The following is a 57,671-nucleotide window of genomic DNA, read 5'->3' on the forward strand; positions in this document are numbered from 1 at the left end:
GCTCTACCACTCCTACCCGGGCAAGCCGGTGGCCGACCCGGGCAAGACCGCCCTGCGCCACGACTACCCCGCCCCGATCACCGTCGCCGACACCGACTACCCCTCCGCCGCCCACGCCTACTGGGCCCTGTCGGCCGCCGAACCCGAGACCCGGCACGCCATCGCGGCCGCGAAGAACGGCGCCGCCGCACGCGCACTCGCCACCCGGGCCCCGCGCCGCGAAGGCTGGGAGGACGCCCGGACCGCCGTCATGACACACCTGCTCCGCGCCAAGTACGACCAGCACCCCGACCTCGCCGAGATCCTGCTGGCCACACACGACGCCACCCTGATCTACGACGACGCGAACTCCGCCTTCTGGGGCGACAACGCCGGCCGCGGCCGCAACTGGGCAGGGCGCCTCCTCGAACTCGTCCGCTCCGAACTCCGGATGCGGCAAGCCGGAATCCTCGACACCTGAGCGGACCGGACGCACGCCCCGCAGGCCGCGCGCCGGGCCTGGTCCCGCCCGAGCCTCCTGGACGGCCGTCAGGCCACCGCTCCGTCCCGGCCGTCCAGGCCCGCACCCCCGCCGCGGGGGGCCGCCGGGCGCCCGCCGGACCGTCCGCTGCGCCCGCGCGCCTTCCCGCCCCCGCGCGCCTTCCCGCCCCCGCGCCGCGACGACCGCCGTCGGGCCCGGAAACGGGCGCCCGCGGCCCTACTGGCCCTGGCCGGCGCTTCCCATCGGTCCGATCTTCACCGGGGACCCGCCGCCGTCCGTGACGGGCAGTGAGGCGGCGCCGGGCCAGGGCAGGGTGACGGACTGGGTCTCGTCCGGCGGGGTCACCACCAGGCCGGTGATCCGGACACCGGAGCCGCCCGAGGTGTTGGCCGGGTAGCTGATGCCGAAGTAGGTCGACTTGCCGGCCGCCACGACACCCGCGACGACCGGCTCGCCGGAACGCTTCGCGGACAGCGTGCCCGCGGAGGTCTTCAGATCGACGCCCGCGTATCCGGACAGCGTGCAGTCCTTGCCACCGCGGTTCTTCAACTCGACCACGACGGTGTTGTCGGCGTCACCGGTGATGGTGCGGTCCGCGGCGGTGATGGCCAGGTCCGCGGTCCGGCACTTGCCGGCCTTCCCGGCCCCGGCGGCCCCGGCCGGCGCGGTGGCGGGCGGCGTACTGCGGCCGCCCGGCCCGCCGGAGACCGGCCCGCCGCTGGGGGAGGCGCCGGTGGACGCGGCCGGAGCGGCGGTCGGGGCGCCTTGCGCGCCGCCCGCCTCCTCGCCGCTCCGGCAGGCGGTGAGCGAGAAGGCGGCAGCAACAGCCAGGGCGGCGACGGCGAACTTGCGGACACGCACGGTGATTTCCTCCGGATCGGACGGCGGTGCCCGGGCCCTCGGCACGAGCGGGTTTCCGAAGACCACCACCGCCCTCCCGGACGAACCGTTCCACCCGCACCACCCCCAGGACAGTGCTGTGACACACACGCCCGGACACCCCCGCGCCACACCGCGCCACACCGCGCCGCACCCCGCCGCCGACCTGCCCGGACACCGCCCCACACCACCACGCCCCCCGCCCACACCACCACCGGCCGCCGGTACGGACCCGTGACCCGGACGGCCTTGACCACAGACCGCGACAACCCCGGCCGCCAGGCCCGGGACCGTCCCCCGGCCGGCCCGGCCGGGGGAGCCGGCCGGCCGCCAGGCCTTGCGCGGGCGGGTCGGGTCGCTGCCGGGCGGCCCGGAGCGAGTGCTCATGGCGCTGCCGGGGAATGAACCGTCCCCGAGACGACGAACGGAGGCAGGACGATGCCCGAGTGGCAGGGAGGGGGCGCCGACCCCGGCACGGGCGAGCTCCCCACCGCAACAGCGGAGAACGAGCCCGCACAGGCCGAGGAGCTCCTCGCCGCCGATCCCGCGACGGACACCGCCGAGCAGACCGACAACGGCACAAGCACACCGACCAGTTGACACACCGCCAGCCTGCGCGGAACCGGCCGCCCTCCGCAGGCCGGCCGCCACGCCACCTGCCAGGCACCGCAACCGCTGCCCGGACAGCAGCCGCCAACCCAGGCGCCGGCCACGCAGCGCCCTCGGAACCGCCGGAACGGCCGGAACCGCCGGAACCGCCGGAACCGCCGGTGCCGCGCCCTCCCGGACGGCGGCCGTCCCCGGCCGCGGTGCCGGGCCACCCCCGCTGCGCCAGGAGCCGCCGGCCGCACCCGTTCCCGGTCCCCGCGCTGCCGCGGGTGGGGACAGCCACAGGACAGATACGCCCGCTGGCCGTACTGCGGCACCAGGATGACCGTACGTAGCGTCGGCGACATGAAACCCCACCCACCGGGCAGGCACATCACGGCCCGCGCTCCGCCGCCGCCCGAACCCCGGCACAGCCCCGGCCGCCCCACCCGCCCCACCCGCCCCGGCCGCCCCACCCGCCTGGCCGTCCCACCCGCCCTGACTGTCCTGGCCGCCGCGACCGCGACCGTGACCGTGGCCACGGGGACCGCGAAGGCCGGCACCGCGCACCCGGGCGACCGCGGACGGCTGGTGTCCGCCCAGCAGACCACCACCCTCGCCACGAAGGAGGACGTCGCCGCAGCACTGACCGCCGCCAAGTACGACGCGAGCACAGTCCGGTTCGGAGTGGACACCTACCGGCTGGTGTACGAAACCGTGGACCCCGAAGGCCGGCCGGCCACCGTCGGCGGGCTGCTGGTACTGCCCCGCGGCGGCGGACACGAACTGCGGACGGTGTCGTTCGCCCACGGCACGACCAGCTACCGCGCCGACGCCCCCTCCGTCATGACCACAGCGGGCTTCGTGTCCTCACCCGCCCTCGCCTACGCGTCCGCCGGGTTCGCCACCGTCGCCCCGGACTACCTCGGCCCGGGCCCCGGCCCGGGACCGCACCCCTGGATGGACGTACCGTCCGAGACGACCGCTTCCCTGGACATGCTTCGCGCGGCCCGCGCCTTCGTCCCGGGCACGGGCCGCACGCTGCGTCACGACGTACTGGTCACCGGGTTCTCCCAGGGCGCGTCGGCGGCGATGGGACTCGCCCGGACACTCCAGGCCGGCGACGACCGCTGGTTCCGGCTCCGGGCCGTCGCACCGGTCAGCGGCGCCTACGGCTTCCGGCACGCCGAACTGCCGGCACTGCTCGACGGCTCCCTCGATGCGAAATCGAGCGTGCTGTACTCCGCGTACCTCCTGGTCGCGTGGAACCGGCTGCACCACCTGTACGACGTGCCGGACGAGGTCTTCCGGGCGCCGTACGACACCACGATCGAGGCACTGTCCGACGGCTCGCACACCGGCCCGCAACTCTTCGCCGGCACCCCCGACACCATCGACGCCCTGCTCACCCCCCACGGCTTCGACCTGCTGCGCCACCCGACCGGCCGCCTGGCCAGGGCCCTGCGGGTGGCCGACAGCACGTGCGAGTGGACACAGGCCGTCCCGGTCCGCCTGTACGCGGCCGACGCGGACGAACAGGCGGCCACCGCCGACACCGGCCACTGCGAGGCCGCCCTGCGCTCGCACGGGGCGAACGCCGAGGTCGTCGGCCTCGGCACCCCCGACTTCGCCGGCTCCGGGCACCTCGGCTCCAACGTCGCCGCGACGGCGGCCATCGTCCGCTGGTTCGGCCAACTGCCCTGAGCACCGTCGGCCTTGACCACTGCCCGCGCTCTGATCCGGCCCCGGCGGGGGCGGGGTCCGGCCGGGTGCCTAGGGTGCGGTCATGGCTGTTCCCGAGGTCATTCCCATCGCCTACGAGCCGGACTTCCGGACGAGTACCGTGGGCCGTTTCCGTGAGGGCCAGTTCCTGGCGTCGATCACCTACGCGCTGCCCGGGGGGTTCGCGAGGGGGACGGCTGGCAGGAGCGCAAGAGGCTCTTCGTCGTGGTCCACACGTTCGACGATGACGGGTACCACCGGGAGTCCGGTATCTGGTGCGCCGGTAGCTGGGCGGAGCAGATGGAACGCCCGTACGGCGAGTGTTCCGTGGTGGCCCGGGCGGAAGCGCGGCTGGCCGCCGTCCTTGCGGGCCTCGCGGAGCGCGAGTACGGCGACATCGCGATCCGCCCGTTCCGCGTCACCGTCGACGGTGTGCTCTTCGGCCTTGTCACGGAATGCCACGCCGGTGACGCGGACGGCGAGGCGGACTGGGCCGAGCTGTATCCCGACGGGCTGGGGTTCTCGGCCCCGTGGAACGGCGGGTACGACACCTGACGGACGGGACGCGTGCGGCCCTCAGGGGTCCGGTAGCGGGGTGCGCGGCAGGGCGTGGGGTGTCGGCGGTGTTCGTTCTCGCCGCGGCGGGCATCGTCTGCGGCAACGTCCGGGTGGCCGAGACGTGGTACTGGTGTCTGACCCGGAGCCGCGAACGCGACCCCGCGCCGGCGGTGGCCACCCGCTTCGTGTGGGCGGTCATGCTGGTTGCGTTGCTGGTGTTCGGCGCGGTGTTCTCTTTCCTGCCGCGTGGCTGGTGGTGCCTGTTGCCGGTGCTGTTCGCCGTTGCCGCGGTGCTGACCTGGCTGTACGTGGTCGGGAGGGGATCGCCCGCCCCGTTGCGGGCGGGTGATCCCGGGGAGGGCGCGTGCTGGACCGTGCCGGTTTTTCCTTTCCTCGGTTGAGCCGTTCTCGAAGTCGCCCGGCGCGACCCGGCGCGACCCGGTTCGGCCCGGTTCGGCGGCATGCCGAAGCCCCGTCGGGCGGAGGTGACTTGGAGGGGTCACCTGCCTGACGGGGCTTCGGCGCGTACCGCTGCGGTCCGGGCGGTCGGTGTCACGCCGCCGTGGCCCGTGCACTCACGGGATCGCCCTGTGGCCCGGGGTGTGCCGGTGTCGTGCCGGGGGTTGCTCAGAAGTGGATCATCCACTGGAACTCGGACGACGAGCCGACGTGGACGTGGCTGCGGGTGCCGTAGCCGAGGGGGTTGTTCCAGTTGTATTCCTCGACGTCGAAGGAGCCGTCGGAGTAGACGGCGTTGACGTAGGCGACGTGGCCGTAGGAGCCGTGGATGTCGTTGACGGCGATGGAGCCGACGGTGGGGGTGGTGTCGACGGAGATGCCGAGGCGGCGGGCGGCGTCGTCCCAGGTGTTGGCGTTGCCCCAGGTGGTGCCGCCGTAGGAGTTGGTGAAGTTCGGGACGCCGAGACGGCTGGCGATGCGGTACGCCGCGAAGGCGGTGCAGTTGTTGGCGGCGAAGCCGCGGGTGCCGTGGTCGAAGTCGTCGGTGGGGGACTGGTTGGAGCCGCCGCCGCTGCTGAGGAACTGGTGGGAGGCGTTGTTGTTCTTCAGGGTGGTGTTGAGGTTGCCCTTGGCGCCGGGGGCGAAGTCCTGGCTGGCGCCGCCGAAGTTGCTGTTGTAGTAGACGCGGACGGTCTGTCCGGTGCGGTTCCACACCGACGCGGCGTTGTTCTTGACGCAGACGCCCTGGCCGTTGCCGGCGCCCTTGAACTCGTAGCAGGACGGCTGGGTGGCGCCGTAGTCGCCGAGGGAGCCGCTGAAGTCGGAGATCGAGCCCGCGTTGTCGCTGTTGTAGTAGTAGCAGAACTCCCCGGCGTCGCAGACTCCGTCGCGGGACGCGGCGAACGCGGTGCCGGAGGTGGCGCCGACGAGGGGAAGGGCCATGGCCAGTGCGGTGCCGGCGACGGCGAGCGTGGTGCGTATGTTCTTCAAGGCTCTCTCTTTTCGTGGCGTGTCATCGACGGGCGCCCCGGTCGTGCTGGGGCGCCCGTCGTGCTGGGGTCGTGCTGGGGTGGTGCTCCGGCGGTGCTTCGGTCGTGCTGGGGTGGTGCTTCGGCGGTGCTTCGGTCGTGCTGGGGTGGTGCTTCGGCGGTGCTTCGGTCGTGCTCCGGTCGTGCTGGGGTGGTGCTTCGGCGGTGCTTCGGCGGTGCTTCGGTGGTGCTTCGGTCGTGCTGGGGTGGTGCTGGGGTGGTGCCGGGGTGGTGCCGGGGTGGTGCCGTGCGCGTCAGTGGGTGCGCTGGTACTGCTCCCAGGTATGGATGGGGATGCGGGGGCCGTCGTCGGCGCCGTGGTTGGCCAGGCCGTTGAGGCCGAGGTAGTAGTCACCGGTCTGGTTCTGGGCCTGGGTGGCCAGGTCGGTGTCGCTGATCGCCGCGGCGTGGATGTGCCACGGCCAGTTGCCCTGGGTGGGGTTGCGGACCCAGGCGGCGAATCCGACCTGGCGCAGTGCCTGGGCGACGGCGGTGCGGGTGCTGGCGGACATGCCGTCGACGTTGATGTCCACGACGCCGCCGCCGTCGTGGGTGCCGGCGGAGGTGGGATCGCCGCCGGGGTTGTAGGAGCCCTGGTCGAGGGTCAGGTGGGTGCCGCCCAGGAGGCGTTCGGCCTCGGTGAGCATGTTCTGGGTGCGGGTGTTGACGGTGTATCCGTCGCGCTGCAGCTTCGCGCCGGGCCCGATCTGGTGGGTGAGGGTGAAGCGGCCCTGCCCGAGCGCGGTGAGGGAGGTGGTGCCGGGCAGCCCGTTGGCGTCCAGGCCGCTGAAGCCGAGGGAGCGCTGGAAGGCGGCGTAGGCGGAGACGGTGGTGGTGCCGAAGTAGCCGTCCACCCAGCGGGCGTCGAGGAGGCCGCGGGCCTGCAGTGCCTGCTCGACGGCCAGGACCGAGTCGTGGGCGCCCGGGGTCTGCGTGCTGTCGGCGCGTCGGGGGTCGATCTGGGCGGCCAGCACGGTGGCTTCCATGTCCACCACGGGCAGGACGGCGGCGGTGGCCGCGGGTGCCTCTGCGGGGGGCGGGGTCGCGGCGTGGGCCTGTGCGGCGCTCAGCACCAGGCCGCTCAGGACGGCGATGGCCGTGAGCAGTCGGGTGGCGGCGTTCCGGGTCTTGATGACGGATGCCATGCGGTGCTTCCTTCTGGTTCGGTGGAGGGCCGGGCCCGGCCCGGCCGGCGTCCCGTTGCCGGGCAGCGGGCGGGTGGGGGCTCCGGCGGAGGGCTCCCGGCCGGGGCGGCGCCCGGCCGGGGCGGCGCCCGGCCGGTGCGGCGCCTGGCCGGTGCGGCGCCCGGTTGCGCCGCCGGCCGGAGCGGCCCCCGCCGTTGCCGTCGCCGGCGTGGTGGCCGATGCGGTCGCTGACGCGGTCGCTGACGCGGTCGCTGACGCGGTCGCCGTGCGGAATGGCGGCGCCGGGGCGGGTGCGCTTCTGCGCTGCCCCGGCGCGGCCGGGCGACCGGTACGGGTGCCGGTGCCGGTGCCGGTTCGGCGGTCAGTACGGCCCGGGGGGGCGTTACCGGCTCCGGGGAAGGGGCCGGAGGGCCCGCGGCAGCCGTTTCGGGGCCGGGCCCGCGGTGGTGGCCGCGGGCCGGACGGTCAGCAGCGGACGTCGGTCTTGGCGACGACCTCGTTGCCGTAGGGGAGGGGGCCGGTGCCGTTCCAGCCCATGCCCTGGGTGCACTCCGACAGGGTGTCGGCGCCGGACGACCAGATCTCCACCATGTTGGAGTTGCACTGGACGTCGCGGACGGTGGTGCCGGTGAGGATGGACGTGCACGCGTCCCAGCTGCTGTGGGTGTCGCGGTAGCCCTGCCACACGTACAGGTAGGAGTAGTTCTTGCCGCAGCCCTTGTACTGCTTCACCGACGCCATCGTCTGCCCGCCGACGTTGAGGTAGGCGGTGGTGCCGATCTGCGTGACGCTGCCACAGCTGGCCGCGAGGGCGCCGGGGGCGGCGGAGGCGTTGGGGGCGGTGGTGGCGTTGGCGGCCCCGGGAATGGCGACGAGCATCGGCACGGCGAGGGCCGCGACGGCAGCGATCTTGGCGAAAACGCGCATGGCGAACAACCTGCTTTCAGGGAAAGGGAATTGGGGGGGTGCCCTTGGCCGCGGCCAGGGCGCTGGAATGGGGCTTTGGGGCGTCGGGCAGGCCGCACCGCCCGGTCCCCGGCACCGCGCCGACGGGACGCTCCGGTGCCGGGACGGGTCACGTGACACCGCCTTGCCCCGCCGGCGCGGACCGGCCGGGGACCTCGGGGCGCGCGGACACCGGCGGGGCGGGCCGGGGCGCGGGTGACCACCGCGCCGGCCACCGGGGCCCTGCGGTCGGGTGCGTGTCGGGTCCGGGCGGACGTCAGGTGCCCGGCCGGTCCGAGGTGTCCGGCCGGTCCGGGGTGTCCGGTCCGAGGCGGGCAGGCGGTCGCCGGTCTCCCGGCGCGAGTGCGCTCACGCGGACAGGAGAGCCGTGGGCCCGGCCGGGGGAGGTCTTACGTGAGGACGAGGAACCAGCCGCGCAGGGCCGGCGCGTGCCGCAGAGCGCGTTCGCAGACGCGGCGCAGGTTCGCGGTCGCGGCTTTCGGAGTGTCCGCGATGATCGCGGCGGCGATGCCGTAGCGATTGAGGTCGACACGGGCGCGGACGTGCTCCACCCGGTCCTCGGGCCGGCTGTGGACCCAGATCAGATCGGTGACCGCCTCAGCCGTCAACTGAGAGGGCGCCGGGCCGAGACAGACGAGCGTCACCGAGACCAGGTGCACGGGACCCGGTCATCTCTGCGCGGGCGGCGCGGGGGTGACGACGTCCCAGTCGAAACCCGTGGAGGCGACAGTGCGCTGGGCCGGGCGATCGGCGACGACGCCGCCCGCGACGACGCCGCCCGCGGCGGCGGAGCCCAGGCCGACGGTGAATGCGACGATCAATCCAGTGCAAACGATACGTATTGAGTGGGCCACGACTGCTCTCTCCTCATTCATAACCATGCTGTGCCCGTGCGCGGTTCGCGGAACTCGTCCCGGTTTCTGTGCGATTTCCGCTCTTGGGGAAGATCCTGCCGTCCGGCCAAGGCGATGTCACGGCCGCAGAGGTGGCACGAAGTAGCTCGGCACCTAAGTGCCAGATCATTTCGTCCACGAAAAGCGTTGCGCCCCCCGCCGCCGGACGCCGATGATGATCATCGACACGGGGAGGGCGGCGCGGTGTTGCAGGCACTCGGACTGAACGCATTGACGGAGAGCGTCTACAGAGCCCTGCTGGCAGACCCGGACGGGGGAGTCGAGCAGCTCGCCACCACCCTGTACCTGTCCGAGGCAGAGGTACGCGAAGCACTCGACGAACTGCTGGAACTGACGCTACTGCGGCCCGCGGCCGACTCCCGCACCCTGCGGGCCGTCAGCCCGGAAGTCGGACTGACCAGGCTGCTCGCCCGCAACCAGAACCAACTGCTCTTCCGCCAGCAGCAATTGGAGAACGCCCGGACCGCGATCGAAGCCCTTTCCGCCGAGTACACCGACCGGCGCACCGACGACGAGATGGTCGTGCGACTGGACTCCCTCGAAGCCGTCCGCGACCGCCTCGAGGAACTCGCGGCCACCGCCACCGAGGAATGCCTGTCCCTGATGCGCGGAGGAGCCGTCCGCCCCGATTCCATCCAGGCCGGCAAACACCCCAACCGACTGGCACTGGAACGCGGAGTGGCCATCCGCAGCATCTTCCAGGACAGCTTCCGCAACGACCCCGACACCCTGCGCTACGCCCGATGGCTGGCCGATCTCGGCGGCCAGACACGAACCGTGCCCGTACTGCCGATACGACTGGTGATCGTCGACCGCAGCATCGCCCTGATCCCGAGCGACCCCGGCGACGGCCGCCGCGGCGCACTGGAACTGCACGGCCCGGCCCTCGTCCAGCCCCTGCGCGCACTGTTCGACGAACTCTGGCGCAACGGAGCCGACTTCGGCCAGCCCGCCCCCCGCGACGACCAGGACCTCACCGGCTCCGAACGCGCCCTGCTGCAACTCCTCGGCGACGGCCACACCGACGAGTCCGCCGCCCGCAGACTGGGCCTGTCCCTGCGGACAGTACGCCGCATGATGCAAGACCTGATGAACCGCCTGGGCGCCGAAAGCCGCTTCCAGGCAGGCGCCCAGGCCGCCCGCAACGACTGGCTGTGACCCCCGCACCACCCGCACCCACCCGGCCAGGTCCCCGCACCACCCGCACCCACCCGGCCAGGTCCCCGCACCACCCCACCCCACCCGGCCAGGCCCCCGCACCACCCCACCCCACCCGGCCAGGCCCCCGCACCACCCCACCCCACCCGGCCAGGCCCCCGCACCACCCCACCCGAGCCCCGGGGCCGGTGGCCACCCCCACCCCCACCGCGGCCGCGCCCTCCAGGGCCACCACCGGGCCGGCCCCGCCCGCCCCTGCCGCCGAGCACCGGACCGTCACCCCGGCCGTTCCCACCGCCCGGAGAGTCTCGGCCGGGCGGCGCGCCCATGTCTCACCTGAGTGCCGCGCGAGGTTCTGTGATCGTGCAGTTCGGACGGGGGTTGCCGAGTGGCGGGCCGTGGCGTTCGGCGAGGCGCGTGTGTGACGTGTCGTGAGAAAAGCCGGCGCGCCGGAGCGAGCCTCCCGACAGCGCGAAACGCAGTCAGTTCGGCGGCCTTTTCCCATGACGTGCCGGCCCTGCGGGCACCCGTACGTGACGACGGACCTTCCGCCACCTCGGCGCCTGCTTCCCCGCGTCCCCGTGGACATCACCGGACCGCGACAAGCCCGCCAGGCACTGGAGCAGTTCCGGCTCATCGGCCGCTGGTGCGGCGCCCAGGTGTGGGCGAAGCAGGGCGACCCCGTCGAGGCGTTCCACGCCGCCCGTGCCGAGGCCGCGCGGAAGTCGAACGCCCAGCCGCTGCCGCCCGAGGAGCGGACGAAGAACACGGACATCGCGTTGCACCCCTGACCGCCCACACCACCACGGCCCGCCTCCGACGACCCCTCGGACCAGGCCCCCGAACCGCCCTCCGCACACCGAACCGTCCCCGCCGAGGGGCCACCACCGGCCCCGACGGCGGGGGCCGGCCGTGACCCACCAGGTACAGCGGTGGCCCTGCCCAGACGGCCGCGGTTCCCACCTCCCCGGAGTGTCCGCGGCGGCCGGCAGGGCGGCGGGTGGCTTTGTTCACGGGAACGGACAGCAGATGCTCACCACTTCGGGAGGCACCCGAGCAGCCGGCGGAAATCGAACTGCTCGCGAGTTGTGACAGTGCCCGGTTACTGGCTCAAGCCCACCAGTCGTTGCCTGACTGCCAGTGCGCGACCCACTCGGCGAAGCCCCAGGCCTCGGCGCCGGGCACCGGGATTGCGCCGACATCGGACACCATCCAGACCTCACCGCGATGGGGCCCTGCCGTCACCAGCAGCCAGAACGACTGGCCATCGTCGGAGCCGAGAACAACCGACCCGTGCGTGAACACGGCATCGATGCGTGGATCGTCGGCATCGACGTTCTCGTCGTCCTCCCAGGGCCAGGCGGCCTCCAGGGGAAACGGTTCGCCCGGCAGGCGGGGCCCCAGGTCCGGCCAGCTCGCGGGGAGCCATCCCAGCGGTTGGAGACCGCCGTCTTCGGCCGGTCCCAGGCTGCTGCCGTTGCTGATCTCGGCGATGAAGGTCCGGTAGGGCTCCGGAAGCGTCACACCGTTCTCGGCTTCCCACTCCGCAACGCCCTCATCTCCCAGCGCCAGCTCCCGCCACTCCGGCGCGAACGCGGAACGCAGGGCAGCGAGTGTGGCCTCATCGGGGCGCCGATCACACGTGTTGGTCACGGGAAGATATTCACAGAGGCAGCCGACATCTGATCCTGCACTCCGATGCCCACGGGCGTGCTGCCAGTTCTCATGAACATCGAACAGGCGCCGAGCGCGGTGCCTCCCGAAGTGGTGAGCATCTGCTGGCCATTCTCGTGAACAGAACCAGGCGGGTGCGCGGCCCGGCAACCTATCCGCCCGGCGGCACGAGCCGTCAGCGCCGGACGGGAACCGGACCCACAGCGCTTCCCGCCCGGTGCCCGGACGCGTGTTCGTCCGGCCGCCGACCGCACCGACCGCCGACGTCCCCCGCGCCCGCGCCCGCGCCCGTATCGGCCGGGCGCCGGACACCCGCCGCGCCCACGGCCCCCGCACGGCGGCCGACCGGGACGGAGCCCCGCTTCCGACCGGCTTCGAGAGCCGGCGCGACGTCAGTACACCTGCCGCTCCCTCGCCCTGTCCGCCGGGGTACCCGCTACAGGCCGTCATGGCGCGCCGGACTCCGCTCGCGGCCGCACCCCACACGGCCGCCGGCCCCGGTCGCCGGCCCCGGCCCCGGTCGCCGGCCCCGGCGCCGGCGCCGGCCCGTGATCCGCCGCGAGGCACAGGTGGAACCCGCTTGTCCCGGCAGGCGCGCGGCGCGCGGTGCGGCACCTCGGGGGCAGATACCGGGCGGGGTACACAGGGAGACGCGGGCACGGGAGCAACGGCGGCCCTGTCGGGGCCGTTCGGCCCTTGGGACGGCGGCGTTCCGGGCCCGTCAATGGGAGACACAGCCGTACCACGCCCCCCCGATCCCTCGAACATCCTGGAGCCCGCCATGTCCGCGACCGAGCCCCCCGTCCAGCACCTCGGGGCGAACGAGCCCCTGCCTTCGGGACGGATCCGGGTGGATCACGCCTCGGGTGACGCCTACGCGGTCGCGATCCGCGGCCACCGGCTGGTCGTGGACCAGCCGGTGGACGCCGGGGGCGACGACAGCGGGCCGACGCCCACGGAGTTGTTCGCGGCGTCCCTGGCCTCCTGCGTGGCGTTCTACGCCGGCCGCTACCTGGCCCGCCACGGAGTGGGGGCCGAGGGCCTGCGGGTGGACGCCGAATTCACGATGGCCACCGACCGCCCGGCCCGGGTCACCGATGTCACCGTCACCGTCGACGTGCCCCCCGGCCTCGACCCGGCACGCCGCGACGCGCTGCTCGCGGTGGCGTCGAACTGCACCGTCCACCACACCCTGCAGCAGCCGCCGACCGTACACGTCGCGCTGAGCCCCGCTCCCGGCAGGCAGTGAACCCCGTTCACCCGCAGCACGGCCGACGTCCGGCGAAGTGTCGGGGCGAGGGAGGGTGCCGACGCAGTGGCACCGGCGGCCGGGCGACGGTCGGCCCGGGCGGTTGCCGCAAGCAGCAGCGCGCCGACGGCCGCCAGCGCGCGGTTCGCGGCGGCCACCCAACTGTCCACCCCTTCACCGGTCATCAGCGTGATCACGTCCATCAGCAGACCGAACGCGGTGACCACCGCCACCCCGCAGAGCGCCCAGAGCAGCACCCGTAACGCCGAACGCAGCCCCCCAAACGTGCCACCATCCCGCAGGTCAGGGCCGCGAACGCGCCCACCGCCACGACGACCCCCTCGAGCGCGGCGGTGTGAGGTTCCCCCGAGGTGCGGAAGGTTGCCGGACCTCGGGGGAACCTCACCGCGGCCGGCCCCACCACCGTGACAGCGGCCACCGCCGCGCCGAACGGCGACCACGCCGCACGCGCCTCCGCGGCCGCCGCATCCCACTGCTCCGGCGTCGACCCGTTCGCCCGCAGCACCGCAGCCACACGCCACCAGGCCGCTCCCGGCGCCGGCGCGACCCGGAGCGGGGCCGGCACGGCCCGGCGGGTTCCCGAAAGCGGCCTCAGACGGCCGACGGCGTCACTGGGTGCGGTAGGCGTCGGTGATGGTCTGGTCGAGGGTGTTGCCGTCGGCGTCGGTCAGCTCGGCGCGCAGGGAGACACCGGTGCCGGCCGACGGGTTTTGGACCGTCACCGCGCCCGCTTCGAGCGCGAGGCGGGTCCACGAGGCACCGCCGTCGGTGGACGCCGAGACGGTCAGCGAGCGGGTACGCCCGTCCGCGGCGGCTCCCTGCACGGTGACCGGAATCCGGAGCGCACTGCCGCCCGCCGCGGTGCCGGCCGGGCTGAGCTCGGGGGAGAACCGCACGACGCTCACCGGGAGCGCGGTCGGCCCGGCCGTGGTGGCCGAGGCGAAGGTCCACGACGCGTTCACACGGGTGGTCGCGCCGGCCGCGGCCTTGCGGGTCACCGTCGTGGCCAGACGGTACGAGGCCCGGCCCGAAGGCACGGTGAACTCACCGCGTCCGGGCGCGTCGGACACGGCGCCGACCAGCACGCCGTCGCGGTACAACGACGTGTGCGCGGTGTCGAACGACGGGCTCCACGGCGCGTGGCCGTCACCGTCGGCGAGCAGCGCGACGTTCGCGGTGATCCGGTCGCCCTCGCGCGAGACGGCGGGACGGTCGGTGAGCGCGGGGCCGAAGACCGGGCCGTCGAAGGTCTGGGTGACCGTGGCCCCGGCCCGTACGGCGATGCGGTCGGCGGCGTAGGAGTTCGGCGCGGTGCCGTCGGCGCGGGGGACGGTGAAGCCGATGTCCCAGGTGCCGCGCTCGGGCGCGACGAGGAAGGTGGCGGTGCCGGGCGTCGGCAAGGACCGGGAGACGCCGAGGGCCGCTCCGTCGGTCGGCAGGAGGCTGAAGTGCGCGGTCCCCGTGCTGCCCGGCCCGGCGGCGCTACGGATGTTCAAGGTGGCCAGCTCCTGCGCGGAGTAGTGCCGGGTGAGCCCGGTCAGCGCACGGGTGCCGGTGAAGGTCCGGCCGAGCGCGTAGTTGACGGTGTCGGTCTTCCAGTTGACGTCGATCCACTGCTTCAGCGCCCCGGCTTCGGTCTCGGGCCCCAGGTGGGCCACGCGCAGGTTCGGCGACCCGTTGACGACGTTGCCGCTCCTGGTGACACCCTGGTGCGTGACCTCGACGACCGTCGAACCGTGCACGAAGCTCGCGGAGCCGTCCGGGGGGCGGACGTCGACGGGGACGGTGGTCCGCGCGTCGACGGTGACGGTGGTGTCCCGGTCGAGGTCGAGGCGCGGCTGGACGATCCAGTCCGTCCCGATCGTGCCGCTCGCCCCCTGGGTCGAGCTCATGGTGCTGTCCAGCAGGTACCGGCCCCTGGGCAGCCGCACGGTGGTGACGCCGGAGGCGTCCTGCTGCTCGAGGAACTCCTCACCGCCGTCCTTGAAGACCCCGGCGACATGGGTGCGGTACTTCGCGGCCGGCTGGCCGGCCCGGTCCACGTGCTTGATGGTGAGGGTGAACGTCTGCGGCCCCGCGGCGAAGGCCGCGCCACCGAAGGCGGGAGTCGAGGTGCCGACCAGGACGACGGCGACAGCCAGGGCCCGCAGGGCGCCGCGCCGGGGAACCGAACGAGGAACGGAGCGGGGAGCGGAAGTAGTGATCATGCTCTGTACTGCTCGGACCGGCCCCGGAGTTCCTGTGATCCGGACCACAATCCGCAGCGCCACCACCCCCCCAGGGCGCGGCCGGCACCTGTGACACAAGTCACCGGAACCCGGGCAGCGGACCGGGCAGGGCAGAGCGTGGAAGCACTCATGAGAACGCGTCTTCGCCGCGGCGACCCCGACGCCCTGGGCGAGCTGTACGACGAGCACGCCCAGGTGCTGTACCGCTACGCCCTGCGCGTGACGGGCGACTGGGCGGAGGCCGAGGACGTCGTCTCGACGACCTTCCTGGAAGCGTGGCGGGGCCGGGAGAAACTGCACCCCGACGGTGACGGGCTGCGCCCGTGGCTGCTGGGGATCGCGACCAACATCATGCGCCGCACCGCCCGGGCCCGCCGGCGCCGGGACATCGCGCTCGCCCGGCTCCCGGAACGCGGCTCGGTCCCGGACTTCACCGACGACCTGGTCGCGCACCTCGCGGACGCCGAGCACCTGCGTGCCGCGCACCGCGCGCTCGCCCGGCTCCGGCGCCGCGACCGGGAGGTCTTCACCCTCGTGGTGTGGGCCGGGCTGGACTACGCGAGCGCGGCCGAGGCGCTCGGCACGCCGGTCGGCACCGTCCGCTCGCGGCTCTCCCGGGCCCGGGCCCGACTGCGTGAACTCACCGAGGCGGAAGCCAGGGCCCAGGCCAGGGCCGACGCCAGGGCCAGGGCCAGGGCCGGGGCCGAGACCCGCGTCCCGCCGGCGCGGCAGCGGCCCACCGGAACCGGAAAGCCCCCCGCGGCGGAAGGACGGACCTCACGGACCCCCTCCGCCGTCGCCGCCCTGCCCGTACCGGGCCGCATCCCCGCGCTCCGGCCGTCGATCCGCTCGATCCAGTCGATCCGGGAGAGCCACGGATGAACGCCACCCCACAGCGCGATACGCAGCGTCCGCCCTCCGCGCGGGACGAGCGCCGCGAACTCGCCGAGCTGCTGCCCCCGCCGGCCGTGCCCGGCCTGGACCCGGATCGTCAACTACTGCTGAGACGGGAGGTGTTGCACAGGGCCGCCGCGTCCGCCGCGTCCGCCGGACCGCAGGGCGGAACCACCCGGCGTCCGGCCCGGTACCGGCATCCGGTCCGGATCGCGGTGCCGGCGCTGGCCTGCGCCCTCGCGGTCGTCGGCGTCGTGACAGCCGGCCCCGGGGGTCCGGCCGGGCACGACCGCGCGGCGGTGACCGGGGACGGCACCACCGGCACGTCCCGCGCGGTACGGCTGCTCGACCGCGTCGCGCTCGCCGCCGGAGCGGAGCAGTCGACGGTCCGCGCCGACCAGTTCGTCTACGTCGAGAGCAGGGTCGCCTACGCGGCTCAGAGCACGGCGGGCGGTCCCGTGACCATGGCTCCCGTACACACCCGGCAGGTCTGGCTGTCCGCCGACGGCACCCGCCCCGGCCTGCTGCGCGAGGAAGGCGGGCCCGACACCCGGCTCGGCGAGAACGGACCGGTCCTCCACCTCGACCGGCCGGGGGAGACCGCCCGGCCCGACACCCCGCGCCGGAACGGTCCGTCGGTCGGTGAACCGACCAACGCCTACGTCGCCTCGCTGCCCACCGACCCGGACGCCCTGCTGAAGCTCATCAGGGAACAGACCCGCGGCAAGGGCCAGGACCCGGACCAGCGGGCGTTCACGGCGATCGGCGACCTGCTGGCCGAGACCTGGGCACCGCCACAGGTCAGCGCCGCGCTCTACCGGGCCGCCGGGCGGATCCCGGGAGTCACGGAGGTTGCTTCGGCCGTCGACGCCGCCGGACGCGAAGGCATCGCCGTGGCGCGTACGGCACACGGGCAGCAGACCCAGTGGGTCTTCGACCGGACCACGTACGCGTTCCTCGGCGAGCGCACCGTCCTCACCGAGGCCGGCGAGACAGGGCCCACCGGGACGGTGGTCGGCACCTCGGCGGTCCTCACGAAGGCCGCCGTCGACCGGGCCGGCCAACTCCCCTCAACAGACCGGTGACGCGGGCGGCAGCCGACCGGCCGGCCCCGCGCCGCCCCCGACTCACCCAACCCCCGAGCCGGCGGACGGGCCGAACGACCGGATCAGCGGACGGTGACCTGGCCGCGGTGGCGTTCCAGGCCTGCCGGTGGGGAGCGTGACCTCCAGCTCCGGCCGGCCGGCGCGCACCCTCGCCATCCCCCGCGGCCACAGGAACTGACGCACCTACTGGCCGGCCCGACCGGCACCGGCGGGCGCCCGCACTGCCCGATCAAGAGATCGCCGAGCGGCCCGCGTCTGATCCGCCGTCCGTGGCCCTCGTTTCACCCGTTGCCGACACGTGTGGTCCTGCCTGCCGTGGTTGCCGGGCCGGTGAGGTGTGTGGCTGCTCGGACAGTTCGGCCGGTCCGCCGTGCAGGCGGCCTGGCCGCCCGTTCAGGCCGGGGACGCGCTGGGGTGGCGGAGCGCGGCCGGACGGGAGAATCGGCGCGGCTGAGTGTGGGGCGGGATGCCTCGGCCGGGCCGGAGGAGGCCGGGGCCTGGCTCGCGGCGGCCCATGGTCCGGGGCCAGGAGCAGGGGCGTACTGGCGTTCGGGCTGAAGGGGGTGCCCGTGGGCGTGGGCCGGGGCTATTCGATGATCGGATGGAAGAAGACAACGGCGCCCGCGAAGGTGCCTCCTGCGGTCAGCGCGCCGGTGGCCAGTGTGGCTCCGGCGACTACGGTCAGGATGCCGGCGGCGGTGGCGCACAGGGCCCCGAGCGGGAAGATCATGGCGGCGCGCTGGTTGAGCGGCGGGCGCTGCTGCTTCTTGGTCATGGCAGGCTCCCGGATTGGGGCGAGGGGGCGGCTGTGCCTGGTGCGCGGTGCCCGTGCACCAGCGGTGCAGGCGTCTGACGGGCCGTCACCCCTCGCTGAAACGCGTCACTTGGGGAAATGTGTGTCGGTGCGGGGGGTGGCTGCCGGGCCGGACCTTGCGACCGCCTGTGTCGGGCCGTCAGGGGGCGGCGGGAGACCCGCGGAAAGTGATCGTCCCCGGAGCCGCCCGCTCGGTGCGGAACCGGGCCGAGAACCCCGCCGGACGCCGGGCCGTCCACGACTTCCTGCTGCGGTAGCGCACGCCCGCGGCCGGGCTTGCCCGGTCGACGGCCGACCCGCCGCCGTCGACCGGCCCGCACAGAACCGCCCCTGACGCCCCTGACGGACAAGGACACCGTCCCGGCCGGGCCGGCCCCGGGTCAGTCCGGCAGGCCCCGGAACCCGGCGAGCAGTTCCTTCAGTGCCCGCTGCGCGGCCGGGTACGCCTCCTCCACGGCCGGGACGTCGGACGCCGGGCCCGCCGAGGAATGGTTCTGGCCGACCACGGCCACCTCGACCAGGATCCGGCCGTTGGTGCCGTAGAACACGGCCTCGCCGTAGTCCAGGAACCCCGGGCCGGCCGTGCGGAAGGCCGTCAGGTCGCCGTCCGGCGCGAGCTTTCCGTCCGGGCCGACGGTCCAGTTCGGCCCCTTCGGCGCAGCCGTCGCGCCGGCCCCGGGCGCCGACGCGCTGATCACCGCCACCCCCGGACCGTCCGTGCCCATGGTGGTCCACGAGGTGCTCACCACCCGCGCGGAGGCCCGCGACGAGGGGTCCGCGGCCGCCACCGTGCGCGACCCGCACGCCTGACCCGCCGCCAGCAGGTCCACGAGCAGCTTCGCGGTGTCCGCGCCCGGCGCGAGCACGTACACGCTCGCCCACATCCCGTCCGACTCCGCCGGAACCCGCAACTCGTAGAGCGCCGCCGGCACGGGCACCGTCGCAGGCCCGACCCGGACCTTGTCGTCGACCCCCACCCCGGACGCCGGCTGCTCCACCCGGCAGGGCGACAGGGCCAGCGGCTTGCCCTGCCCGGGGCGGAACACCTCTCCGCCGTGCAGCCCCGCCGTGCCGGGCACGTACACCGACTCGACGATCTGCCGAATGTGATCGGACCCGAACTCCGTGCCCTCGGCACCGACCACCGCTCCGGCCCCGGCCGTACCGGTGCCGGAGCCCGCGTCCGCCGCCGGCGAACCTCCCCCCGAACACCCGCTCGCCGCGAAGCAGAAAATCCCCAAGACCGTTGCCAGGCAAAGGCGTTCAGCGATCCGCATGCCCGCACGCTACCGCCGCCGCCCACCCGCCGTCCGCCCAACGGCCAACCCGACCGGCCAACGGGCCCCGCGCCACCCCCGCCCGGTCCAGCGCAAGGGACAGGGTGCTGCGACGGCACTCGGCACGTCACGTCGGAAACGTCGCGGCGCACCGCGGCCGCACCGCAGCCGCGCCGCGACAGCGCACCGGCCGGAGCCGGGCACAGCCCGCCGCCCGCATCGGCCGGCCGGAGCGCCCGCGGTGCGCCACCGATCGGGAGGCCGAGCGGCTGGGCCCGTCGATGCTGCCCACGCCGACCGAACGGGAGCCGGCGGCCCCGCCTGCGAATCCGCGGTTTGTCGTCGCCGGGGGATCAGCCGGTGCCGCCGGCCCGTGCCTGCGGTGGCGGGTGGAGGCGGGGGAGTGGCGGGTGTCACCGGGGGCACGGATGCGCGGAGACATCGGAAGACGCCGCCCGGCGACACCACCACCCAGATCCCCACGCCGGCCGCCGGCACGCAGCGCCCCGGCTCCGGACGTCGGGCGTCCGGTGTTCAATACCGGGGCGGGGGACCGGGCACGCATGTACGACAGCAGATTCGACGTCGACCGCGTCCCGGCGCTCCTGACCCGGCTGGAACACCGCGACGACGCGGACGCCTGGCAGGAACTGGACTGGCGGCTCGTCCTCGAAGGCGACCTGGTCTTCCCGGCCGGCTTCGCCGCCCTGCCGCAGCTGACACGCCTCGCGCCGCACAGCGCGCCCGCCCGCGCCATGGCAGGGCGGATCCTCGAACGTGCGGCCGGACACCACGACCGCGACGACCTGCCGGCCGACTGCACAGACACCATCACGCAGTTCGGCGAGACGCTGGACCGGCACCTGCGGTCACGGCCGGCCGACTACCTCGTCTCCTTCCGCGCCCTGCTCGCTGTCGCGCAGGAATACCACTGGGCGAACGCCGTCGAGGGCTTCACGGACGACATCTACGAGCGGCAATGCCCGCACTGCGCCGCGGAGACGAAGATCGTCGTCGGCCGGTACGGACGCTACGCACAGGTGTGGGACGGCGCCGAGGAACTGCGAAGCGAACTACGGCCGGCCGTCGCCGAGGAACTCACCGGAACCGGCCGGTGGATGCGCCGGACGGCGGTCCGCGACGGGCAGACGGCGCTCGCCGACGGGATCGCCCACCTCTTCGGCCGCGCGCAATGCCCGGCATGCGCCAGCGTCTTCAACATCGCCCACGAGTACACCCACGCCAACCGCCCACCCGCATCCACCGACCACGCCCCCTCCCCAACCCGGAACACCGGAGCGGGCGCGGCACCATGATGACGACGAAGAAGACCGCAGCGCCCTGCCACGCCCGCGCCGCCGGCCGCCGGGCACTGCCCGGCGGCAGAGCCGCGCGCCGTCCGACCCGGCTCCTGGCGCTGCTGGAGCGGGTGCGCCGACGGGCCGCTGGGCATGGCCTGCCGGTTCGGCCCGGACGAGGCCGTCCGGCGGGCGATCCGCCTGCTCGCGGCCTTCCCGAGTGCGCCCCGCGGAGCCGTGTCCGTGCCTGCCCCTTCCGGACTCTCCGGCCGGCCGAGAGCCGACGCACCAGCACCCCAGGACGCCGCTCCTATCACTTTCGACGTCGGCATGCGGAACCTCGCTCGGATCTGAACCCGATCGAGTGAACCTTGTCGTGTCCAGCGCAGGAGTCGCGGGAAGATCGGCGCGCACATGGCAGCGCACGCAGAGGAGTTCCCATGCAGAGGAGTTCCCATGTCGAAGATGCAGGTCCAACTTGTCGCGGCCGACGGAAACGCGGGCGACTACGTCCTGGCCTTCATCCCGTACCAGCACGAACCGGTCAAGGTCGAGAACGGCCGCGGGTATGCGGAGTGCGAACTGTCACTCAAGGGAACCGACGAAGTGGTCGTCCAGGTCGACGTGAAGAAGACCGCGTGGCCCGGCAACAGCGTCGCGAACGGATCCGTCCGCCTGCACTGGACCGACGCCTCGCAGACCACGATCGCGACCAGCCAGACCGACGGCTCCCTCTACGACTGCAAGATCACGGAAGACGGCGGCGCCAAGGTCACCATCACCCTGGTGTGAGACACGCCCCCGCGAGCCGCGCCGGCTTTGCGCACGAGAACCATGGCCGCGAGGGCAGACCGGGCGGTCCTGCGGGGCCGCCTACGGCCGGCTGCGCCGCCGTCCCGGGTCTGCTGTGACTGCTCCCGGCCGGGCCGGGCCCCGCCTGCCTGCCCGCGCCGGCGGTTCCACCTGCGGCGACCAGGGGGCGGCAGGCGGATGAGACGGGCCGGCCGGGGCGGGGCCGCAGGCGAGATGGGCGGCACGGGCGGCGGTGGCCTCCGGCCGGGAGCCGGACATGATCCGTTCGCCCGTGGGCCCCCGGACGTTCCCCCGCCCGGCGCCCGGCGGAAAACGGAAGCTCAGCCGGCGCGCGCAGCCCACTTCGGCGGCGTCCACAACCGCGCATCGGCGCCGCCGACCTGGATCAGCGTTCCGGTGTGCCGATCCTGACGCGTCGGGCGGAACCCGTCGATCGCGAACACCTGCCGCCCGCCGGTGATGTCGACGCCCCGCAGACCGGCCTCGTCGGCGATCAGCAGATGCTCACCGTCGGTGAAGAAACCGAAATCGCCGACCGGCCAGGGGAACGTCGCGACCGCCTTGATCCATCGGATGCCCGGCGAGCGCAGTTCGACCGAGGCGGGGTCGAGGACGTGGACGGCACCGTTCCGGTCGAACACCGCGATCCGCCGGTCGTCGATCCACACCATGGGCCCGTCCCACTCCGAGACCTCGGGATACACCGCATGGCTGGGCCCGTCCTCGGACTCACGCGGGTTGTCGTGCAGCCAGGCGGTCAGGCTCCACACCGCCGGCATCCCCCACGGGTGCCACACCCAGCCGCCGTCGTAGAGACGACTCCCGTCAGGACTCAGCGACAGCGCGCCGTGGAAGTAGTCGAAGTCGAGCTCCGCACCCTCCCCGTCGCCGTCCGGGCCGTGCCGCGCCGTCAGCACCTCGCCGGACGCGAGATCGGTGACGTCCAACCGGTTCCAGTCCGTGCGATGGACGACGACCGGCCGGCCGCCGTACTCGGCGAACGCCAACGCGAACGGAACCGTTTCACAGCAGTAGTCCCCGCCGTCCAACCCCAACGCCGGCGAACCGGTGGCGAGATCGACCACGACGCCGTACCGACCGCGGTCCTGAACCACCGCCGCCCAACGGCCGCACCGGGACACATGAAGCCGCAGCCGAACGCCGTCACCGCACTCGGACGCCGGCCCCTCCTCCCGATACCGGGCCACGTCCCGCACCTCACCGGTCGCCGGCCACCACCGCGCCAGCCGCCCGCCCCCCGACAGCACCAGCCACGCCGCCCCCGCACCACCGGGGCCCGCCGGCAACGCCGCCACATCCACCACCGGCCGCAACACGTCGGGAACCGCCACATCCACCATGACCGCCGCCACATCAACCCCCTCGCTGCGCCCGTGCGACCCCCCGCGGCAACGCCGGTGAGCGCCGCGACGCCGGTCACGGCGGTGAGGCCGGCACGGATCCGGTCCATGTCGGGCTCATTCTCGCGCAGGCCCGCCCCGGCGCCGTCCGGCGAGAGGCCCCTCCGGCCGTCATGACCGGATCCCAAGGCCCGTGCGTTCGGTGCGGACGGCGGTACGAGTCGCGGGGCGGCGCCAGGCTTCGACGGTGACGCCGTCCGGGGCGGCGCCGTTCGCCAACTCGGCGGTGCGGCCGCGCACTTCTCACGTGAGGACGCGGTGGTCCTGGACGTCCCTCCGGCGCACGCCGTCCGACCTCGACCTCGAACCCCCGTAGGCGTCCTGGGCGGTGCTGACGCGGACCGTCACGGCGACGGCCCGGTCGAAGAGCGCACAGCCCATGCCCCTCAACCCCGGGGCGCCGCGCAAGGCCACGCCCAGCCGAGCGCCGGTGAGCCCTCAAAACGCGGTCGGGGCCGGGCCGCGGCGGACGGCGACCGGGGCGGGCTCCGAGCAAGAATCCTCAACGCGCCGACCGCCGCCGTCGAAAGAATCGCCACGAGCCGGGCCGGGCCGGGCCGGGCCGGGCGTCAGCACCAGGAAGCCGACGGGAGAGTCCCCACGTCACGCAACCTGATCACGTCCGCCGCGAAGCGCGCGGCCACCACGGCGGCCGCGGCCGCGTTCGTCCTGACCGCGACGGCGGGGGTCAGCACGGCCGCGCCGTCCGAGAACGCCGCGAAGACCACCACGGCATCCTCGGCCGTCCACCTCGACACGATCCTCAACCAGTGGAACCACCGGACACCGGACGCCAACACCTCCAGCCACGCCGGCCGGCTCTACAAGGGGCGTAACTCCTTCAAGTGCTGGAAGACCGGGCAGAGCTACACCTCGCCGGAGACGAGCCGCGTCAGCACGACCTGGCTGAGGACCGATGACGACTCCGGCAACGCCAACGTCTATGTCAGCGACACCTACCTGGACGACTACGGCTACACGTACGACCAGGATCTTCTGCCGAAGTGCACGTCCTGACGGGCAGTCAGGAGCTCCGGGCCTCAGGTCGGAGAACATCCGGCCCGGCACACACCGCCGACACCGGCCCGGGCAGGCACAGGCCGCAGCCGGCGGCCACCGCGCCGATCAGCCGGGCGGATCGAGTCGACCCGGTCGTCCCGGCCGGCTGCTGGGGACAGCGCCGGCACCGGGTGCCCGTGCCCCGGGTCGCAGACCGCCGGACCACGGATGTCTCCGGCCGGGAACGGGCCGAAGGCTGCTTTCCCGCGGACCGGAAGCGACGAGGCGAAGCCCGAGGCGGGGACGGCATCCGGCCCCGAACGGCATCGCACGGCCGGACTTGTCACACGTGCCGGCGCGCGCACCGGGACGCGCCCGGTCGCGTCGGAGCGACCCTGCTCAAGGCGAGGAAGCCCAGCGGAAGGCCGCAGCGTTCTCCGACGCCCACTGCCGGAAGGGCCTGGCCGCCGAGCCGGTGACCTGTGCGACCGTGTCGCGCACCCGCCGCAGCGCCTCGTTGACGTCTCCGCCCATCACGTCGAGCACCGCATCCGCAGTCCCGGCGCCGAAGACCGCGGCCATCTGCGCATGGGCCTCCTCCCGGCTGATCTCGGCGAACGGCACCTCCCGTCCGAGTACCGCCGCGACGGACGCGACCTGCTGACGGGCTGACACCTGCTCCGGACCGGTCAGTGCGTACGTCCGGCCCCGGTGGCCGGGCTCGGTCAGAGCGACGCGCGCCACGGCCGCGATGTCCGCAGGGTGGATCGTGGGCAGCCCGACGTCCGCGTACGGCATGCGGACCGTCTCCCGCTCGCGGACCGACGCAGCCCACAGCAGGGCGTTCGAGGCGAACTGCGTCGGCCGGAGGATCGTCCAGGCCATGCCGCTGTCCTGGAGCAGCCGCTCGACAGCGAGGTTCTCCGCGGCAGGGCCGAGGTGCGGATGGGTCTGGACGGTGATGGACGAGACGAGCACGACATGCTCCACACCCGCCCGCCGGGCGGCATCGAGGACGTCGGCGTCCGGGCCCAGGCGTGACACGAGGAACAGCGATCGCACACCCTCCAGAGCGGATCCCAGCGACGCTGCCCCGGCGAAGTCGCCCTCGACGACTTCGACCCCCTCGGGGAACGCGGCCCGTGCAGCATCACGGGTGAGCCCCCTGATCGGGCCGGCGCCGCACGCCCGCAATTCCTTCAGCAGAACACTCCCGATGTTCCCGGTGGCCCCTGTCACGAGGATCACGAGCGTCTTCCCCCTTCGTCGGACGAGCAACTGGAAGGGACCCTAGAAATTCAAGCGCACTTCAAGTCAAGGCGGGCCCTCGCGCCGACGAGCCCGGAAGCCGTGCCGGGTCGCGCGCCGCCCGCACACGACTCCCGGCGCTGCCCGAGCGGCACGCCGAAGCACGCCGAAGCACGGACGCCGATCGCCATCGCGGCCGCCGGAGTCCGGCCGGCAGCGGTGAGGCCCGCGACCGGGACCTTGCGGACGTCATATCGAGCTGTACGCCGCGGACTCGCACTTGGTGCCCTCCGGGCGGAGGGCACCGTTGATGCGGATCCGAAAGCGCTTGCCCGGAGCTGCATGATCGGTATCGACGAGCAGGTGTACGCGCATCAGTCGAAGGCGACGACGAGCCGAACTTCCTTCTCGCCGAAGCGGCCCGCCAGCGCCTTCATCACGGCGAAGACGTGCGGCCATTGGGAGGGACTGCCCAGGAGGGAGCCGGCGGTCAGGGGCTCGTAGCAGCAGCGCAGGTCTCCAGTGTTCCATTCCGTGGGGTGAGCGGAACGGTCGAGGCCGAGAGGTGGCGGGCCTACAGCGTCGGGTACTTCCGGAGGCCACTGGTTGGGTACGAGTTGCTGGTGCAGGAGCGAAGGCAGTGACACCGTCGACCAGGTCAACCGGCCGGTGTAGTGGTCGGGCGTGGAAGCAGGGTCGAGCCGGGTGATCTCCGCCCAGCTGGCCCAGGTAGCGCCGTGGAGGTCCCCAGCCTCCACCACCTGCTCCAGTTCGGCCCGCAGGCCACCCGACAGGTCAGGAGGAAGGCCACGGTCGGCGGCGAGAGGACGGAAGCCCGCGTAGTTGCGCACTCCGAAGAGGCAGCCGAAGGCTGCGTAGTCGCTCTGGTCGTACAGCGGCCACAGGTCCATCGCCATGACCCACGGCTCGCCGTCGTAGTAGCCGGCGTCGACGCCGGGATGGCGGAATTCGATGCCGCCGTGGATATTCGTGCTCACGGCCGCTCAGGCTAGTGATCCTCGGACCGACAGACACCTGGTTATGCGATCAAGATCGCTGCTGGATGAGGACCACGGCCCGAAGCTGATCGTCAACGGCGGTGAGGTCCGCCGTCGCACCAGGGGAGTGCCTCGCCCGGGCCATGGCGAGAACGCTGTCCCAGCGCCGCTCCAGCCCCGAGCCGGCCTTCCCACCAATCGAACCCCGGCCCCCCGCCCCAGCCGCGCCTCCCGACCGTGGTCGCCCAGGTCAAGCCGGATCAGAGTTCGGGTGCGGAGAACCCACCCACGACGAGCAGATCGCCACCGAGCATGCCGCGGCGCCCGGACATCGCGTTCAGGGCGATGCCGGACGACATCGCCCGCCACCAGGTCAACCCTCCGACCCCGCCGTCTTGCCTCGCGGCCCGCCGTCGGGGCAGCCCCTCACGGCGGACTCCGCGAAGCAGGTACCGATCAACCAAGAACGACCACGGCTACGAGGGCCAGCACCACCATCAGGCACATCAGGCACCCGCCGCCGGACGCCGCGGGCACGGTCTTGGGCCGTTCTTTGCGGGCCTCTTGGGCCACCAGCTCTGCGATCATCTGCTTCTGGGGCGGGCAGCCAGGAGTTACGCGGTCGTCCCAACTATTTACCCGGCAGGCCAGCCCGGACATGAACGTGGGGTCGTACTGAAGTGAGCACAGGGCGCAAGTCGGCCGAACCTCTTCCATGCTCTTCAATGTACTGAACTTCCATATAAAACAAAGGAGTTGGACTATTTTTCCAGAACTGCCCACCGTGCCATGAGATGAGACCCGAACCCGTACCCAAACCCCGGTCCGCCGGACCGCGCACGACTCGCACCCGAATGCCGCCGGCCCCACCACCGCCCCGCCTACCCGCCGCCCCGCCCGCCTTCCCCCAGGACGAGGACCACGACCAGGAACACGGGCCGCACAGCGACGCCCCAACCGGGCCCGCCGCCGGGCGGCCGGGACAACCCTGGAGAACCTCCAACAGACCCCGAACCCGGCCCAGAACGACGAGCGCGCCGCCAACCGGTATGCCGACGCCGGCCACGAGACCACCTACGCCACCGCGGCCGACGCCTTGGCCGAGTGGCAGCGCGTCCACGACCCCACCGCCGAAACCCGCACCGAGCGCTACGACCCCGGCCACGACACCGCCCTCCAGCACCCGCTGCGCCGTGAGCGCCACCGCCAGGACGTCGCCGAATACGCCCGCGAGGCCGCCCACCAGGCCACCGACACCGCCCACCACAGCCTCGCCGCCCACCGCCGCCCAGCCCCTCCACACCACCCTCGACCGCGCCGGCCTCCACACGCCCGCCGACGCCGACCACCAGGCCGTCCACGACCTCACCCACCACCTCGACCCCGCCCCGCCGCGCCAGGCCATGAGCCGGCTGGAGCAGCACACCCGTACCGTGACCCTCGCACTACGTGGCACCGGGCCGGCCCCGGCTGCCCGACCCGTCGTCCACCGCAGTCGGCCCTGATGGCCCGTGCCCGCTCAAAGGTGTTGACCTTGCTGGTCGGCGGGCATTGGACAGGCGCTCCGGGCCGGGCCCCACACCCGGTCCCCAGCACAGCAGGGAACTGATGCCCTGTCACCGACTCCCACACCCAGCAGCCGAGCACCCGCAGCATTAGCGACGGTCAGGACTGCCACGCCGGGCCGGACGGCCGCGACGTCCGCACCATCCCCGTCGGCCGGGACATGACCGGCACGGAGATCCGGCACACCGACCAGTACCCCACCCGCACGATCGAGCGGATCCCGCTGGAAGCCGGCGCCGCGAAGGCCAAGGCACAGGACGCGAGGGCCAAGGACGCCTTCCCCGCCGCCCACCGGCGACTCCAGGACGCCGCGGCCGCTGTCCCGGCCGGCACCGCCGCAGCACCGTTCGTCGCGGCCCCCTCCCGGAACTCGTCCAGGCCCAGGCCGATGACACCGGCCCGCTTCGTCACCCTGCCTGCCCGGACCCGGATCACCGACCGGAACTTCCCGCCGCGATACCCAACCCGAGTGGTACCGCCACACCCGGCCGACGACGACACGCCGAAGGCGCCGACCCCAAAGCGGTCGGCGTGCGCCTTCGGCATGCCGCACGGGGGTTGGAGCGGCTCTGACGGCGGCCCCGGTGGCGAGCGCCCGATGCCACCCGCCCCGCCGCCCGGATGCAGCCGGCCGTACGGAGTGGTCGACTCGAGACGACGGGAAGTCCCGGCCGTCACGGAGAGGAGCCGAGCGATGCCGAAGGTGTCCAAGCAGTCCGCGACGAAGGTCCAGGAGTTCGGTCCGGTGACCGACCGCCGCGAGGAGATGAACGGCTACACCGTCGAATTCGTCTCCTTCGCGGCGGACGCCGACCTGGACGGGCCGCTGCAGTCGCTGCCCGACGGGAGGTGCCAGTGCCCGCACTGGGGTTACGTCATCGCCGGGCGCATGCGCTTCGTCTTCGCCGACCACGAGGAGGTGTACGAGGCCGGCGACGCGTACTACCAGCCGCCGGGCCACCGGCCCTACGTCGACGCCGGGACGGAACTGCTGCAGTTCAGCCCCACCGACGCGCTCGCCCGCACCGAGCAGGCCATCACCGACTGGATGGGCCGCCAACAGGGCGGTACGCCCTAACTGCCCGGCCCGGCCGCCGCGTCCCGCCGGTCCGCCCCAAATCCACGAGAGCGGGCCGGCCGGTGGACGCGCACGCCGGCCCGGCCCGCAGCAGAGCCACCGATCGGCGGTGGCGGGCATGAGCCCGACCCCCGGCCCGAGCTGCCCCCGGCACACCCCTGCGCCGCTTCCTGGACCGGGAGACGCCCGCCGGTCCCGAGCCGCCGCGCAGCGGGGTTCGCTCTCCAGCACCCGATGGCGAGACCTGGCGGCCGGGCCGGCTCGGCGCCGCCGCGGTCGGGTTCGTTCACCCCGGCTGTGCGGGGCGGTCGGCCAACGCGATGCCGCAGGTGCGGGCGGGCGCCGGGACGCCGTCGACGCTCTCCCCGGCGCGCAGCCGCCGGGCGCACCGGTGGTGCGCCGGGCCGCGGAGCAGGGTCCGACCGGCGCCGGCGCCGCCCCGCGCGCCGACCTCGACCCGACACTGAACGCGTGAAGACGGCGTGTCCGCGATCGACGCCGGGCAGTGCTCGGATCAAGCGGCTCCGACCGCCCAGCCGCAACGGGTGCGGTGCCCGATCACTCGGCGCGCTCCCGATGACACTCCCGATGCGGCTCTCCCGTCCCGGCCTGCGCCCGCCGCGTTCGCCCGGGCCGACGAGTCGGTGGAGGCGGCCGGGAATTCTGACGTCCCTGTCTGCGCCCCTGCGCCCCTTCTGCCTGTGGTGGTGGGTGGGTGTCGGTGGTGCTGGACGGGACCGATGGTGCTGCGCGTGCTGGTCCCGAGCATTCCCCGCCTGATTGCTGGTCACCCGGGTGGGAGGAGCCGGCAGCGGCGGCCGTCCGGCGGCCGAGAGGGAGGAAGGTAAGGAGGAACTGCCAGGCGTTCATGCCGACGAGGGGACCGCCGACCGCGCTGGACTTGTTGAGCTGGGCGGGCTGTTTGGGCATCGGAGTCCTTGGTTGGAGCTGGGGCGGTGGGTGGCGGCCCCTGGACGGGTTCGTCCGGGGCCACCGGGGAGTGGTCAGGCGTCGGGGTTGTAGGTCTTGGAGTCCCGGACGGGGGAGCCGGACGACTTGTCAATGACGAAGTTGCAGTCGTCCTGGACCTTGGCTACGGCACCGGGGTTTCCGGCCGTGCCCGAGCTCCACCGAACTGACCGTCACCCGTGCCCGCTGACCACCAACACCCGCCCGCGCACCACCAGGGAGACCAGCACGGTGACCTCGCCGACCATCGAGCCCTCCGCGTTCGCCGCCACCCTGCCCCCACACGCCGTCTCCGCGTCCGTCCTCGTCACCGACGAGGACGGACGGATCCTGATACTCCACCAGGCCCGCCCCTACCCCGGACACCCCGCCTGGTGGCAACCGCCCGCCGACCCCGGCGAGACCCCCCTCGCCACCGCCCTGCGCGAACTCGCCGAAGAGACCGCCATCCAGCCCGCCGCACCGCTGCGCCCGCTGGCCGTCGATTACCGCTGCGCGGCCGGCGGGTGGCCGCCGGTCATCGACTTCGCGTTCGCGGCCGACCCGGTCCCGGCCGGGACGCCGGTGTACTTGAGTCGGGAGCACGACGCGTTCGCCTGGCGGCCCCACGAGGAGTGGCTGCCGTTCCCGCAGCCCGATCCGTCCCGATGTTTCCCGAACTCTCCACCGTGGTCGCTTTCCTGACGGCCAGTCTGACGGCTGCCCGACCGGGCCGCCGACGGCTGAGGCCCTCGAAGTGGAGGCGGCGGACGGGGCCGCTCCCTGCCGGCCGAACGCGCCGCCGCGGCGGCCACCGACCTGTCGGTCAGTCAACTCGTCGAACGCCGGAAGCGGTTCGCGGATCACGGCGCCCGCACGAGGGCCAATGGGCCGCGCCCGCCGCGCCGCGGTGCGCGAACTCGCGTCCGGCCGGGAATTCGCGCCTTTCGGAACGGGCAAGGTGATGGCCTTCCCGGCTCGGAACTGACAGGGTGCCAATCGCCCGACCGATCCAACTCCACTGCTGCTGAAGATCCTTGACAGGTACTCGGCACCACGACGATGATCACACCGCCAACCATCGACGACGAACGGGGTTGACGGGGGAATCGGACCATCACCGCATTGCCTCGGATTCGCCGGGGGAAGGTGTGCGCCCATGCTGATCCGTCCGATGACCGAGCACGAACTGACCGACGCGTACGGCATCCGCTACCAGCAGCTCTACCCGCACGGCGGGGAGGACCTGGCCCCCTGGGGCTTCGGGAAGGCGGTGGTGGAGCCCGGCGGGGCGACCGAGCCGCACCAGCACGAGGAGAACGAGGTCTTCGTCTTCCTCGACGGCCGCGGCGAGATCACCATCGGCGAGGAGCGCGCGCCCGTCCACCCCGAGCTGTCCGTGTTCATCCCCGGCGGCAGCCGCCACTTCGTGACGAACACCGGCGACACCCGGATGGTGTTCCTCTCCATCTACTGGCCGGACAGCCACGGACCCGTCAGCCTCTGAGGAGCTCACCAGCGATGCCCGTGTTCAGCATTGTCACCGCCGCACCGCCGACACCGAACGGCGATCTCCACCTGGGCCACCTCGCGGGCCCGTACTCCGGGGCCGACGTCTACACCCGCGCCTGCCACCTGCGCGCCGAGGACGCCCTGTACGCCACCGGTTCGGACGTCCACCAGAGCTACGTCCCGGCGAAGGCCCGCACCCTGGGCACCGACTCCCTGGAGATGGCCCAGGGCTTCGCCGACGAGATCGCCGCGATCTTCGACTCGATCGGCTTCGCCGTCGACTCCTACGTCCGCCCCCAGCACTCGACGGGCCATCAGGAGGCCGTCCGGGACTTCGTGCTGGCCCTGGAGCGGCAGGGCCGCCTGGAGCGCCGCACCGAGGACTGCCTGTACTGCGAGGGCTGCGAGCGCTACCTGTTCGAGGCGTACGTCCGGGGCGGCTGCCCGCACTGCGGCGTGCTCACCGACGGCAGCTCCTGCGAGGTGTGCGCCTGGCCGAACGTCTGCACCGACCTGGCCGACCCGCGCTGCACCACCTGCGACCGGCCGCCGGTGCCGCGCTCCTACCAGCGCCTGGTCTTCCCGCTCGGCCGCTACACCGAGCGGCTCGCCGCGTACCACCGCACGGTCGTGATGAGCCCCCGGCTCCGCGCCTTCTGCCTGGAACTGACCGCGGCCGGGCTGCCGGACATCCCGCTCAGCCACCCCACCGGATGGGGCCTGCCCGTGCCGGTGGCGGGCTTCGAGGACCAGCGGGTCTACGTCTGGGCCGAGATGGCGCCGGGCTACCTCAACGCGGTGGCCGAGGCCCTCGACCGGCGGGGCGACCGCACCGACCCCCGGGAGGCGTGGGACGGCGCGGGGATCGTGCAGTTCTTCGGCTTCGACAACAGCTACTTCCACGCCGCGCTGATACCCGCCCTGCTGATGGCCTACGACGAGGGGCTGCGGCTGCCGGACGCGCTGCTGACCAACGAGTTCTACGAGCTCGATGCGGCGAAGTTCTCCACCAGCCGCCGGCACGCGATCTGGGCCACCGACCTGCTGGCCCACGTACCGGCCGACACGGTGCGCTTCGTGCTGGCCCTGGACCGGCCCGAGGACGAGCGGACCAACTTCACCTGGCAGCGCTTCCACGAGCTGGCGGACGGCGAGTTGGCCGGGCGCTGGCAGCCCTGGCTCGCCTCGGTGCTCGACCGCCTGGCGACCGGCGCCCCGACCACGCTCACCGGCCTGACCGACGCGCACCGCGCGCAGCTGGCCGAACTGGCCCGCCTCGCCACCCGCAGCCACGGCGCGTACCTGGCCGCGAGCTTCTCGCCCCGCACCGCCGCCCAAGCCCTGCGCGACCTGGTCCGCGGCACGGCCGAGTTCGCCGCCGCCCACCCGGACGACGCCGCGACGCTCGCGGTGGAGGCCACGGCCGCGCAGCTGCTGGCCCGGCTCGCGTACCCCGTCATGCCGGACTTCGCCGAGCGGCTGTGGCGGGCACTGGGCCGCACCGGGCCGGTGCGCGGGACGGACCTGGGCCCGCTGGCGGCCGAGGGCGCGGCGCAGGCCGGGATCGTCTTCTTCGACCCGCAGCCCGCCGACCTGGAGTCGAAGGTGATGGACCGGTGAGCGGCCGGCCGCAGTGACGTCCGCGCTGGTGGCCGGGGCGGGGGTGGTCGGCCTCTCGATCGCCCGTGAACTCGCCCGCCGCGGGCACCGGGTGACGGTCGTCGACCCCGGCGAGCCCGGCGAGCACGGCCCTTCGGCGGCCGAGTCCCGGATCCTGCGCTGCTCCTACGGCGCGCGCAGCCAGTACACCGAGCTGACCTGGCAATCGGTGCGCCGCTGGCGGGAGCTGGAACGCGAGAGCGGTCAGCAGCTGCTGGTCCCGTCCGGGGTGCTCGCCTTCGCGTCGCGGGGGACGTCCACGGGCTGGGAGGAGCGGTCGCTGGCCGTGCTGCGCGGCCTGGGCGTCCCGGTCGAGCGGCTGTCGCCCCGCGAGGTGGCCCGGCGCTTCCCCGCGGTGGGCACCGAGGACCTGGTGTTCGCGCTGTACGAGCCCGAGGCGGGCGTGCTGCGCGCCCGCCGGGCCGTCCGGGCACTGGCCGCCTCCTGCCGGGCGCTCGGCTGCGAGCTGGTGCGCGGCGAGGCCCGGCCGGCCGGTGCGGGGGTGCTGGTCGACGGCGCCGAGCACCGGGCCCCGCTGGTGGTCTGGGCGGTCGGCGCGGCGCTGCCCGGGCTCTTCCCGGAGCTGGCCTGCGGGCGGCCGGCGGGCCAGGTCAGCTACTACCTGGACTCGCCCGCGCTGCCCTGCGGGCCGGCCGGACCGGCCTGGCTCGACCTGGGCCGGGCCATGTACGGCATCGGGGCGCTGAGCGGCGCCGGCGTCAAGGTCGTCCCCGACGTCGAGGCGCCCCCCGGCGCCCGGCCCGCGGCACCGTTCGAACTGCCGGAGCCCGCTCGGGCCTACCTGCGCCTGCGCTTTCCCGCGCTGGCGGGGGCCCCGGTGCTCTCCGCCGAGACCTGCACCTACACGACCACCGAGGACGAGGAGTTCGTCCTCGGGCGGCATCCGGCCGCCCCATCCGTCTGGCTGGTGGGGGGCGACTCCGGCCACGGCTTCAAGAACGCACCCACATGGGGGAGTTACGTATGCGACGTACTGGAGGGAAAAGCCTCGCCGCACCCGCGCTGGCGGCTGCGGCCGAGGGCGGCGACCCGCTGACGGCGGCCCTGGACCGGCTCGTCCCGGGCGGGCCGGAGCACGGCTTCGGGGCCGACATCGACGAGGCGCACGCGGTGCTGCTGTCCGCGGCGGCCTCCCCGGAGGAGAAGGAGGCGGCGCTGCGCCGCTGGTTCGGCAGGCACCAGCCGTGCGTCTTCGCCAAGGTGGCCTCCCGGCCGGGCGCGGACCCGGCGCTCGACATCTGCTGGGTGACCGAGGAGGACCTGGCCCTCGGCTCCGAGCACGTCGAGAAGCTGCTCCAACAGGCCCGGGAACGCTGGAAGTTGCGTGCACTGGAGGGCCGGACCAGCAGTCTGCAGGTGATGTTCGGCAGCGCCCGGCTGGCCCACGCCCGGCCGGGGCCGGAACTGGTGGAGGTGTTCCGGCTGCTGGTCGGGCTGTACCTGCCGCAGTGGGCGCCGATCGAGGCCGACACCATCTGCCTGGACGGCGTGCCGCTGCGCCGCCCCGACGGGAGCATCGAGCTGTTCGCGGCCAGCATGACGGTGTTCTTCACCGGCGCCCACCTCACCCGCGCGCACGACCACCGGGTGCCGGGCGGCATGCTGCTCAACATCAACGCCGTGGGCCACCACACCCAGGCCGCGCACGACGCCGGACGGTTCCGCACCCATGCCGAGGCCGTCCGCAACTCCCATGGCACGGCGCTGCGTTCGGTCGGCAACGGCGGCATCGGGCACCCGGCCGGCCACGGCAGCACCTGGCACCTCGGCGGCTCCCGCCCCACGGGTTACGGTGTGCGCCGACCGCCCCGGCCGGGCCACCTGCCGGCCGACGCCGACCCCGAACGGTACCGCGCGCTGTACCACATCGACGTCACCGTCTCCTCGTACTACGCCGACCCGACGCCCTACCCGCCGCCCGCCGGCGAGCCCGCCCCGGACGAGTGGACCATGATGCTCGACTACTTCACCGCCGACGAGAGCCCGGCGTACCACAACGCCGCGCTGATGGCCGGGCTGCCCATCGGGCCCGGGCAACTGCACGACGCGCCGTGGCGGCCGGAGTCCCGGCCGAACAGCCGGCGGGAGTTCTGATGGCCGGGCTGCTGCACCTGCTCCCGGGCGACACCCTGCCGGACGGGCCGACCGTCCTCGGCGCCGTCCAGGTCCGCAGCGCGACCCAGCGCTGGGCCGAGTACCTGCTGACCGGCGGGCCCGGCGGCGCGACGCTCTGGCTGGCGGTCGAGGCCCTGCCGGACGGCACCGAGCGCAGCTCGTACTGGCACCGCACCACCGCCGAGGCGGCCGGCTTCGACCCGGACCGCCCCGCCCTGGAGGGCCGGGCGCTCGCCGTGGTCGAGCGCGGCCACGGCGAGTACCGGGCCGCCGGCGAGTTCGGCGGCCTGCCGGGCCTGCGCGCGGGCACCGGCCGCCTGCACTACGTCGACTACACCGGCCCCGGGCTCCGGGCCAGCCTGGAGCACTTCGGACCGGCGGGCCTCGACGCCCCCGGCTCCCCCGGCCTCCTCGGCGTCGAGGCCCGGCCGCCCGCCTGACCCTCCCCGCACGACAGAACGGACCGATACCCGTGACCGACCGTCCCACCGACTGGTGGAGCACCTTCTTCACCGACGTCTACACCGGCTCCGACCTGGAGCTGCGCGACACGGCCACCGCCGAGGCGATGGTGCGCTGCGTCACCGGCGCGCTCGATCCCAAGCCCGGCGCCGCCCTGCTCGACCTGGCCTGCGGCACCGGCCGCCACAGCGTGCCGCTCGGCGCGGCGGGCTTCGACGTCACCGGCGTGGACCTGATGGAGCCGTACCTGGCGCAGGCCCGCGAGCGGGCCGCGCGGGCCGGACAGCGGGTCTCCTTCGTGCAGGCCGACATGCGCGACCTGAGCGCCCTCCCGGAGGGCTCCTTCGACGCCGTGGTGAGCCTGCACACCAGCTTCGGCTTCTTCGACACCGACGAGGAGAACCTCGCCGTCCTGCGCGAGATCCGCGGCCGCCTGGCCCCGGACGGACGGCTGCTGATCGACGTGATGAACCGGGACTGGTTCCTCACCCAGAGCGGCGAGTCCTTCGGCACCGCACCGGAGGAGTTCGTGGTCCGCAACTTCGACTCCAGCACCGGCACCACGTACCTGTACGAGGAGCGGTTCGACGCGCAGACCAGCCGGATCACCTGGAACATCCAGGCCTTCGACCCCGCGTCGGGCACGGCCGGACGCAGCGTCACCGCCGACTACCGTGTCTACAGCGCCCACGAGCTGACCGCCCTGCTCACCCGCGCGGGCCTGGTCCCGGAGGGGCTGTACGGCGACTACGACCTCAGCCCGTTCCACGTCCACTCGCCGCACCTGATCTGTACGGCCGCCCGCCCGGCCGGAGAGGAGTGACCCCCGTGTCCCGCACCTTCCAGCAGACCGCCCTGCACCGCATGGTCCACGCCCAGGCGGAGGCCGTCGACCGGCTGGCCGAGGCCGACCTCGGGCAGGCCGCCGAGCGCCTGGCCGACGCCCGCCGGGTGCTGCTGCTCGGCACCGGCACCAGCCAGCACGCCGCCGAACTCGGCGCCATGATGCTCCATCACGCCGGGGTGGACGCTCGCTGGTCGTCCGCCGCCCAGTTCGCCCGCTGGGGCGCCCCGCTGCGCTCCGACGACGCCGTGGTGGTGATCACCCATACGGCGGAGACGGCCTTCGCGCTGCGCTGCCGGGAGCAGGCTCTCGCGGCGGGCGTGCCGACGGTCTCGATCACCGGCGCCGGCACCGCCGACTGGGCCGAGTCGGTCGAGACGGTGGCCAAGGAGCAGTCCGAGACCTACACCGTCAGCTACACCGCCGCCCTGACCGTGCTGGCCGGGCTCGCCCACCGCCTCGGCGCCGAGCAGTACGGCCCCGAGCAGCTGCACCGCACCGCCGAGGCCGTCCGCGAGGCCTGCCGGGAGCCAGGCCTGGACGCCGTCGCCCTGCCCGCCCGGGCGCTCGCGGTGATCGGCGCCGGGCCCTGGGGGGTGACCGCCCGGGAGGGCGCGCTGAAGGTCCGCGAGGCCGCCCGCATCCTCGCCGAGGGCTACGAGTCGGAGCTGTACCTGCACGGGTCGGCCGTGCCGTTCGGCGCCGCCGACGGCCTGCTGCTGCTCGAACCCGACGCCGACCCGGACGGCCTGACCGCCGCCCTCGGCGCGGCCGCCGCCGCGGAGGGCATCACCGTCAACACCCTCGCCGCGACTCCCGCGGCCGCCGGGCTGCCTCCGGTGCTGGCACAGCTCCCGCTGACCGTCCGGCTCCAGCTGCTGGCGGGCCGCTGGGCCGAGCTGCGCCACCAGAACCCGGACGTGGCGATCGTCGGCGCCTGGGCCAAGACCGAACTGTGGGCCGCGGGCGCGCCGTAACCTACCGGGGCGGCCGGCCCGGCGGGTCCACGCCGGCCGGTCGCCCCGGCGCCACGCACCACGACGCCCCGGGGTCCGGCGCCTGACGTGTTGCCAGTGGCGCGCAGCCGGACACCGGCGGGGTGCGCACCGTCCGGGCTGGTGGCGTCGCGTCAGGCCGCCAACGACGCCGTCGCGCTGTACGTCGGCGCCACCGCCGCCGGCACCGCGCCGGGCGCGGCCCGGACGCCTCGGGAGCGGCGAGCCGCTTCGCGGCGCGGTGACCGGCCGGCACGCCCTCGGCGACGATGACGTCGGCCGTCATGTGCCGGTTCCGCAAATTCGACGATGTCCCGGTAGACGGGCGAGTCGTACCAGGCGAGGGCCCGCTCGTAGTCGGGAACTCGATCAGGATCAGCCCGTACCGGCCCCAACTGCCCTCCATCGTCCGGAACTTGCCGCCGTGGACGACGAAGCGACCGCCGAACGGGTCCAGGGCGGGTTCTGGCTCAACTTCCGTGGTGGCCCAGCAGCCAGGCTCGCCAGCATCGGGGAATAGCGGGTCAGCGGCCTGCTCTCGGGAGTACCGCAGCCGTATACGACGTCGTTTCACGGAAGCTGAGCCAGAACCCCAACTCGTGGTTAAAGCCACTGGTTCTACTCCTGCACGAGGTCGTAGACGGCCCGTTGAGGGTCGGTTTTGACGATGAGCCTCTCCACGCACAGGTCTCGCAGGATCTGCCGGACTCGCTTCTCCGCCGCCCGCTGGTCTTCCCACGTCAGTGCTCCCAGGCTGTGTCCGAGAACACGAACGGCGGCTCGAAGTCGGTCTCGTCCAGCAGCGCCGTGACCAGGTCGGGCAGCCGGGTGAGGGAGGGCTCGCTCACGCGGGGGCCGCGGCCCCCGCCGGGCAGATGCCATACACCTGGTCCCCGGCAGCCGGTGGCCCCAGCGGACGTACTCGCTGGGCAGTCCGCCGGAGTGCGGGAAGCAGCACATGGCCGAAGGAGGAGGCCGCCGGATCGCGGCGCGGCGCCTCGGCCACGACCGCGCAGGCGTTGGTGCCGCCCACCCCGAGCGAGTTGACGGCCGCGATCCGGGGCACCAGGCCAATCGAGATGTTCTGCAGGTCGCTCTCGCCGGTCCAGGCTGCCGCCTTTTGCCGCGTACGTCTCTCCTCGTCCGTCCGGCCAGGAGCGGGCGGATCACGCATCGATCTGTCAACCGCCATGTGCGCTAGTTGTGGCTTTCAATGAGATGTTTATGCGAGTAGCAAGGCTGCTATTGAAGAGCCTTTTAATGCTACCTTCTTGGATGGGAGGTATGTGATGTCCGAGATTTTCGCGGCGGTGGAAGCGCTGCTGGCCAGGGCCCGGGACGGCGGTGACCTGCCGGAGCCGGCGGAGCGGGAGCGGTTGCGCAAGGCCGCCGGTCTGACGCAGGTCGAGGTGGCCGAGGCCCTGAGTACCCGGCGGGAGACGTTCGCGAAGTGGGAGAGCGGCGCCGCGCAGCCGCGCGCACCGAAGCGAGGCGCCTACGCGTTCCTGCTCGCGGGCCTGGCCGACATTCACGGCGTCCAGGGCCCCGACGGCTGGCTCACCCTCGCCCGCCGGGCCCGCCCCCTCGACACCAGCGCCGACGCTGCGGAAGGCAAGTGACACCCTGATGGACCGCAGGACGTACACCGCCGAGCTCGCCGGCCTGCGCGAGCTGCGCACCGAGATCACCGCCGCCGAGAAGCAGGTCGCCGCCGCGCAGAAGGAACTGGACAGGCTCACCGCCCAGCGCGCACGCCGCGTGGCCGGACTCGCGGCGTACGAGGGCGCCCAGGCCGCGCCGATCGCGAAGGCCTCCGGGCTGTCGGTCGGCGACGTTGTGCGGATCGCCCCACTGCTGGACCCGACCCCCGCCGCCGTCCGCGCCGCCAGGAGCGACGACCAGGCCGCTGCAGCCGCGCCCGCCCCGGCGCCCGCGGCGGGGCCGGCCGCCGAGCCCGCCACCGCCACCGCCGTCGCTCCGGCGCTCACCCGCCCCGCAGCCGTACCCGAACAGCCGGCCCCGGCCGTCCCGGCCGCCCGGGCCGTCGAGGCGCCGGCCGCCGGGCAGCCCGTCGCACCGCAAGCAGGGCCGGCCGCCGAGGAGACAGAACCCGGCGTACAGGCCGCCTCGACCCCCACGACCGCGCCGGTCCGGGGGGCCGGAGAGCAGCAGGCAGGCACGCCGGCCGGCCCGCGTGAGCTGCCCGCCCTCCCCGAGGGCCCGGCCGCCGCCCGCTTCGAGGCCGTGACCACCGGGCTGGTCTCGAAGCGCCCGAACTTCGTTCAGCAGGCCCGCTCGACGGTGTTCCTGGACGCCGCGACCGGCGACCTGGCGGTGCGCGACCGCGTGGTGCGCCTCGACCTCGGCACCCGCACCCCGGGTCGGATTCTGGACGCCGTCCTCGCCGCCGCCCCGGGCACGGAGCGGATCTACGTCACCGCGGGCGCGCCGTGGCACGACGGCGCCGAGCGCTATTCCACGCTCAAGGACGCGGTCGCCGCCTGGCTGAACACGGCGTCCGAGCGGTGGACGACCGCCGTCGGTACGGGCCGCGACAAGCTGGCCGGGCACTTCGTCCACCAGCGCCAGCCCGTCGGCCGCTACGCCCCCGCAGCCTCCCCGGACGGCCCGGTCACGGAGATCCGCTCGATGGGGGAGTGGTTCGACCCCGACGGCGCGGACGTAGTGACGTGCCGTCAGGCGTTCACGCTGCTGTGGCAGGCGCTGCGGCGGCACTGGGACGATGCGGTGTTGATGGGCTCGCCGTCGCAGACGGGCCGGGACTTGTGGTCGCGCACGATCCCCAGCAGCGGGAAGTGGGCGGGCGGCTACCCGGTCCTGTCGGAGGAGCTGCGGGGCCTGCTGCACGCGACCGGCGGCCAGGGCCGCACCGAGCTGATCCTGCCCCCGCGCGTCCCCGAGCAGCTCCCCGCCCTGGTGGAGTACGACCGCACGTTCGCCTACGCGAAGCACTTGTGGAAGTCCCCGGTCGGGACGCCGCGCCGGATCACCGCGGCCGGGTTCGCGGCGATGACCGGACCGGAGCAGGTCAAGGCGCTGATGTCGTGTTCGCACTGGAACGTGCGGGTGACGGTCCCTCAGGGCTGGAACCACGTCGGCCTGCTTCCCGCCCCGGTGACCGGTGACCGGGCCTGGGTCTACCCCTCGACGCCGGGGGAGACCTTCGTGACGTGGGCGGGCGGCGCCGAAGTCCACCTCGCCCTGTCGAACCACATCGCACCGTGGAAGGTCGAGATCCTCGGCGGCCTCCTCTTCGAGGACGGCAAGCCGCTGGACGAGTGGGGCAAGCGCCTCAAGGCCGCCTGGGCGGACCTGACGAACCTGTCCCGCGCGCACGCCGACGAGCGCCAGCGCCAGGCCGGCTACCTCGCCTCCCGCGCCGTGCGCTCCGTGCTTCTGTTCGGCCTGGGCGGTTTCGCGCAGCGCCCGCGCCTGGTCTCCGGCACCACACCCGTCGGCGAGGCGCTGCCGGCCGGGGTCGAGATCCTCGGGCAGGACGGCGACACGGTCACCTGGCAGCGGCAGGCCGGCTTCTCCCGCGACCCCTACGCGCACCCGGAGTGGGCGGCGTACGTGTGGTCGGGGGCGCGGGCGGCGCTGCTGGACATGAAGTACCGCCAGGGCAAGGAGATCATCGGCCACGCCGGCGCGCTGCACGCCAAGCCGGGGACGGTCGTGTACTTCGGCACGGACGGCATCGCGCTGACCGAGCGTCAGCCCTGGCCGTATCGCGGGGAGCCGGGTGACTACCTCCTCAAGGGCCACTTGACCGGCCCCGTGCCGCACCCGGTCAGCCAGGAGGAGTACCTGAAGCTGCGCGCCCTGGGCCGCGCCGAACTCGCCGAGAAGGGAGCTGACCAGTGAGCCCCGCCGACCCGAACCAGCCGAACGAAGCCGCCCGCCTCACCCAGGAGCTGATCGACCAGGGCTACACCAAGCGCCAGGTCGCCAAGATCCTCGGCCGCGACGCCAGCCTGGTCTCGCAGTTCTTCACCAAGGGCAAGGGCGCGAGCATGGTCGGTGCGCTGCGCCAGCTGGTCCGCGCGGTGCGCGGCGGCGAGCGCGACGAGGAAGCACTGGTCGGGATCGCCGAGGCGAACACCACCCGCCGCCGGACCAGGACCGGGCAGAGGGCCCGGGTCCGCGGCAAGGACACCGTCGGCGAGGCGGGCGGGTCGATGGCCGGCCGCGCGGGCAAGCAGGCCATCCGCTCCGGCGCTTCCCACCTCGCGCCGGTGGTGCACGCCACCGGCCAGGCCGGCGGCCGCCTCGCCTTCACCGTCCGTATGAAGGCCGACCAGTACGTCCACTCGGCCGGGTCGGAGAAGGACTCCGGTGGCATCCGCCGCGGCTTCGTCCCCCGCTCCGACGGCACCGAGGAGCGCACCTACGGCTCCGCCTCCACCGGCGGATTCGACGCCGCCGAGTGGTCCCAGCGCGTCGCCGACCACCACGGCGACGTCACCGAGGCCATGCGCGAGTGGCTGGTCGAGACCGGCCGCGCCGTCGACGACGCCGACATCGCCTACCTCGAAGTCCGCGGCTGGGTTCCCGAGTAACGCCGCCAACGGCCAGCAGCCGGGCCGCACAGACCGAGACCGGCACCATGTGCCCCTTGCTGCCCGGGTCACCGGCCGAACCGGCCGGTGACCCGGGCAGCAACAGCGCGGCACGGGCCGGCAGCAGAGCGAGAGCGGCGAAGCCGAAGAACGCGGCCGCCACCGCCTTCACGAGCGACTCCACACCGACCAGTGCACCGGCCGACATGTCTGCAGCCGCCGCCGTGAACCGCACAGTCACGCGGACGCCCGGCCACAGGCGGGCAGCCTCGGAGAACTCCACAAGCGCCACCGCACCCACGCCGGCCGCAGCAGCCCCACAGCCCGCCGCTACCCGCCCCGTGAACAGCCCAGCACCGGGCGCGAGTGCAACGATCACAGAGCCCCCGTAGACGGCAACAGCCCGGCGATGTGGACGCGCAGCCCGCCCGCCCCTCCGAGCCGTTCCGCGGCCAGCGCCGGAGTGCCCGATGGCAGACATTGTCGGCGATCGCCACCTCCGGACGGCGTCCGAGAACCCGAAGATCACGCCGCATCACCGGCTGGGAACAGACACGGCGGTCGGAGCCCGCCGAAAGGTTGCCCCACCGTCCGGTGGCTTCCGGTCCTTCGCTGCCGCGGCACGGGCGCCGTGCCGATGAGCCTACGATGGTCACCTGCGACGGAGGTGGCGTCAGGAGCCCTGTGTCGCAGGCTGTTTGCTGCCTGCGACACGGCACGGCGGCAGGGGAGAGCGGAGCGGCTGCAACTGTGCACCTGAAGGACTTCTCCGTCAGCGGGTTCCGCTCGCTGACGCTGGTCGAGAACATCCCCGTCAGCGCGCCGACCATCCTGGCCGGCCACAACGACGGCGGGAAGAGCGCAGTGCTCGCCGCCCTCGACTTCCTCCTCGGCGGCTACCGACCGGTCGAACAGGACCGGACCTACACCAACCCGCCGACAGACGCCGCCGCTCCGGCCCGCTGCGCCTCGACCTGGGCCGAAGGCCGCTTCGCCCTGGACGTCGCCGAACAGGCGATGGGCTTCCCGGCCGAGTTGAGGATCCGGCGCCGGGTGGAGGGCGACAGCGCGCCCGTGCTCGAGTACTGGGCCCAGCTCCCGAGCGACCCCAGGCTGCGTGATCTCGACTCGCTGCTCGTACCCGCTCTCAGGGAGCTGGCGGAGACCTTCGGACTGCAGGTCGGGGGAAAAGGGCTCAAGGCCGACCTGCAAGCGGCGCTCGCCGCACACGCGGCGCGGTCTCCGCAGGCAGCCGAATGGACCACCCTGCCCAAGCAGTTGGCGCGGCGGCTGCCGAGGCTGCTGTCGTTCAGCGGGAAGGACGAGAGCCCGGACCGGGCCATCCACACAGCACTGGCCGGCAGCTACCAGGCCCATCTGGCAGACGACGGCCTGCAGGGCCGCCTGCGGACGATCGAGACCGAGGTCACCGACCTGGTCAAGGGCGACGCCGCCGACCTGTGCGCGCACATCAAGGCACACTGCCCGGACCTCGTGGAGGTCTCCGTCGAACCGGAGGTTTCCTTCTCCCACGGCTTCAAGCACGCGCACCTGCACATCTCCCGCGCCCACGGCGAGCGGGTCGACCTCTCCAGGTCCGGCCGCGGCAGCAACCGTCGGATCGCCCTCGCCGTCTGGGAGTGGACCAGCAAACTCCTGGAAGAGCCCCGACCGGACGAGGACGACATGCCGCCCGTCCAGACGATCGTCGTCTACGACGAGCCCGACACCCACCTGGACTACACCCACCAGCGGACCGTGATGGACCTCATCCGCCGCCAGTGCGCGACGGAAGCCGTCAAGGTCGTCGTGGCCACCCACTCGATGAACCTCATCGACGGCGTGGACATCGCCGACGTCGTCCACCTGCGCCTGGAAACGGGCCGCACCGTCGTCGAGCGCCTCGCAGACGACACGCACAAGGGCATCGACCTGCACCTCGGGAAGATCGCCTCCGCACTCGGCCTGCGCAACTCCGTCCTGCTCCACGAGCGCTGCTTCCTCGCCGTCGAGGGAGCCACCGAACAGCAGGCCATCCCGGTGCTCTTCCGCCTCTCGCAGGGGCTGTCCCTGCAAGCGGCCGGCATCGCCCTGTGGGCCTGCAACAACAACGAAGGCGCCCTCCACCTCGCCCGCTACCTCGCCGCCCAGCGCCGCACCGTGATGCTGCTGGTCGACGCCGACAGCCGCAACGTCGCCAAGTTCTTCAAGGACGACCGGCTGCGCCACTACGGTCTCGATCCCGCGACGCAGGTGTCCTTCGTCGGCGAGGCCGAGAACTTCAACGAACTCGAGGAACTCTTCGACGACGAGCTGTGGGCCCGAGTGGCCAACCGCAAGTGGCCGCGCCATGAGGGCGAGCAGCCCTGGGAGGCCGCGGACTTCAAGGCCCACCGCGGTGGCCGGAAATTCAGCAAGGACATTCTGGACATGATTAAGGAGAAGGGAAGCAAGAGCCCGGACGGTAAACCCGAAATGGTCTACGAGTTGGCCACGTCCCTTGACTCCGCTTTCGAGGTGCCATCGCAGTTGAGGGCGGTATTCGTGGCATTGCGCGCAAGTGCGGGCTGATCATTCCCGGACAACGCGTCCTGCTGTAGCCGGGCGGCGCGCCGTGCCTTCATCCGGGCCTTGCGCTGCTCAACGGTCGGGGAGGCCCAGGCATGCCAGCCCACCTCCTCCACCCACTGCCGTGCGTGGACCCGCTCGTCGATGCCACACCACCGGCACCCGTTCGGAGCAGGGAAACCACTACGCAAAGAGCCTTGCTCGGAAGTCATCTCTCCCCCTCTCTGGCCATATTCTTTCCCGCCGCACTGACAATCTCCTGCCCCCGCGCCCGCCGCTCACGCCTCTGCGGCGGCGGTGCTGCGGCCTCCAGCCCGGGCAATTCCCACAGATCACCACCGCGCGGACCAAAACACCGAAGTCGGCCCGCACTCCATACCCGGACGGCTACGGTCAGCGACCATGCGATTGCTCCACACCTCGGACTGGCACCTCGGACGGACGTTCCACCGAGAGCCCCTCATCGACGCCCAGCGCGTCTTCCTCGACCACCTGCTGACCATCGTCCAGGAGCGAGAGGTGAACGCGGTCCTCGTCGCAGGCGACATCTACGACCGGGCCATCCCATCACTGGACGCCGTCGCCCTCTTCGACCACGTCCTCAACAGCCTGGCCGACCTCCACGTCCCCGTCATCATGATCAGCGGCAACCACGACTCGCCCCGCCGTCTCGGCGTCACCTCCCGCCTGATCGAACGAGCCGGCATCCACCTGCGCACCGACCCCGCGACCTGCCACACACCCGCGATGCTGCGCGACGCGCACGGACCCGTCGCCTTCTACGGCCTGCCCTACCTCGAACCGTTCCTGACCCGCGAGGAGATGGCCGCCGACACACCCACCCACCAGGCCGTCCTCGGCGCCGCGATGGACCGGGTCCGCGCCGACCTCGCCACCCGCCCGGCGGGCACCCGCTCCGTCGTCCTCGCCCACGCCTTCGTCACTGGCGGCCACACCAGCGACAGCGAACGCGACATCACCGCCGGCGGCATCCCCACCGTCCCCGCGGCCGTCTTCGAAGGCATCGACTACGTCGCCCTCGGCCACCTCCACCGCCCGCAGAAAGTCACCGACCGCATCCGCTACAGCGGATCCCCCCTCGCCTACTCCTTCTCCGAAGCCGGCTACGCCAAGACCACCTGGCTCGTCGACCTGGACGCCGACGCCAACCTCACCACCGAAGCCCTCGCCTGCCCCCGCCCCCGAATCCTGGACACCCTCACCGGACACCTCGACACCCTGCTCAACGACCACCGGCACGAACACCTGCGCGACGCATGGCTGCACGTCACCCTCACCGACCCGCAACGCCCCATCAACGCCATGGACCGCCTGCGCACCCGCTTCCCCCACACCGTCCAGCTCACCTTCGCCCCCGAAGACGGCGGTCCGGAAAGCAGCACCACCTACACCGAACGCACCCGCCACCGCACCGAACTCGAGATCACCGCCGGATTCGTCGAACACGTCCGAAACGGCCACGCCCCCACCCCCGCCGAACACGACCTCCTGCGCCGAGCAGCCGAAGCTACCCGTCTGAACGACACCGCGAAGGAAGCCCGCTGATGCGCCTGCACACCCTTGCCCTGCAGGCCTTCGGCCCCTTCCGCACCCGGCAGAGCATCGACTTCGACACACTCTCCCAAGGCGGACTGTTCCTCCTGCACGGCGCCACCGGCGCGGGGAAATCCACCATCTTCGACGCCGTCTGCTACGCCCTCTACGGCAACGTGCCGGGGGAGCGGCACCAGAGCGCCCTGCGCAGCCACCACGCCGACCCCGCCACACCCACGCAGGTCGAGCTGGAGTTCAGCATGGCCGGGCGCCGCCTGAGAATCGTGCGCACTCCCCAGCAGGATCGGGCCCGGCGTGACGGAACCGGCACCACGCGGTCGCAGGCCAAGGCCGCTCTGGAGGAACGGCACGGCGACGACGCTCTCGGCCGAGCCCTGTGGAAGCCAGTCACCACCGCCCACCAGGAAGTCGCCCGCGAGATCGAAGCGCTGCTGGGCATGAACCGCGAACAGTTCTGCCAAGTGGTCCTGCTGCCGCAAGGCGACTTCGCGAGATTCCTGCGAGCCAAGGCCGAGGACCGCGCCACCGTCCTGGGGCGCCTCTTCGGCACCCACCGCTTCCGCAACATCGCCCGCTGGCTCACCGACCACGCCAAGGATAGCGGCCAGCGCTGCGACGACGCCCGCCGGGCCGTCCTGCGCGACATCGATCGCATCCAGGACACCGCCGGCACCCCGATCACCGACGCGGTCGAGGAACCGGCCCCCACCGAGGACAGCATCGACACCACCCACCCCACGGCACTCGCCTGGGCACAGGCCGTACACGACCGCACCGCCGAGGCCCACCAGGGCACCGCCGCCACACTGCAGGCCGCCCGCAGGGAGCACAGCACCCAAGAAAGCCGAACCGCACAGGTCCGCATCCTGGCGGAGCGCCAGCGGCGCCACCGCACCGCAGCCCAAGCCCTGTCGGACCTGCAGGCGCAAGCCCCGGCCTTCGAGAACCTGCAGACGATCCTGGAACGCGGTCGCCGCGCCGAGCAGATCCGGCCCCTCATCCAGGCCCTCGACGACGCGGACCATGACTACCAGGAAGCGCACCACGCCGAGACACAGGCCAGGACACAACTGCCAGGCCCCCGACGCGACGACACCGAAGAAAGCCTCACCGCCGCCGAGAACCACCTGAAGAACGACCTCGGCCGCCTCGACGCCCTTCGCCACGACGAACAGCGCTCCGAAGAACTGGCAGCCTCCCTCACCGATCTCGAGGCCGAATTGGACCAGGCGCAGGCCGACCACGACGAAATCGCCCACTGGCTGGACCAGGCAGACACCCGACGCGCAGAGCACACCGCGCGGATCGACCGAGCCCAGCTGGCGCAGACCCACGCAGACAAACTCGCCGCCACCCTGCCGCACCTCGAACAGCAACTCGCCGCAGCCCGCCGACGCGACGACCTGGCCGCCGAGATCACCAAGGCCCGGACCGACACCGACAAACTCAAAGAAGCCGTCATCCACAGCGCGGCACACGCCCGCGGGATCCGGAACCGCCGCATCGACGGCATGGCCGGTGAACTCGCCGGCCGGCTGCGCCCCCAGGAGCCCTGCCTGGTCTGCGGCTCACCGGTCCACCCCCGGCCGGCGACCGCCGCCGCCGACCACCCGAGCAGGGAGGACGAGGCCCGCGCGGAGAAGGCTTACCAGCAGGCCGACCAGACCTGCAAGGAAGCCGAACAGGACCTCGTCCGGCTCATGGCCGAAGCGGCCTCGGCCCAGGAACTGGCCGACGGGCAGACGACCGCCGACCTCCAGCAGCGTCACCGCGCCGACCGACAGACTCACAAGGACCTCCTGGCCGCCGCGGCGGACGCCGCGCCCGCGAACGAGGAACTGCGCACCTTCGACGAGACACGCGCGACCCGGACATCCGAACTCGCCGGCCTGGGCCGACGGATCGGCGACTACCTCGGCCGCCAGGAGACCTGGATCACCGAGCAGGAGACCCTCACCCAACGCCTTGCCCATGCCCTGGCCGGATCCCCGACGATTGCCACCCGCAGCGCCCACCTCGCCGCCGAAGCGGAAGCGATCGCCCGGACACGGGCGGCGATCCAGCGGACGGCAGCGGCCGCAGGGAACCTGGACCGCGCCGGCCGCACCGCCGCGACCGTGCTCGCGGCCACGGGATTCACCACACCCGAGGAAGCCCGCCACGCCATGATCCCCGGTGCCGAACTGGCAGCGCGGGAAAGCGAACTGGAAGCCTGGCGAACAGCCCAGGCCACACATACGGCGACACTCCAGGACCCGGATCTCGCCGAGGCCGCCGCCACGGAACCGGCCGACGAACAGACCGCCGAGGCGATCCTCGCCGCCGCCGCGGACCGCCTGGAGGCAGCGGCCATCGACGAGAGCACCAGCCGCGCCCGCCGCGAGGCGCTGCTCGGCCAGATCGACGACCTCGCACAAGGCATCGGGCGACTGGCACCCCTCCTGGAAGAACACCACGTGGCCAAGCACCTGGCAGACCTCGCCGCAGGAACCTCGGGCGACAACCAGTACCGCATGCACCTGGAGGCCTACGTCCTGGCGGCCCGGCTGGAAGAGGTGGCGAAGGCGGCCAACACCCGCTTGGAACGCATGTCCTCCGGTCGCTACGTGCTGTCCCACACCGACGCACGTACGAGCGGACGCGGCCGCTCCGGCCTCGGCCTGGAGATCCTCGACCAGTGGACCGGCCAGACCCGCGACACCACCACCCTCTCCGGCGGCGAGTCCTTCTTCGCCTCCCTCGCGCTGGCCCTCGGCCTCGCCGACGTGGTCGCCCAGGAAGCCGGCGGCAGCCAGCTCGACACCCTTTTCATCGACGAGGGCTTCGGCAGCCTCGACGACGAGACCCTGGAGGAAGTCCTCGAAGTACTCGACGAACTGCGCTCCTACAGCCGCACCGTCGGAGTCGTCAGCCACGTCGCGGACCTGCGACGGCGCATCCCCACCCAAATGCAGGTCCGTAAGAGCCAAGACGGCTCGACCGTGAATGCCATGGCCACCGCCCCGGCCCACTGATATCCGCGAATCGGCCCGCTTGGTACGACCGTCCGCCAGCAGGACCGCCGAGACCTTCCCCCACGAGCCCCTCGGCCGGGTGGCGCCCCGCGACAGGACGATGTGGGAACCCCCTCACCGACGGGAGGACGTTCCCGCCCTGACCCGCAGTCAAGCGGGGCCCGACTTACCAGACCGCTTCGCGGCATCCGAAGGAGAAGACCGTGGAGACCACCGCCACCATCCAGCTGCCGGCTCCGTTCCAGCCCTCCCGGCCTGCGATGGTGAACCCGCTGCCGTTGCACTGGTTCCAGAAGGACGCGGTGGCGGCCGCGGTGCGCGAGGTGAAGGACGGCGGCCGCGCCACCGTCGTCGCGGCGACCGGCTCCGGCAAGACCCTCATCGCGGCCGGCTGCGCTCGGCGCCTGGCCGCGCGGGGCCGGGTGCTGGTGCTGGTGCCGACGATCGAGCTGCTGGAGCAGACCGCCGAGGCGTGGTCGTTGCGGGGCGGTCGCCGCGGGCTGGCCGTGGCAGCGTGCTCGCGGGAGGAGGCGCTGGAGAGCGCGGAGGCCGGCGGTCGCGTCCACGCCCAGGTTTCGACGCAGGCCCCGCGGATCGCCGACCTGGTCGTCAAGGAGAAGGCCGGCGAGCCGGTGACCGTGTACGCCACCTACGCCTCCCTGGAGCGCATCGTCCAGGCCCACCAGCTGTACGACCTGCCCGAGTGGGACCTGGTGGTCATCGACGAGGCCCATCGTACGGCCGGTTCGGAAGGGAAAGCGTGGGCCGCGATCCACAACGACGCCCAGGTCCCGGCAAAGCGCCGGCTGTACTTCACCGCCACGCCCAGGATCGCGGACGACCGGCGTGCGAAGGACGGCCTGGCCGACCTCGCCGACACCGACGGCGCCGAGAGGTTGCCCGCGCTCTGCTCCATGGACTCGGAGGAGATCTACGGCAAGGTCTGTTTCACCTGGACCCTCGGACAGGGGATCGAGCACGGCTACCTCGCCGACTACCGCGTGCTCGTGCCGGTGGTCACCGACGAGGACCTGCGCGAGCTGCTCAACCTCCCCGCCGTCGCCGACCTGCGCTCCCAGCGCTCCAACGAGGAACTGCTGCGCCTGGCCCTTCAGGTCGCGGTGCTGCGCGCGGTCGCCGACCTCGGCCTGCGCCGCGTGATCACGTTCCACTCGCGGGTGACCGGAGCGCGGGAGTTCGCGAGCACCCTGCTGGACGCCTCGGAGCTGCTGCCCGACGCGGAACGCCCGGAGCGGATCTGGGCGAAGGCGGTGGCCGGCACCGACCGGCTCAAGGACCGCCGGGCCGCGTTCACGGAGTTCAAGGCCCACACCGGCGAGGACGGCGAGGAGTGCGGCATCCTGTGCAACAGTCGGCTCCTGACGGAAGGAATCGACGTCGCCGCCGTGGACGCCATCTGCTTCGCGGACCCCAAGTCCTCGGTCATCGACATCGTCCAGGCCGTCGGCCGCGCGCTGCGCCAGTCCTACCGGCAGGGCAAGGTCAGCTGGGTCATCATCCCGGTCTACCTGCCGACGCCGGAGGTCGGCGACGACACCGCCACCACACACCCCGCCGAGGTCCACGACGCCGGCGAGGCCGTGAAGGCCGAGGCCGACGCCGAGATCGAGGCCAGCTCGTTCCGCACCATCTGGCGGGTCCTGCGCGCCCTCGCCGCGCACGACGCCCGGGTGGTCGGCCGGATCACCGAGCTGCGCGCCTCCCGCTCGCAGGGCACCGCGCACACCACCGCGGCCAAGCCCGCCGAGGGCTCGGCCGCCGAGGCCGGGGAAGGCGAGCAGCAGCCGGCCCCGGCCGAGTCACCGATCGAGTGGCTGCGGATCAACGCCCGGCAGCACGCCGCCCGGATCCTCCAGACCGTCAAGCTGCGCGCGTTCAACCCGCGCGCGGTCGAGTGGCAGCGGATGCACGCCGTCGCGGCGGTCTTCCACCTCCAGCACGGCCACCTCGACCCCACCGACAAGACCAAGCACGCCGAGCTGATCTCCTGGCTCACCCGCCAGCGCCACCTGAACAGCCAGGGCCTGCTCGACCCGGCCCGCGTTTCAGAGCTGGACGCGCTCGGCATGATCTGGTCGAAGAACGCCAACGCCTGGGAACGCGGCGCCGCCTACGCCGCCGCGTTCCACCGCCAGCACGGTCACCTGGCGATCCCCGCCACGGCGAAGCTCGACGACTACGCGGTGGGCGCGTGGATGCGCCGCCAGCGCAAGGCCGAGAACCTCACCGCCGACCAGCTGGCGAAGCTCGACGCGCTGGACGAGCTGTGGCGGCTGGAGCCGGACTGGAACCGCTCCTACCGCCGCCTGCTCGCCTACCTCGCCGCCGGCGGCAGCTTGGCCGGCCCCGCCAACCGCACCGGCCTCGGCGACGACCCCGCCTTCCGCCCCGGCACCTGGCTGCGCAAGCAGGACAAGGCCCGCACCGGCGGCAAGCTGACCGACCAGCAGACCGCGCTCCTGGACGCGCTCACCCGGCACGCCGAGATCGTCACCGGCTGACCCGCGCCCCGCAAGACTTCAGTAGCACCACCGCCCCGGGCCGCCCCGCGCTCGCTCTCCTGGAGTCCGCGCTGCACGGCAACGGCCGCACCCTGCTGACCAGCTCGCCACGGCCGCCGGCCACACCCCGAGCAGGCGTCAGCCGCCATCTCCCGGTTGGAGTACGACATCCTCGACTGGGCCTTGGCCGTCGCCGAAAGCACGACCTGGCGCTGTCCCGACGAGCACAGCGACGACCTCGACAGCGGACGGATGGCCGGCTGCGACGTCGCGCAGGCCCGCCTCGCCGAGCGGGCCGAGCGGGCCCGTACCGAGGCCCGCGACGCCGGTCCCGCCGCTCCGCCGGAACCGCCGCCGCGGTCGACCACCTGTTTCTCGCACCCGACACCGGAAGGCACCGCGCGATGGCCGACACCACCAAGCCCGCCGCGCCCGAGACGAATTTCTTCGATTGCCCTACAGCTCCGCCCACCGCTGGATGAGGTCCTCGATCGGGGCGGCGCCGGCCAGCAGCTCCGATTCATCCATGTGGTCGCCCGCCGGGCGGGTGACGCGACGTCAGTGTCATCACTTACCGTCATGGAAATAAATCATTGAGTGATGGAGGTGTCGATATGAAGGACGACGCTGTTCTCGTCGAGCTGCGCGATCGTTTGCCCGTCTTGGCGGGTGAGTACGGCCTGCACGTGATTCCAGCTCTACCGGAGGACCACCCAGGTCGTGCGGATGTGGACGGCGAAGCGGTGACAGCAGACGAATTCTGCGGCCTCGCACGTGCGGCCGGTGCCCGGGTGCTGTTCCATCGCACGACCACCTTCGACGCCGACGACTTCCTGGCCGATGTCTTCGAGGAGTACGACGACCCAGATTCCCCATTGGGGCGCGAGACCGGTGTGATCGAACGCTTGCGGCGCCGAGCCGAGCGTCGCGATGGACAGGTGGAGGAAGTGCAGCTCTGCGCCGTCCTGGACGGCATCGCCGTGTTCTGGTCCCGCCAGGCCTCCTGGGCCAAGGACCTGGCGGCCGACGCCGAAAAGGCGCAGGAGGAGCAGGACAACGCCGTCGAGCGGATTCGTACAGACCACGCGAAGGGCGAACAGGCAGAGGTTGCGCGGCTTTCGCGCCTGCTGCAGGACGAGCCGTCCTTCCGCGAGGCCAAGGACTCCCAGGCCCGACGCAGGGCAGCCGAGCGGCTGCTGCCACGCTCGGACGAACGCGACTACGAGGCGCACCGGATTCGGATGCGTGCGGTGCACGAGGCCATCAGCGCAATCGACGAGGCCGCGGAGGCCGTCTTCAGCGAGTACATGACCCAGCTGCCGGCACTTGCCGAGGAACTTGTCGCCAGTGGCGTCCTCGACGGAGCCCGCACGATCCCGGCCCGAAAGATCCACCTCAGGGAATTCCTCCGGAAGCGGTCCGGAGGCCACAACCCGCCGGTCGACCTGATGACCCTGATGATGGAGCTGCCGCAGCTGCGCAACGCCTCGGGTGCCGTGGTTCCCCATCCTGCCGCACAACAGCGTGACGAAACGCTCTTCGGCATGGAACAGGGCTGAGCCGGCCCTCTTCCCGCAGGTGGTTCGGGCAGCAGCCCGATCGGCTTGCGCCGGCCCGGCCGCCTTTGTTGAACCTGCCCGGGAAGGCCGGCCCCGGCGCCCGGTCGGGTGTTCGGCCGGCTCGGCGTGCGGTTGGTCCACTGTCCATGGGCGCCGACTACTTCTCCGGGTACTTCCTGGCACCGGGCGAAGTACCCGAACGGCAGGGCAGGGTCGCGGCACCAGGTGGAGCGGAAAGGATGACCACCTGGTGCCTCGTGCGGGCCGGGGGAGCGGCTCCCGGCCGCCGCGGGCCACCCGGCGGTCCGGCGGCCGGGCCGTCGCACTCCTCGTACTGTTCGTACTGCTTGTACTTCTCGCACCTGTCCCACCCGGACTCGCCGCTGGCCGCTCCTGCGCCGCTTCTTGCCCGACGATTCCCGCAAGGACCTGCCCCAGGACAGCTTTTGGGAGCCGAAGTCCGCCGTCGTGCCGTCCCGGGAAGCGGTCGTCGCACAGGAGGAGGCCGATCGGGACGCTCCCGCGCGGCGCGCACAGATCGACGAATGGGCGAGGCAAGGCGTGCTGCGCCGGGGCCTGGTACTTGGTTGCGGCCGCTGTCCGATCTTCGAGTTCCATCCGCTCGCCGAAATCAGGTGGGCTGTGGCTGCCGGTCGCTCAGCACCTGCGAACCCGGCCTCGGGCCCGGTCCGCACCGGTCGGGGAGGAGTTCGAACTCCTCCGAGACGGCAACCCCTTCGTCGAGATCGACTTCGCACTCGCGACCAGCGCCGGACCGTGGCCCGGCGAGGCCGAGAAGGAAGACAAGCTCGACGGCACTCGCAAGGAGTGGAAGCGGGAGATCTGCGGGCTCCTCGAAGGCTGTTCGGCAGTCGGGGCCACTGGACTCGTCCCGCCAACCGCTCGACCGGCCCGGAATGCCGAACCGACCGGGATCGTCCAGGACGGACTGCGCGGACGTCGGCAGGCACACAAGGGCGTTCCCGAGATCCGGCTTCCGGCGGGTCTTCGGAATGACCCGCGACTGACACCGCCGGCGCAGGACGGTCGGGATCCGGTGGGTCGGGGCGCTGTTGCGGTGGCCGGCTCCCGTGCTCGGGCTGTGCGGCACCGGCCGGTTCGCCCTGGCGGGATGCGGGTGCCGGTGGACCTGCGCCGGTGGATCTGCTGCCGCTGGAAGGCCCTTGCGGAGGGTGGTGGCGGGGTGTGCCCCGGGGGGCCGGGGCACACCCGCGGGAGTCCGGCGTCAGCAGGCCACCACGGTGGAGACGGTGGCGGTCGAGGTGGGCCAGCCGGGCTGGGCCACCGAGAAGGTGGTGCTGACGGTGGCGCCGCACGGGGCGCTGGAGAAGACGCTGCCGACCTGGTTCGCGCCGGCCTGGACGATGAGGCCCGGGTGGACGGGGGCGAGGGGGGCGCTGCCGACGACCGTGCCGGAGACGGTGAAGCCGAGGAGCCGGGGCTGCCAGGACGGGTCGCCGGGCGTGGCCACCCCGTAGAAGCGGACCTGGTTGCCGGTCACCTCGACGCAGGCCTGGGTCAGCAGCGGGCCGGGTGCGCCAGGGGTGCCGCAGGTCACGACCGGGCCGACCGGGCCGCTCGGCGCGGCGGCGGCCCCCTGGGCGGTGGCCAGGGTGGTCAGGGCCGCCGCGGCGGCGACGGCGATGACGGTGGTCTTCATGGGTGTCTCTCCTCGGGGGCGGGGATGGGACGATGGGCGGAATGTGAAATGTCACATTCCTCTGATGAGCATGGCAGCCCCCCGCACCCCGGGGTGCGGCATCCGGGAAAGAAGGCGATCCTCCGCGGATATCGGCCACCGAATGACCGAAACGGCCTGTCGGCGATCGCACAAACCCCCGGCCCGGCTTCGCCGCGACCTACGGCTTCGACCCCGACCGCCCGGCGCAGTGGGCGGTCGAGGCCGTCGGTCCGGCCGAGCTGCGCCGGTTGCTGGAGGCCGTCGTCGACCGGCGGGTCCCGGCCGCAGTGCTCGCCGAAGAACGCGCCGGTGCGAGTGGCTCGCCCGGTTCGTCGCCGACCTGCTCACGGCCCTCGCACCGGCCGATTCCGCCACGCGCTCCGCTCCGGTGCGCCCGCCCCGGCACCGCGCACCGAATCCCCCTGGGGAGAAACCGCGCGCCCCGGGACCGGTCCGGGCGGTCCCAGGGAGCCCCGGCGGCACACCGTTCCGCCCCGGGGAGAAACTGCGACATTGTCGGCGGACCGCGCTCTTCCGCCTCCAGCACCCCGGGGAGAAACACCGGCCACGTCTGCCGCGCCCGCGTCGTCGGCACCCGGGGCCGAGCGCCGGCTGCGCGGGGACGGTGGCGGTGCCGAGGGGCCCGATGCTGCGCGGCCTGCCCCGAGGGATGGACGTCCACGTTCCGCTCGACGAGCGCGTCTTCGGCTGCAACTGGGCGCTTGTGGGGTGGACGGTGCAGCCGGACGTCCAGGTCGTTCTCGGCGAGGGCCGCCAGGTCGGCTGGGTCGAACGCGGCCTGGACGGCGGCGACGGATGGGTCGCCGTCCACGACGGCTACTTCCTCGCCGACCCCACGACCGTGCAGAACGGCCCGCTGGTGTTCCTGGTGGCGCATCGGCCTCGAACCCCTGAGCCGAGGTTCGGCCATTGCGTGATCATTCGGTTTAGTGAAATTCGATGGTCAACAGCCCGCCCTGTAATGCGAGGCATGGACCCGCCGGCTACATGTCCTCTGACAGGTGACATTGACCGATTGACACGTGATCTGACCGGTGGGTGGGGAGGCAGTGCTGGCCGGCTTGTGCCCGCCTGCTGTTGCGGCCGGTCCGTCGGGCCCGGGGGTCAGGGAGTGGTGCTGGGGGTGCTGTCGGCACCGAAGGTGATGGTCTCCGGCTGGGAATCGCCGTAGCAGCCCGCGTCGAAGCCGGCCCGGTCCAGACTCGCCTGCTTCGACGGCGACAGTTCGTTCCACTGTGCGGCGCAGGTCTCCGCCGACGGCCGGCCGCCGCGGTGGGTGATGTTCACGAAAGCGGCGGCGCCGGCGTTGACGGACTGGAACCGGTCCGCCACCACCGGCGCGGCTGACACGGAGGGTGACGACGAAGCCAGCGCGGGCATCGACGGAGCAGGCCGGGTGACCTCAGGCTGGGCGGATGAACACCCTGTCACCAGGCCAGACAGGCCGATGATGAATATGGATGCCGCGAGCTGTGCGATCTTCTGAATGATGGCAGACAGTAGCCGACACGAGCCACCCGGTGCGGAGCGGGGCCAGGCCTCGGCCGGGACCCACACCCCGCCCGCTGGTCGGTGCGACACGGCCGTTGCGAGTTGGTGGCCGAACTGCGCGGCCTGGCATCCAATTGCTGGCGGCGCGGCCTCCGGTGCTGGTGCGCGGAGTCGCAGTGGTGGCCGCCACCCGAGTGGGCGGCGCCGGGGGTCCGGTGGGCGTGGGTGTACCAGCGGCTGGTGCGGGGCTGAAGGCGGTGGCGTACAGCACCGTCGCGTTGGCGGCGGCCAAGAGCAGCAGGACGGTCGGCGGGGCGCCGACATCCACTGGTCGGGGCCCGAAGAGGCCTCCGCGCTGCGGGTGGGCGAAGGCCCGGAGCGTCGAAGCCGTCATCGCGCTCGTCAGGCTCTGCCCCGGCGGCAACCGCCCCACCCTGCCCCGACGCCAGACCGCATGATCACACCCACAGATCCGGCCGAAGAGCCGGCTTTCGGCCAGATGGGACTCCTTGGCGCACGTCATCGGACGACCTTGCTGTCTTTCCCCCGTGCTTTTGCGCGCCTGGTCATCATGGACATTCCAATAGCTCGTCTTTTCGCACAGGAGGACGGCATGCGAATGGATCAGGGATTCTCGGAGACCGACGGGGAGTGGCAGACGGTCCACGCACTCCCGGAAACCCGCCTGCGGGGGCAGGTGCTCGGGTACCGGGGCTACCGGCTGAACCTGCGCCGACTCAGGCGCCGCCTGGAAGTGCCAACGGACGTGCTCACGGTGACCTTCGGTTTCGAGGGCTCCCTGCGGCTCACGGACGCCGTGCTGGGAGGGCCCGTCGTCCCGCTCTCCTCGATGGTGGCAGGCCTGCGCCGGACGGCGACGGTCGCCGAGCACAGCGGCTCACTGTCCGGTGTGGCGGTCTCGCTGACTCCACAGGCCGCGTACGGTGTCTTCGGTCCCGCCGTCGCGGAGTTGGGAGACCAGTGGGTTGACATCAGGCAGCTGCTTCGCCGTCAGGAACGCCACCTGGCCGAGCAGTTGGCGGACGCCGACGGCTGGGACGCGCGCCACGCCCTGCTCGACGCGTTCTTCGTCGCACGGCTGTCGGCCGGTCACCAATGGGCGCCCTCGGTGACCACGGCGTGGCACGAGATCCGCCGGACCGCCGGGGCAGTGCCCGTCCAGCAGCTGGCCGAGCTGACGGGGTGGAGCCGACGGCGGCTGGAACTGCGCTTCCGGGAACAGCTCGGCATGCCGCCGAAGCAGGTCGCGCAGATCCTGCGGCTCCAACGGACCCTGGCGGCGTTCGATGCCTCGCCCGGAAGCAGCGGGGCCCAGATCGCGGCGGAATGCGGCTTCTACGACCAGGCGCACCTCGACCGGGCCTTCCGGGCCATGGTCGGCCATACCCCCCGCGACTTCTTCCGCCACCGCGGCCGCCCGACGCGGGCCGAACCGACCGACCGGCTCACGGGCCAGGTCACCAGCGCGGTACTGGCGGCC

The 57,671-nt window shown here is 73.0% G+C and carries 49 protein-coding genes and 1 pseudogene (2 of these 50 only partly in view); 33 read left to right on the top strand and 17 right to left on the bottom strand.

Annotated features, from left to right (window positions below; all coding sequences use genetic code 11):
• On the top strand, positions 1-460 hold the 3' portion of the coding sequence (locus ACFYST_RS15220) for an NADAR domain-containing protein (RefSeq protein WP_387862463.1). 662 nt of this gene lie to the left of the window's left edge; 460 of the gene's 1,122 nt are visible here — the last part of the coding sequence; its start codon lies off the left edge, out of view; it ends in the stop codon at positions 458-460.
• Positions 461-697: 237 nt separating this feature from the next.
• Here ACFYST_RS15220 and ACFYST_RS15225 read toward each other — a convergent pair whose 3' ends face one another.
• Positions 698-1,342: a DUF4232 domain-containing protein gene (locus ACFYST_RS15225; RefSeq protein ID WP_387862466.1), complete on the bottom strand. Its 645-nt coding sequence runs from the start codon at positions 1,340-1,342 to the stop codon at positions 698-700.
• Between the two features lie 456 nt (positions 1,343-1,798).
• Here ACFYST_RS15225 and ACFYST_RS15230 point away from each other — a divergent pair, with 456 nt between their 5' ends.
• The 4 genes and pseudogenes from ACFYST_RS15230 (at position 1,799) to ACFYST_RS15245 (ending at position 4,629) form a co-directional block, all read left to right on the top strand.
• The gene (locus ACFYST_RS15230; protein WP_387862469.1) at positions 1,799-1,960 is read left to right on the top strand and encodes a hypothetical protein; all 162 of its coding nucleotides are present in this window, start codon (positions 1,799-1,801) and stop codon (positions 1,958-1,960) included.
• Between the two features lie 354 nt (positions 1,961-2,314).
• Positions 2,315-3,652: a lipase gene (locus ACFYST_RS15235; RefSeq protein ID WP_387862472.1), complete on the top strand. Its 1,338-nt coding sequence runs from the start codon at positions 2,315-2,317 to the stop codon at positions 3,650-3,652.
• Between the two features lie 82 nt (positions 3,653-3,734).
• Positions 3,735-4,225 (top strand): annotated as a pseudogene (locus ACFYST_RS15240) (hypothetical protein).
• 68 nt (positions 4,226-4,293) lie between these two features.
• Positions 4,294-4,629 (top strand): hypothetical protein, encoded by a 336-nt coding sequence (locus tag ACFYST_RS15245; protein WP_387862474.1) that lies wholly within the window; start codon positions 4,294-4,296, stop codon positions 4,627-4,629.
• Between the two features lie 226 nt (positions 4,630-4,855).
• On the opposite strand, the gene ACFYST_RS15250 is transcribed toward ACFYST_RS15245, so the two are convergent.
• The 5 genes from ACFYST_RS15250 to ACFYST_RS15270 all read right to left on the bottom strand — a co-directional run bounded on the left by ACFYST_RS15250 (position 4,856) and on the right by ACFYST_RS15270 (position 8,647).
• On the bottom strand, positions 4,856-5,677 hold the full coding sequence (locus ACFYST_RS15250) for a CHAP domain-containing protein (RefSeq protein WP_387641946.1): 822 nt from the start codon (positions 5,675-5,677) through the stop codon (positions 4,856-4,858).
• Between the two features lie 292 nt (positions 5,678-5,969).
• Positions 5,970-6,860, bottom strand: coding sequence for a peptidoglycan-binding protein (locus ACFYST_RS15255; protein ID WP_387862477.1), 891 nt, complete (start codon positions 6,858-6,860; stop codon positions 5,970-5,972).
• A gap of 465 nt (positions 6,861-7,325) precedes the next feature.
• Positions 7,326-7,787, bottom strand: coding sequence for a hypothetical protein (locus ACFYST_RS15260; RefSeq protein WP_387862480.1), 462 nt, complete (start codon positions 7,785-7,787; stop codon positions 7,326-7,328).
• 428 nt (positions 7,788-8,215) lie between these two features.
• Positions 8,216-8,485, bottom strand: a complete 270-nt coding sequence (locus ACFYST_RS15265) for a hypothetical protein (protein WP_387862483.1) — start codon at positions 8,483-8,485, stop codon at positions 8,216-8,218.
• Positions 8,486-8,494: 9 nt separating this feature from the next.
• Entirely contained in the window at positions 8,495-8,647 is a 153-nt protein-coding gene (locus ACFYST_RS15270) for a hypothetical protein (RefSeq protein WP_387862485.1), read from the bottom strand.
• Positions 8,648-8,923: 276 nt separating this feature from the next.
• Here ACFYST_RS15270 and ACFYST_RS15275 point away from each other — a divergent pair, with 276 nt between their 5' ends.
• The gene (locus tag ACFYST_RS15275) at positions 8,924-9,898 is read left to right on the top strand and encodes a LuxR C-terminal-related transcriptional regulator (RefSeq protein WP_387641959.1); all 975 of its coding nucleotides are present in this window, start codon (positions 8,924-8,926) and stop codon (positions 9,896-9,898) included.
• 581 nt (positions 9,899-10,479) lie between these two features.
• Positions 10,480-10,689: a hypothetical protein gene (locus ACFYST_RS15280; protein ID WP_387862488.1), complete on the top strand. Its 210-nt coding sequence runs from the start codon at positions 10,480-10,482 to the stop codon at positions 10,687-10,689.
• Positions 10,690-11,008: 319 nt separating this feature from the next.
• Here the strand turns inward: ACFYST_RS15280 and ACFYST_RS15285 are convergent, their stop codons facing one another.
• Positions 11,009-11,551: an SMI1/KNR4 family protein gene (locus ACFYST_RS15285; RefSeq protein WP_387862491.1), complete on the bottom strand. Its 543-nt coding sequence runs from the start codon at positions 11,549-11,551 to the stop codon at positions 11,009-11,011.
• A gap of 802 nt (positions 11,552-12,353) precedes the next feature.
• Between ACFYST_RS15285 and ACFYST_RS15290 the strand changes: the two genes are divergently transcribed.
• Positions 12,354-12,821, top strand: coding sequence for an OsmC family protein (locus tag ACFYST_RS15290; RefSeq protein WP_387862494.1), 468 nt, complete (start codon positions 12,354-12,356; stop codon positions 12,819-12,821).
• Positions 12,822-13,450: 629 nt separating this feature from the next.
• On the opposite strand, the gene ACFYST_RS15295 is transcribed toward ACFYST_RS15290, so the two are convergent.
• On the bottom strand, positions 13,451-15,049 hold the full coding sequence (locus tag ACFYST_RS15295) for a serine protease (RefSeq protein ID WP_387862497.1): 1,599 nt from the start codon (positions 15,047-15,049) through the stop codon (positions 13,451-13,453).
• A gap of 150 nt (positions 15,050-15,199) precedes the next feature.
• Here ACFYST_RS15295 and ACFYST_RS15300 point away from each other — a divergent pair, with 150 nt between their 5' ends.
• Positions 15,200-15,952, top strand: coding sequence for an RNA polymerase sigma factor (locus tag ACFYST_RS15300; RefSeq protein ID WP_387862500.1), 753 nt, complete (start codon positions 15,200-15,202; stop codon positions 15,950-15,952).
• On the top strand, positions 15,949-17,049 hold the full coding sequence (locus ACFYST_RS15305) for a CU044_5270 family protein (protein ID WP_387862503.1): 1,101 nt from the start codon (positions 15,949-15,951) through the stop codon (positions 17,047-17,049). The genes ACFYST_RS15300 and ACFYST_RS15305 overlap by 4 nt, the downstream gene beginning before the upstream one ends.
• Before the next feature lie 607 nt (positions 17,050-17,656).
• On the opposite strand, the gene ACFYST_RS15310 is transcribed toward ACFYST_RS15305, so the two are convergent.
• Both ACFYST_RS15310 and ACFYST_RS15315 read right to left on the bottom strand, forming a co-directional pair.
• A complete protein-coding gene (locus ACFYST_RS15310) occupies positions 17,657-17,845 on the bottom strand; it encodes a hypothetical protein (RefSeq protein WP_387862505.1) in 189 nt (62 codons plus the stop codon).
• 419 nt (positions 17,846-18,264) lie between these two features.
• Positions 18,265-19,161, bottom strand: coding sequence for a hypothetical protein (locus ACFYST_RS15315; RefSeq protein WP_387862508.1), 897 nt, complete (start codon positions 19,159-19,161; stop codon positions 18,265-18,267).
• Between the two features lie 563 nt (positions 19,162-19,724).
• On the opposite strand from ACFYST_RS15315, the gene ACFYST_RS15320 reads away from it, so the two are divergent.
• Both ACFYST_RS15320 and ACFYST_RS15325 read left to right on the top strand, forming a co-directional pair.
• A complete protein-coding gene (locus ACFYST_RS15320) occupies positions 19,725-20,477 on the top strand; it encodes a hypothetical protein (protein ID WP_387862510.1) in 753 nt (250 codons plus the stop codon).
• Between the two features lie 438 nt (positions 20,478-20,915).
• Entirely contained in the window at positions 20,916-21,251 is a 336-nt protein-coding gene (locus ACFYST_RS15325; protein WP_387862513.1) for a hypothetical protein, read from the top strand.
• A 341-nt stretch (positions 21,252-21,592) separates the two neighbouring features.
• Here the strand turns inward: ACFYST_RS15325 and ACFYST_RS15330 are convergent, their stop codons facing one another.
• Positions 21,593-22,633 (bottom strand): hypothetical protein, encoded by a 1,041-nt coding sequence (locus tag ACFYST_RS15330; protein WP_387862515.1) that lies wholly within the window; start codon positions 22,631-22,633, stop codon positions 21,593-21,595.
• 318 nt (positions 22,634-22,951) lie between these two features.
• Here ACFYST_RS15330 and ACFYST_RS15335 point away from each other — a divergent pair, with 318 nt between their 5' ends.
• Positions 22,952-23,710, top strand: a complete 759-nt coding sequence (locus ACFYST_RS15335) for a hypothetical protein (protein WP_387862517.1) — start codon at positions 22,952-22,954, stop codon at positions 23,708-23,710.
• Between the two features lie 381 nt (positions 23,711-24,091).
• Here ACFYST_RS15335 and ACFYST_RS15340 read toward each other — a convergent pair whose 3' ends face one another.
• From ACFYST_RS15340 to ACFYST_RS15350, 3 genes are all read right to left on the bottom strand, one after another.
• Positions 24,092-24,940, bottom strand: a complete 849-nt coding sequence (locus ACFYST_RS15340) for an NAD(P)H-binding protein (protein WP_387862520.1) — start codon at positions 24,938-24,940, stop codon at positions 24,092-24,094.
• A gap of 374 nt (positions 24,941-25,314) precedes the next feature.
• Positions 25,315-25,938 carry a hypothetical protein gene (locus ACFYST_RS15345; RefSeq protein ID WP_387862523.1) on the bottom strand — a complete coding sequence of 208 codons (624 nt, stop codon included), beginning with the start codon at positions 25,936-25,938 and terminating at the stop codon, positions 25,315-25,317.
• A 456-nt stretch (positions 25,939-26,394) separates the two neighbouring features.
• Positions 26,395-26,526, bottom strand: a complete 132-nt coding sequence (locus ACFYST_RS15350) for a hypothetical protein (protein ID WP_387862526.1) — start codon at positions 26,524-26,526, stop codon at positions 26,395-26,397.
• A gap of 605 nt (positions 26,527-27,131) precedes the next feature.
• Here ACFYST_RS15350 and ACFYST_RS15355 point away from each other — a divergent pair.
• The 10 genes from ACFYST_RS15355 (at position 27,132) to ACFYST_RS15400 (ending at position 37,120) form a co-directional block, all read left to right on the top strand.
• Positions 27,132-27,443, top strand: a complete 312-nt coding sequence (locus ACFYST_RS15355; RefSeq protein WP_387862528.1) for a hypothetical protein — start codon at positions 27,132-27,134, stop codon at positions 27,441-27,443.
• A gap of 755 nt (positions 27,444-28,198) precedes the next feature.
• A complete protein-coding gene (locus ACFYST_RS15360; RefSeq protein WP_387862531.1) occupies positions 28,199-28,582 on the top strand; it encodes a hypothetical protein in 384 nt (127 codons plus the stop codon).
• A 1,116-nt stretch (positions 28,583-29,698) separates the two neighbouring features.
• Entirely contained in the window at positions 29,699-30,235 is a 537-nt protein-coding gene (locus ACFYST_RS15365; protein WP_387862534.1) for an NUDIX hydrolase, read from the top strand.
• A gap of 454 nt (positions 30,236-30,689) precedes the next feature.
• Positions 30,690-31,037, top strand: a complete 348-nt coding sequence (locus ACFYST_RS15370; protein ID WP_387642004.1) for a cupin domain-containing protein — start codon at positions 30,690-30,692, stop codon at positions 31,035-31,037.
• Between the two features lie 14 nt (positions 31,038-31,051).
• The gene (locus ACFYST_RS15375) at positions 31,052-32,662 is read left to right on the top strand and encodes a methionine--tRNA ligase (RefSeq protein ID WP_387862537.1); all 1,611 of its coding nucleotides are present in this window, start codon (positions 31,052-31,054) and stop codon (positions 32,660-32,662) included.
• 13 nt (positions 32,663-32,675) lie between these two features.
• The gene (locus ACFYST_RS15380; RefSeq protein WP_387862540.1) at positions 32,676-33,758 is read left to right on the top strand and encodes an NAD(P)/FAD-dependent oxidoreductase; all 1,083 of its coding nucleotides are present in this window, start codon (positions 32,676-32,678) and stop codon (positions 33,756-33,758) included.
• A complete protein-coding gene (locus ACFYST_RS15385) occupies positions 33,686-34,816 on the top strand; it encodes a hypothetical protein (protein ID WP_387862543.1) in 1,131 nt (376 codons plus the stop codon). Before ACFYST_RS15380 ends, ACFYST_RS15385 begins: the two co-directional genes overlap by 73 nt.
• Complete coding sequence (locus ACFYST_RS15390) at positions 34,816-35,277, top strand: DUF4178 domain-containing protein (RefSeq protein WP_387862546.1); 462 nt, start codon at positions 34,816-34,818, stop codon at positions 35,275-35,277. The genes ACFYST_RS15385 and ACFYST_RS15390 overlap by 1 nt, the downstream gene beginning before the upstream one ends.
• A gap of 32 nt (positions 35,278-35,309) precedes the next feature.
• Positions 35,310-36,122 carry a class I SAM-dependent methyltransferase gene (locus ACFYST_RS15395; RefSeq protein WP_387862549.1) on the top strand — a complete coding sequence of 271 codons (813 nt, stop codon included), beginning with the start codon at positions 35,310-35,312 and terminating at the stop codon, positions 36,120-36,122.
• Positions 36,123-36,127: 5 nt separating this feature from the next.
• Positions 36,128-37,120, top strand: coding sequence for an SIS domain-containing protein (locus ACFYST_RS15400; RefSeq protein WP_387862551.1), 993 nt, complete (start codon positions 36,128-36,130; stop codon positions 37,118-37,120).
• A gap of 1 nt (position 37,121) precedes the next feature.
• On the opposite strand, the gene ACFYST_RS15405 is transcribed toward ACFYST_RS15400, so the two are convergent.
• Entirely contained in the window at positions 37,122-37,877 is a 756-nt protein-coding gene (locus ACFYST_RS15405; protein WP_387862554.1) for a DUF1330 domain-containing protein, read from the bottom strand.
• Positions 37,878-38,427: 550 nt separating this feature from the next.
• Between ACFYST_RS15405 and ACFYST_RS15410 the strand changes: the two genes are divergently transcribed.
• The 9 genes from ACFYST_RS15410 (at position 38,428) to ACFYST_RS15450 (ending at position 52,956) form a co-directional block, all read left to right on the top strand.
• Positions 38,428-38,757 carry a DNA-binding transcriptional regulator gene (locus ACFYST_RS15410; RefSeq protein ID WP_189278142.1) on the top strand — a complete coding sequence of 110 codons (330 nt, stop codon included), beginning with the start codon at positions 38,428-38,430 and terminating at the stop codon, positions 38,755-38,757.
• 7 nt (positions 38,758-38,764) lie between these two features.
• Complete coding sequence (locus tag ACFYST_RS15415) at positions 38,765-41,023, top strand: hypothetical protein (RefSeq protein WP_387862556.1); 2,259 nt, start codon at positions 38,765-38,767, stop codon at positions 41,021-41,023.
• Positions 41,020-41,718 carry a helix-turn-helix domain containing protein gene (locus tag ACFYST_RS15420; RefSeq protein ID WP_189278140.1) on the top strand — a complete coding sequence of 233 codons (699 nt, stop codon included), beginning with the start codon at positions 41,020-41,022 and terminating at the stop codon, positions 41,716-41,718. The genes ACFYST_RS15415 and ACFYST_RS15420 overlap by 4 nt, the downstream gene beginning before the upstream one ends.
• A 750-nt stretch (positions 41,719-42,468) precedes the next feature.
• Complete coding sequence (locus ACFYST_RS15425) at positions 42,469-44,289, top strand: ATP-dependent endonuclease (RefSeq protein ID WP_387862560.1); 1,821 nt, start codon at positions 42,469-42,471, stop codon at positions 44,287-44,289.
• A 399-nt stretch (positions 44,290-44,688) separates the two neighbouring features.
• Positions 44,689-45,852, top strand: coding sequence for an exonuclease SbcCD subunit D (locus ACFYST_RS15430; RefSeq protein WP_387862563.1), 1,164 nt, complete (start codon positions 44,689-44,691; stop codon positions 45,850-45,852).
• Positions 45,852-48,875 carry an AAA family ATPase gene (locus ACFYST_RS15435; RefSeq protein ID WP_387862564.1) on the top strand — a complete coding sequence of 1,008 codons (3,024 nt, stop codon included), beginning with the start codon at positions 45,852-45,854 and terminating at the stop codon, positions 48,873-48,875. The genes ACFYST_RS15430 and ACFYST_RS15435 overlap by 1 nt, the downstream gene beginning before the upstream one ends.
• A 203-nt stretch (positions 48,876-49,078) precedes the next feature.
• Entirely contained in the window at positions 49,079-51,397 is a 2,319-nt protein-coding gene (locus tag ACFYST_RS15440; protein WP_387862566.1) for a Helicase associated domain protein, read from the top strand.
• A gap of 156 nt (positions 51,398-51,553) precedes the next feature.
• The gene (locus ACFYST_RS15445) at positions 51,554-51,994 is read left to right on the top strand and encodes a hypothetical protein (RefSeq protein ID WP_387862569.1); all 441 of its coding nucleotides are present in this window, start codon (positions 51,554-51,556) and stop codon (positions 51,992-51,994) included.
• 17 nt (positions 51,995-52,011) lie between these two features.
• Entirely contained in the window at positions 52,012-52,956 is a 945-nt protein-coding gene (locus tag ACFYST_RS15450; RefSeq protein ID WP_387862572.1) for a hypothetical protein, read from the top strand.
• Positions 52,957-54,202: 1,246 nt separating this feature from the next.
• Here the strand turns inward: ACFYST_RS15450 and ACFYST_RS15455 are convergent.
• Positions 54,203-54,637, bottom strand: coding sequence for a hypothetical protein (locus ACFYST_RS15455; RefSeq protein WP_387642077.1), 435 nt, complete (start codon positions 54,635-54,637; stop codon positions 54,203-54,205).
• Between the two features lie 1,146 nt (positions 54,638-55,783).
• Entirely contained in the window at positions 55,784-56,029 is a 246-nt protein-coding gene (locus tag ACFYST_RS15460) for a hypothetical protein (RefSeq protein ID WP_387642079.1), read from the bottom strand.
• A gap of 754 nt (positions 56,030-56,783) precedes the next feature.
• Between ACFYST_RS15460 and ACFYST_RS15465 the strand changes: the two genes are divergently transcribed.
• Positions 56,784-57,671, top strand: the 5' portion of a protein-coding gene (locus ACFYST_RS15465) for a helix-turn-helix domain-containing protein (protein ID WP_387862575.1). It continues 45 nt past the right edge of the window; only the first 888 of its 933 coding nucleotides appear in the window; it begins with the start codon at positions 56,784-56,786; the stop codon falls past the right edge of the window.

The sequence above is a fragment of the Kitasatospora sp. NPDC004614 genome, assembly GCF_042873675.1.
GTDB lineage: Bacteria > Actinomycetota > Actinomycetes > Streptomycetales > Streptomycetaceae > Kitasatospora.

What these genes read in the sequence shown, in the direction of transcription:
- ACFYST_RS15350 (WP_387862526.1), bottom strand. Translation starts at nt 26,526, where the DNA reads ATGATCGCAGAGCTGGTGGCCCAAGAGGCCCGCAAAGAACGGCCCAAG.
- ACFYST_RS15230 (WP_387862469.1), top strand. Translation starts at nt 1,799, where the DNA reads ATGCCCGAGTGGCAGGGAGGGGGCGCCGACCCCGGCACGGGCGAGCTC.
- ACFYST_RS15450 (WP_387862572.1), top strand. Translation starts at nt 52,012, where the DNA reads ATGAAGGACGACGCTGTTCTCGTCGAGCTGCGCGATCGTTTGCCCGTC.
- ACFYST_RS15370 (WP_387642004.1), top strand. Translation starts at nt 30,690, where the DNA reads ATGCTGATCCGTCCGATGACCGAGCACGAACTGACCGACGCGTACGGC.
- ACFYST_RS15305 (WP_387862503.1), top strand. Translation starts at nt 15,949, where the DNA reads ATGAACGCCACCCCACAGCGCGATACGCAGCGTCCGCCCTCCGCGCGG.
- ACFYST_RS15330 (WP_387862515.1), bottom strand. Translation starts at nt 22,633, where the DNA reads ATGGTGGATGTGGCGGTTCCCGACGTGTTGCGGCCGGTGGTGGATGTG.
- ACFYST_RS15435 (WP_387862564.1), top strand. Translation starts at nt 45,852, where the DNA reads ATGCGCCTGCACACCCTTGCCCTGCAGGCCTTCGGCCCCTTCCGCACC.
- ACFYST_RS15260 (WP_387862480.1), bottom strand. Translation starts at nt 7,787, where the DNA reads ATGCGCGTTTTCGCCAAGATCGCTGCCGTCGCGGCCCTCGCCGTGCCG.
- ACFYST_RS15455 (WP_387642077.1), bottom strand. Translation starts at nt 54,637, where the DNA reads ATGAAGACCACCGTCATCGCCGTCGCCGCCGCGGCGGCCCTGACCACC.
- ACFYST_RS15320 (WP_387862510.1), top strand. Translation starts at nt 19,725, where the DNA reads ATGTACGACAGCAGATTCGACGTCGACCGCGTCCCGGCGCTCCTGACC.
- ACFYST_RS15255 (WP_387862477.1), bottom strand. Translation starts at nt 6,860, where the DNA reads ATGGCATCCGTCATCAAGACCCGGAACGCCGCCACCCGACTGCTCACG.
- ACFYST_RS15390 (WP_387862546.1), top strand. Translation starts at nt 34,816, where the DNA reads ATGGCCGGGCTGCTGCACCTGCTCCCGGGCGACACCCTGCCGGACGGG.
- ACFYST_RS15375 (WP_387862537.1), top strand. Translation starts at nt 31,052, where the DNA reads ATGCCCGTGTTCAGCATTGTCACCGCCGCACCGCCGACACCGAACGGC.
- ACFYST_RS15430 (WP_387862563.1), top strand. Translation starts at nt 44,689, where the DNA reads ATGCGATTGCTCCACACCTCGGACTGGCACCTCGGACGGACGTTCCAC.
- ACFYST_RS15315 (WP_387862508.1), bottom strand. Translation starts at nt 19,161, where the DNA reads ATGCGGATCGCTGAACGCCTTTGCCTGGCAACGGTCTTGGGGATTTTC.
- ACFYST_RS15385 (WP_387862543.1), top strand. Translation starts at nt 33,686, where the DNA reads ATGCGACGTACTGGAGGGAAAAGCCTCGCCGCACCCGCGCTGGCGGCT.
- ACFYST_RS15295 (WP_387862497.1), bottom strand. Translation starts at nt 15,049, where the DNA reads ATGATCACTACTTCCGCTCCCCGCTCCGTTCCTCGTTCGGTTCCCCGG.
- ACFYST_RS15290 (WP_387862494.1), top strand. Translation starts at nt 12,354, where the DNA reads ATGTCCGCGACCGAGCCCCCCGTCCAGCACCTCGGGGCGAACGAGCCC.
- ACFYST_RS15300 (WP_387862500.1), top strand. Translation starts at nt 15,200, where the DNA reads ATGAGAACGCGTCTTCGCCGCGGCGACCCCGACGCCCTGGGCGAGCTG.
- ACFYST_RS15310 (WP_387862505.1), bottom strand. Translation starts at nt 17,845, where the DNA reads ATGACCAAGAAGCAGCAGCGCCCGCCGCTCAACCAGCGCGCCGCCATG.
- ACFYST_RS15415 (WP_387862556.1), top strand. Translation starts at nt 38,765, where the DNA reads ATGGACCGCAGGACGTACACCGCCGAGCTCGCCGGCCTGCGCGAGCTG.
- ACFYST_RS15235 (WP_387862472.1), top strand. Translation starts at nt 2,315, where the DNA reads ATGAAACCCCACCCACCGGGCAGGCACATCACGGCCCGCGCTCCGCCG.
- ACFYST_RS15410 (WP_189278142.1), top strand. Translation starts at nt 38,428, where the DNA reads ATGTCCGAGATTTTCGCGGCGGTGGAAGCGCTGCTGGCCAGGGCCCGG.
- ACFYST_RS15325 (WP_387862513.1), top strand. Translation starts at nt 20,916, where the DNA reads ATGTCGAAGATGCAGGTCCAACTTGTCGCGGCCGACGGAAACGCGGGC.
- ACFYST_RS15360 (WP_387862531.1), top strand. Translation starts at nt 28,199, where the DNA reads ATGCCGAAGGTGTCCAAGCAGTCCGCGACGAAGGTCCAGGAGTTCGGT.